We start from the raw sequence: 55,962 nt of genomic DNA, 5'->3' as shown, positions 1-55,962 counted from the left end.
GCAAACGGGAGCGGTGCGGATGCGTCCACCTACCAGTGGCAGTGGAAGGACGGTGAGACCTGGAAGAATGCGGCCGCCGCTGGCAATACGGCACGCACGTTCACGTTGCCGGACAGCTATGCGGGCTACAGCGTGCGGGTGGTGGTGACGCCGAAGGGCAGCAGTCACCCGGCTCTGGCCGGAGTGGCGCAGGAAAGTTCAGCGGTCGAAGTATATGGCGCGCCGTCGGTGTCGGGCCTGAAGATTTCCGGCACGCCGAAGGTAGGGCAGACCCTGAGGGCGGAATATACCTTCAAGGCGAACGGAACCGGTGCGGATGCTTCAACCTATATCTGGGCGAGATATGAGAAAACCAGCTGGATGCCGATCGAGGGGGCCAACGGCCGGGAATACACTCTTCAGGCGGGAGACGCGGGTTACAGCATTAAGGCGGTGGTGACGCCGACGGGCAGCAGCCAGCCAGCACTGGCCGGAGCGGTGCAGAGCAGCCCGTCGGTAGACGCTTATGGGGCGCCGTCGGTAACCAATCTGCACATCTCCGGCACGCCGAAGGTAGGGCAGACGCTGAGGGCAGAATACACCTTCACGTCAAATGGAAGCGGTACGGATAAATCCACCTTTATCTGGGGGAGGTATGAGAAAACCAGCTGGATGCCGATCGAGGGGGCCACGGGTCGGGAATACACCCTCCAGGCGGGAGACGCGGGTTACAGCATTAAAGTGACGGTAATTCCGGAGGGCAGCAGCCAGCCTCAGCTGCAGGGCGATACACAGCACAGCCCGGTGGTGGATGCCTATGGTGCGCCGTCAATAACCAATCTGCATATCTCCGGCACGCCGAAGGTGGGGCAGACCCTGAGTGCGGAATACACCTTCACGGCAAACGGTTCCGGGACGGACGCCTCCAGCTTCCAGTGGCAATGGCAGGATGGTGCAACATGGAAGAATGCTGCAGGCGGCACGGCAAGAACGTTTACGCTTCCAGACAGCTATGCGGGCTACAGCGTGCGGGTGGTGGTAACGCCGAAAGGCAGCAGCCAGCCGTCGCTGACCGGGGCGGTACAGGATAGTCCGACGATGGCAGCCTATGACGCGCCGTCGGTAACGGGCCTGAGGATCTCCGGCACGCCGAAGGTGGGGCAGACCCTGAGGGCGGAATACACCTTCACGGCAAACGGGGCCGGTACGGACATCTCCAGCTTCCAGTGGCAGTGGCAGGATGGTGCTGCATGGAAGAATGCCGCAGGCGGCACGGCAAGCACGTTTACGCTGCCGGACAGCTATGCGGGTTACAACGTGCGGGTAATGGTAACGCCGAAGGGCAGCAGCCAGCCGTCGCTGACCGGTGCGGTACAGAACAGCCCGGCGGTAGCGGTGTATGGTATGCCGTCTGTGACGGGGCTAAGGATCTCCGGCACGCCGGAGGTGGGGCAGACCCTGAGGGCGGAATATACCTTCACTGCAAACGGGGCCGGTACGGACGTCTCCAGCTTCCAGTGGCAGTGGAAGGATGGCCAGACGTGGAGGAATGTCGCAGGCGGCACGGCAAAAACGTTCACGCTGCCGGACAGCTATGCGGGTTATGACGTGCGGGTGGCCGTGACGCCTAAAGGTTCAGGGCAGCCGTTATCTGGCACTCAGGCCTTTAGTGGTGCTGTTACCATAAGATCTAAGCCTGCGCCTTTCGTTACAAACCTGGGTTACAGCGGCAGTACCGGAGCCTGTAACAGAATAACGGCAACCTACACCTACAACGCTAATGGCGGTGCATCTGAAGGCAACACGATATTTCAGTGGAAGTGGGGAAGCACCGTCGTTTCCAACATAAAAAGCGTTACTTTAGGCTATTGGGGGGAAGTCACGCTTTATGTGACGCCCGTTAATAAGGACGGTATCAGAGGAAAGACGGAATCAAAAACGTTTAAAAATACGGGCTTAAGTAGCTGTGATTGGTAAACACGTTAATTCATTCTGAGGTGTTTTTGTAAACAAGGGGGCATAAGCCCCCTGAACTCTACCTGTCGAATATTTTACAAAGTGCAGGGCTAAAATTCATGAATAATCTCTATCCTGAAAAGCAAGCATCAATACTCATTGGCGATGCCGCCACGCAATTATCCTTGCAGGGGATTAATATTGATCATGTTTCGCTTAGTTATTATCTGGATAAAAAACTTGAGTATGCCCGGAGTATTAATGATTGCTTGTACGCTGAAGTCATTTGTATTGCGCTATCAATGTTGAAGGAAAACGTTAAGTCATCCGGGCAGTGCTGCTGTAAATATAAGGAATGGATTGAGGTATCACTTGATTAAGGGATGGACTTATTACGTTTTCAGATCTGCCTTTTACTGTCTCGGGCAATTTTCACTTCTTCAGCAAAATCCAGTGCTTCTTTGTAATCAAAGCTACGCGTTTTGGCATTATGCCTGCCCGGTAACGGTGCCGGTATTTTCACCCCGAACAGCTCACCCGTCGTCATGAGCGCATACACTAATTCAGCCTCGGTGACATCGGCCATTTTCGCCAAAACATTCGTCCTGATACAAAAACTTAACTTCACGTCTAGTCCTCCGTTTGCAAAAGATTTTCAGTCATGTTGCCTTCTGTAAAAATCGATAACGCTGTCGAGATTGGGTCGCATAAAGTTCATGGCATCAATGGTTTCGCACCAGCCCGACAGGGATTCATTTGCTCTTACATACCATGCGTGCTGCTCGCTTCGGGTGTGATGACCCGTGATCAAAACAAGCATGTCGGGTTTAATTCTTCTGATGAACTCCAGATACTTCACCAGATGCGTCTTCGTGCCAAACGTGTCAGCATCGATAATGCACAGTATTTTATCTCTGGCGATAAAATAAAATCGCGCTATTTCTTCAAGCCCTTTTTCGAATAAAAAAGAGTTTGTTCGCACGCAAACCCGAATTTTTTCATGAGTCTGTTTAATTGATGGTTCCATCTTATGTCTCGCTCATCATGGTAAAATATATGAGATGGCTAATAAGCCTACTATTCCTGCCTGAATAGTGGCAAGGCAGTATATTCATTCCTCAGAATAAAATAAGACGGTGCTGGTCTTCTGATTAATAAGAATCTTCTCTGTGTCTATGAGTTAAAAATAAATAAACGATGATTTTATCTGGTGGTATGTTTTACGGTCTGAAGCATTAAGATATGGTCACTGTTGCGTAAACTTGTTGTTTTTATTTTTCTCAAAGAGGATTTTTTCATGACAAAGACAGCCGTTGCATTAGCCATGCTTAGCGTTTTTTTCACAGCATCAGTATGTGCCAGTGATTACGCGCGTATGATCAATATTGAAAACCCTGACCATCTGAAAATCAGGGTTCAGAATGCTATTTATGAAGAGGGTTACGATAGCGATTTTATTCCTCATGTCTGGTTTGGTAACGAAGATAACGGCGTGATGAATATCATTGTCGATAATGGTGCGGTGCTGAACGAATCTATTGAAAACGGCCTTAACTGCAACTATGCCATGATTGTCAGTAAAGACAACGGCGTCAACTTACAGGCAAACGGGAAAAACTGTCGTTATAAGAAAAAGAGTTACCGTTCCATTAACTCTCCGGTGATCACCATTATTAATGATTCATCTTTAACGCTTCGGCCCTATTTTTCCGTTAACGGGAATGACTTTTTTGCTGCCGCCAGCACGATCATCCCCAACGGGATCCGCATGTTCACCGGGGACAGTGGCGACTGGAAAAAACAGGGCGTTCGCCACGGGGATAACCTGAAAGTGAAATTTAGCTACACGCTGGCAGAGTCGGGTTCGCAAAAAGAGGTCGTCTGCCCGTCTCTTGACACCTTAACGGAAAACCGACTTTATCGCCTTCAGGGCGGTGAGCAAAATGCGCTCTGCGTCCTTGAGAGTAATGAGATTCACATTAAAAACGATCGTATTGTTGCCGGATGGAACAAACCTCTGACCAAAGCAGAGCTGCTGCAACGGATCGAAGCCACCGCCGCAGACGATGACGTCATCATAGATATGCCAGATGACAAATACATGGCGCTCTTTACCCAGCCGGATGAATATAAAATCCCGCTGAAAGCAGGGGACGCAAAGGCGACCATTACCTTAGTGGTTAGCAAAGTGACTGTTCCCGTCGCGCAGTAAAAAGGCCGTCTATTAGCGAAGCGGGCAGGCAGCATCTCACAGAGCCTGTTGCCTGCCCTATTCGTGCCGTTACGCCGGGCAGATCAGACTACGTGACAGGGACATCAGGTCTCGCCACATCATTGCATTAGCGACCACAAGCCGCAGGCAGCGGGGCCTGCGGATCGCTCTCTACCTGAAATTTCCAGTCGTAATACGTTTTTGCTTTGGCAAACTGTTTTGGATCGTGACGAAAGCCGACTTTTTTCCGTGGCGTACCTTTTCCGAGACTGCGCACGCCAATCCAGCGTCCCTGAGGATCGAGGATCATCCCCCAGTTTTTACTCCCGGTTAGCGGGTCGGCGTAGTGCTGGCGCAGGTGATAAAGCGGTTTTCGCCCGCGTTTATCAATAAGCAGCTGTTCGAAACGCACGGGAAAACAGCCATCACCGTTGCCGCGGTAGGCCTGTATCGCCGCGCGGATTTGTTCGCCGCGAAATAAAAGCTCAGCCTCCTGTTGCGCCTGATAACGCATCAGCACCTCGTCGCGGCTTTTCAGCAGCGACAACGCCAGCGTAGAGAGCGCAATCAGCAGCAGCAGATAGGTAAAACCTCCCTGTTGTTTAATCGAACGCATCGCGATGATCCTGACCGGGTTTAGGTGGCGTCTCGACGTCAATAATTTGCCCTTCGTCATCGGTCTTCGCCTCCCAGATATCGCGGCGGTTGGTGATGGGATCCAGCGGCATCTGGCGCAGATAACCGGCCTCGATCAGATCCTCCAGGCTGTATGGCCCCGCCAGGCGATCGCGGCGGTAGTGATCGATCGCGCTGCGCAGCGCATGCAGGTTATGCTCGCGCACCACCTCTTTGGCTCTGTCCGCGTGCTGGAAAAAACGTGGAGCGACCAGGGTCATCAATGTCGCGATGATCGCCATCACCACCAGCAGCTCGATGAGCGTAAAACCTTTTTCACCATTGCGCATAGGGCACTCCATTCAGACCGCTGGCCGTACTGGTACTACTGACATCAAACACGTCTTTCCCGCCGCCGCTGAAATCGCCGGGTGGCTGCGTGGATGCGCGTAACCGCCAGGTCTCTTCATCATTTTTTCCCTCGCAATCGCACATCGGATCGCGCGGTATATGGCGCAGGAAGTAGATCATCGCGCCAGTGGGCGATGTCTTATCCCGGACGCCTTCCACCAGGCTTTTTAGTGTCGGCGGATATCCCGATTCGCTGGTTTTTTTCTCAATGATGCCGTCCACGCTTGCCTGGTGATAACGGTCAATGGCATCGCGTAGCGTGCGCAGCGACTCACGTAGCTGCGTCTCCTGCTGCCGCTGATGGTAGTTACGCATCAGCGGCGCAGCGGCAGCGGCAAGCGTGGCGAGTAGCGCCAGCGTGACGATCATCTCAATCAAGGTAAAACCGCGCTGGCGCTGCATTACGATGCTCCGTTTTCCGTCTCTGACTCATCGAGGATCGGTGGTAGCAGCGTGGCCGCCCGGTCAGGGAAATGGGCCGGCGGCGCTAGCGCCGGTGCGGTAAACCCGCTCCCCGGCTCGTCGTGCTGCAGGTCGCGCAGTTGAATGCTGTCGCCCGTTAAATCGTCGCTGCCCATCTCAATGGTACTGACGTGGCTTCCCGGTAAATCGAGGTTGCGCTCAATGGTCGGCGTAATTAACAGCACCACCTCCGTGCGCTCTTTGTTGTCGGAATTGCTGCTAAACAGGCGGCCCAGCCCCGGAATGTCACTTAATAACGGCGTTCCTTTTTGGGTCGTGGTTTCATCCTGCTTGATCAGCCCTGCCAGCATCTGGGTTTCGCCGTTCATACTGCTGAGCGTGGTATTGGCTTCGCGTTTCGTGGTGCGGTAATACTTTGCTCCGTTCTCACCGGGTTCTTCGGCGCCCAGGGCACTGAGCGTGAACTTCACCTCCATTGAGATATTGTCATCCATACTGACTTCCGGGGTGACTTCCAGCTTCAGGCCAACGTCCTGATAATCCACTTTCTGTTGCGAAATCCCGTCATTGACGGTTGTGGTCAGTACCGGGATCGTTTGACCAATATCAACCAGCGCTTTTTTATTGTTTTTCACCCGGATCCGCGGGTTGGCCAGCACTCTGGCGTTGCTCAACACCTTTTTCATGTCAATGGTCATATTGTCGATATCGACCATGATATTTTTGGCGCTCAGGTCGCCCAGCGGGATCCCGCTTCCCTTTAAATCACCTTCTTTACTTTTCGCAAAACCCGCACTGATGGTTTGCGGCAGCTTCACGCCAAGCGCTTCGAGATCGTTGGTATTTACTTCCAGCACCTCAACGGCCAGCGTGACCTCCGCTTCAGGCCGGTCGAGCGTCACTAACAGGCGCTCCGCTTTTTCCACGTTCTCTTTTGGCCCGCGCAGGGTGACGGAGTTGGTTCGCTCATCAACGTGCACATCCTTCAGCTTGACCATATTGCGCAGGGCGACGTTGACCTCTTTTGCTTTCGCATAACCCAGGAAGATGGTTTTGACGACCACGTCGCGGTAGATCTTCTCTTTTTGCGCGGTGGCGGGGTAGATCAGCAACGTATTGCTGTTCAGCACCTTCTTCCGCAGGTTATTCGACAACAGCAGCACGTTGATAGCATCTTCCGCAGTGGTGCGTTTGGCTATCAGGCTGCCGGTAGTGCTGGAGGAAATATCTTTGTCAAAAATGATATTGACCCCGGTCATCTGGCTGATGGTGTTAAAGATGGCCATCAGGCTGTGCTCGCGAAAATTAAGCGCTATCGTTTTTTGCAGTTCCCGGTTCAGACGCTGCTCCGGCTGGTTGATCCGCGACACCTCACGCATCAGGTGATCGCGCAGCGCGCGCGCCTGGGGCCAGTTGGGATCTTCTTCCAGCACCTGCTGGATTTTGTGCAGCGCGCGTGCCGGGTCGCGGGTGCTGTTAGCCACCGCCTCCTTATACAATGCGTCCAGCGCTCTACGGGCATCGAGTTTGCGTAAGCCCTGCAGGGCGCGCAGGTTGCCGGGCTCATAGGTAAGCGCATCGCGCCACATTTGCGTCGCCAGGGTGTAATTGTTCTGACGCACCGCGAGATCGGCGTTTTTCAGATAGTCATTGACCAGCTTTTTGCTGATGTCAGCCTGCTCGGCGCGAAGCGCAATATCCTGTGGGCTGGCGATGCGCTGTTGATCTATTTCCTTAAGCCGCTTAACCAGCACCTGCGGCGAGGCGGTCACTGATTCCCGGACCGGAGGCGCCGCACGTTGTGCACAGCCGCTCAGTAGCGCGCATGACAACAAAAAAGTGAGAGCAATTGTTTTTTTCATGATTAATGTGTCGGTTCCGATTGCAGCTCATCCAGTTCCAGCCGCTGCTGGCTATGGGTGGGCTGCCATTCAAACAGGAGGTGGTCGTTCGCCACCGCTTTTAAAATCCAGTTGTTGACCGGCGAACTGCCGATCCAGATCCTGCCGTCCGCCCTGCAGCGCTCGCAGACCGGCCAGGTCTCTTTGCCATCCGTCAGCACAACGATTCTCTGACGGTTTTCCCACCAGGCACCGAGGAGCTGAAGCGGTAGCGGCGGTGCGGTTGGTGTCGCCTCTTCAGGCCGATCGTTTTCCGGCGGCTTTTCTGCTGCGTCTTGCGCCCTGCTATGTGGCGTTGAAAAGAGATCGATGCGCGTTGCGTGAGCCGTCTCCGGCTTTGCTGGCGCGGGGCGCGGGCGTGAGACCGGCTGCGCCTCAAGCGGCGCTTGCGATATCTCGTCATCGGCAAACTGGCTCCAGAAAACAGCACCGGCGGTCAGCACCAGCGCCAGCTGTAAATAGCGCGGCAGTTTCATGGCGACTCCTTCAACAGGCGAAGCTGCACGGTGGCGCTGAGCTGGCTTTCCGATGGCCCGGCGCGCCGCAGGCTTAGCTGCTCAATGCGTAACGGCAAAGTGCGGCTTAGCGTTTCCAGGGCGTCCATCAGCGGCAGATATTCACCGCGCAGCGGAATATCCAGCCGTAGCGCGGTTTTGCCGTCGTCGTTTTCCAGCTGATAGCGGCTGGCGTCGACCTTCATTCCTCGGCTCCTGAACTGCTCAAAAATGAGCCTGACCTGCTGATATTCTCCGAGGCTGATGCGGCTTTGCAGTTCCGGCTGCTGTTTATCCAGCGGCAGCGCGGTTTGTAGCTGCGCCTGGATCCGGGCAAGGTTCTCCTGCAAATGGATGGTGTGCGGCCGCACGCCGCCAAGCCATAACAGCAGCAGTCCTGCGGGCAGCCCGGCGAGCACGAGCGGAACCGTTCCGATGCGCCCGGCAAATAACGCCGCCTGCCAGCGCAGCACGGCGGGTTTATTCTGAAGCCGCATGGTGCGCCTCCGTCGTCACCTTGACGTCGAGTACCGCGTTAATCGGCCAGGCAGGATCGCCCTGCGCCGACTGGCGATGGTTCTCAAGCACCACATGCGCCGGCAACTGCTGTAGCCGCTCGCTAAAGGCGAGCAGGGCGTCAAGATTGCCTGCATTCACCGTAAGCCGCGCATCGCCTTTACTGGCAATGACGTCAATGCTCAGGAGCGCAATATCAGGCGTCAGTATGCTGCCGATGTTGTCCAGCAGCTTGATGGCCGGCGGGACGGCCTGCAGTTGCTGAGCCTGGCGCAACCGGCGCTGTTCCGCTTCACGCAGCTTGCGCAGCACCTGCTGCCGTTGGGCGAGCTGCTGCTGTACCTGCGACGTCTCCAGCTCAAGGCGCTGGTGCTCAAACAGGCCATACATCACGGCACCGGTGAGCGGTAAACAGAGGAGTCCGGTTAACAGCAGCGTGCGTACGGCCCACGGGGAACTACGCGTAAACAGCGGCGTCATGAGGACTCTCCTGTAGCGCGACTTCCTGGTGATGCTCACCGTCGGTATGAATGACGTAGCCAGGACAGTCCTGCATTCCGCTTAGCCGGGCGATAACCCGCAGCTGGGCGTCCATCTCCTGCTGTGGCAGGGTGAGTGTCCAGACGTCGCGCCAGCTGTGGTGCTGACGGCTGGCAATCCGGCTATGGTGGGGGCTCATCGCCACAAACAGGCCGTTTTCCGGCAGTGCGGCGGCGAAGTGGCTAAACAGCTTTTGAAACGGCGTGACAACACCGCGAAAACGCAGCCGCTCCCGACGCGCCAGCGCGACAAGCAGGTGCCAGCAAGGTTGCTTCAGGCACGCGGCCAGCGCTGACTGCTGCCAGTTAAGGGTCTCGAAGCGCACCTGCCAGTCGACGGGCGGACTCGCGCGAAGAGCCGCCTGCTGTCGGGCGAGCTGGAGCAGTTCCTGCGGTGTGGTCACGCCGTCATGCCAGGGCTGAATTAAAAACGTCAGATCGTCTGTATCGAGGTGAAACTCCACCGCGTCACGCCACGGTAAGACGGAAGGGCGCAGGCGCAGCAGCGTTTCGAGCGCGGCTTCAAGAGGTTCATCTGGCCGGCGTTCATGGGTGGCGAGAACCACGTTGTTGCGGCGCAACCGCACGGCATGAGGCCAGATGTCGCACTGCCAGGTGTTAGTGAGTGATAACACGGTTCACCTCCTCCCAGGTGGTTTTGCCTTCGACCACGGCGCGCAGCGCGATGGTCGAGAGCGGAACAAAACCGTCATTCAGCGCCACTTCCTTTAGCTTGCGCCGGGGCGATCGCGCCAGCATTGCCTCTTTCATCGCATCGCTGAAATGCAGCACTTCCGCCAGCGCCAGCCTGCCGCGAAAACCGCTGTCGCGGCAGGTATCGCAGCCTCGCCCTCGACGCCAGCGGGGCGTGAGCTGCTGCAGCGGTCCGGATTGCCACGCCGCGAGAAGGTCATCTGTGGGCGTGGTGTCATCAATACAGTCCGGGCAAATCTGGCGCACCAGCCGTTGCGCCACGACGCCGTTAAGGGCGGTGATCAGGCTGGCGGGCTCCACCTGCATATATAAAAAACGTTCCAGTACGCTAAAGACGTCATTGGCGTGAACCGAGGAGAGCACCACGTGGCCGGTGAGCGCCGCCTGCACGGCAATGCCGGCGGTTTCACCGTCGCGGATCTCACCCACCAGGATGATGTCCGGGTCGTGACGCAAAATGGCGCGCAGGCCGCGGGCGAAGGTGAGCCCTTTTTTATCGTTGACCGGAATTTGCAGCACGCTGTTGAGCTGGTACTCCACGGGATCTTCAATGGTGATAATTTTGCATTCACCACTGTTGAGTTCGCTGAGTGCTGAATAGAGAGTGGTGGATTTCCCGCTCCCCGTTGGCCCGGTGACAAGCACCATACCGTGGGGCAGATGGGTTAACTGGCGAATCGCGCCCAGCGTGTGCTCATCAAAGCCGAGCGTCTCCAGGCGCAGGTTTTGATCGTGAGATTTATCCAGCACGCGCAGTACGGCATCCTCGCCATAGACGCCCGGCATGATGGACACGCGAAAATCAACAGGACGCTGGAGAATCAACGCCTTAAAGCGCCCGTCCTGTGGCGTGCGTCGTTCGGAAATGTCCATGCAGCTTAATACCTTGAGACGGGAGATCACCTGCTCCGCCTGCTGAAGTCCGGCGCAGTGGCGAATGCTGTGCAGAACGCCATCGATGCGGTACTTCACCATCAACCCATCCGCGACGGCGCAAAGATGAATATCGCTGGCGCGGCTCTGCAGGGCATCAAACAGCGTGGCGTTAACCAGCTTAATGACGGCGTGGGGTTCACTGGCGATGGCTGCTGGGGTGATCTCCAGCCACCGGGCCTCTTTATTCTCTTCACTCTGCTGCTGCTCCAGCTGATCGAGCGTGCGCTGCTGTTTTGCCAGTTCATCAAGGCGGGCATTAAGCTGAGAGAGCGGGGCGAGCGCGGGGAGCGCATTCACGTTATAGGCCCACTGGCGCAGCGCCAGTGAAAACGGATCGCCCAGCGCAACGTGGAGCTGACCGTTAACGCGCAGCGGCAATGCTCGCTGGCTGAGCGATTCGGTCAGCGGCACGGCTTCGAAATCCTCTTCGCTGTCGGCGAGCTGTGTGGGTGAGAGCGGCGTGAGCCCCAGGGAACCGGCGGCTTCTTCTAACGCGCCGGGGAAACTGTCCAGCAGTTCCGCCAGCGCCTGACAGCGCTGCTCGTCTGGCAGGTCGAAAAGGGGTTCTACAGACGGTGAGTGAGACATTATTGCAATCCTCCTGCCAGTTCAAAAATGGGCATGTACAGTAAAAACACGACGAGCCCAACGATGCCGCCAACGACCATCATCAGAATCGGTTCAAAAATTTTGCTAAAGGTTTCAATCGAGCGTTCCAGCGATTCGTCATAAAAAGCGGCGATCCGCTCGCACATGGCAGGCAGTTCGCCGCTGCGCTCGCCGACCTGCAGCAGGCGGCTGGCGACAGGAGTCGTCATCTGTTGCGCTTCCAGCATGCGGGAGAGCGACTCGCCGGCGGCGACGTCGCGGATAACCTGTTCAACCTGCTGACGATGCGTGGCGGGCAGGATCTCCCGGCTCAGCATTAACGCATCTGGCGCGGGAAGGCCGCCCTGTAACAGCAGGCCCAGCGTGCGGTAGAAACGCACCAGCACAGAAAGCTGATGCTGCTGGCGTAAGGCGGGAATGCGCAGCAACAAACCGAGCGCGCGCTGGCGCAGGCGCGGGCTGCGCACAGCCATCACGATGCCTGCAACCGCTGCCGCGCAACCGGCCAGCAGCAGCGAGCCATGGGTTTGCGTCAGGCGTCCCCACCAGAGGATAAGCTGTGCGCTGGCGGACGGGTTCTTCATCCCGTCAAACACCACGGAAAAACGCGGAATAATAAAGCCGAGCAGAAAGAACAGAATTATCCCGCCGGCGGCAATGACAATCGTCGGATAGAGCAGGGTTGATTTAATCCGCTTGCGCAGAATTTCCATTCTTGATTCGTAAAACTGAAAACGCTTTAGCGCCTCGGGTAAGTGTCCGGTTTGCTCAGAAGAGGCAACGGTGTTAATCAGCAGAGGCGGAAACAGTGCTGGTAACGCCATCATCGCCTGGGAGAGTTGCGCTCCTTCGTAGAGCTTTTTAACCAGCGTATCCAGAACCAGCGAGGTGCCACCGTCGCGGCTGCTTTCGCGCAGCGCTTCGACGGCCTCGACCACGACCAGCCCGGCTTCCAGCAGAGCGATAAGCTCCTGCAAGAACAGATTCAGTGGAAAGCGTTTCTCCTTGCGGGCGGGGCGTTCCTGTACCTGCAAAACGATGCCGCCGCCGGCAATAATGCGGGCGCTGGCATCATCAGGCGACGCGGCAAGTACGGTCTGATTGACGCGTTTCCCCCCCTGGAGGATGGTGACGGTATATGGTTTCATTTTGGCGACAGTGTATGGCTCTGCCTTTTAAGGCGGGCATAATGCGGAGCCACTTTTTTTATGTATTGTTGACGAAGCGCGCGGCGCTGGGGGGTATTTGCCGTTCCGGCGTTATACGCCCCCACCGCGTCCCAGGTATAACCAAAGCGCTGGATTTGACCTGCCAGGATCCAGGCGCCGGTCATGACACTTTGGCAAGGGTCGGTTAGCAGATCTTTTTGACTAATACGAAATTTACGCAGCGCATCGAAGTGAATGCTATTGATCTGCATCAGACCGACATCCATTGAGCCATCACGATTTTTGTTGATGGCCTGGGTATTACCGTTGGATTCCACTATCGCTATCGCCTGTAATAGCTCTGGCTCAATGCCGTAACGTTCTCCCGCCAACTGCCAGCAATCGGCCCGGCAGGAAAATACGCTGAAGATAAACAGCGAATATATGGACAGGCGCAGCATAGTCAGAACCCGTAAGTGACAGGCTTACCGTCTTTACCGCCGGAGGTTATTTCGACTTCATTAATGGCGTCTTTTGTCCGGGCGGGGTTATGCCACTGGTACGGATTGCCCCAGGGGTCTAACGGCACATGCTGGCTAAGATAAGGGCCATTCCAGTTTTGCGCGTTGGAAGGCTTTTCAGTCAGCGCTTTCAGACCTTGTGTTTCAGTTGGATAACTGCCGGTGTCGAGGCGATATTGCCCGAGTGCCTCAGCAAGCGAGCGCATCTGGCGCATGGCGGTTTTCTCCTTAGCCGAGTCGACATTTGAGAAGACTTTTGGCCCGACAAATCCTGCCAGCAGCGCAATAATCATCAGCACGACCAGCAGTTCAAGCAGGGTGAAACCACCCTGTTTTCGCATCACGTTTGTTGCATATTTCATTGAGAGCGTCCCTAGTTGGATAATAGTTGTGATTAATTCCTGAATTTTCCCTGATAAAAGAGCGGACACACAGGTATGCCATCTTTTTTAATTGGTGAAGAGGGGAAAATTAAATAAAGAAGCGTCTTACAGGATGCGAGAATTCTCCCGTGCTGTCGTTGAAGTATTTATTATAAATGCGAGAGATATTTCTTATTTAACGCGGAGGGTTTCCTGATTCACCACTCTATTATCCCCAACGATCTCGGCGCTAAAAAAAAAGACAATTTGCGAGGTAATCCACAGGACTATCATCACAAAGCAATAAGGAACTTTGATGAAAAAACTTACATTATCTCTGTTAATTGGTAGCGCATTAATGGCGCAGTCGGCTTTCGCGGCGCAGGCACCGCGAGCGGTCACCTATCTGACCTCCTGGGGCGTTCCGGTCGAGTCCGTTGAGGATATGAAAGAGGTGAAAGCGGATACGTTCCTGCTTTCATTTGGTGGCTGGGATGCAAGCGGTAAGCTGTCCAGTTCCGATAATATTGTTGCAGTACCACAATATGATCCCTGGTACATTAATGCGCCAGCCTATGTCGTGTGGAGTCAGCTGAAGCTGGCGCACCCGGAGAAAAAAATGATGCTGGCGCTCGGCGGCGAGACGTATTCCGCGATGTGGTCTTATCTGAATAACGCGCAAACGCGAGAAACGCTGGCGCAGAATCTGGTGAATCTGCTGAATACCAACTTCCCGGTATATAAAAAGAACCTGAAGCCGGAAGAGATGGTTGGCGAATGCCTGAGCGCCGACTGGCAAGGCAAATGTAATATGGCGAACTACCAGAAGGCGGGTACCGTTCAGCTTGACGGCATCGATTTTGACTTTGAAAAGCCCGACCGCGTCACGCCAGAGGAAAACGCAAACCTGCTGGATCTGGCTGAACGGGTTCGTAGCAAACTCAATGCGTCCGGCAGCAAAAAGCTGCTGAGCCTGACCACCTATCACGTTGGTGCTGACCCGGAGAACTGCACCAACAGCGCGGTAACCGAGAATTGTTCCTTCGTTGAGACGGCTCGCTCTTCACACCATGGCGAAGTTCTGCCGCTGCTGACGCAGGGGAAAAACGTTTTCGATTTCTTCAACGTCATGGCCTATGATGCCGGCCCACGCTTTAAGTATGACGTGGCGATGGCTAACTACGCCCGGGCGGTGGGTGATAAGAGCAAAATCGTTCTCGGTCAGACCATCAACTCCCAGTGGGGGCCAGAAGGTCGCTTTGTTGAAAACCGACAGAACAACGTAAACCGTGCGGGCTGGCAGGCGGAAAACGGCTATGGTGGGTTCTTTATCTGGACGTTGGGTTCAAACGATCAGCAGCTGTCCATCCCGCAGCAGGTTGACTATTTCAATGAAATGAAAGAGCGCGCGGACCTGATGTCGCCTGAAAGCCCGCAGGATACCGTCGCGCCAACTGCGCCAGCAGGACTGAAGGTGCTGAACAATGGCTTGACTATCACCCTTGCCTGGCAGCCCTCCACCGATGACCGTGGCGTAGTGGGATATGACATCTACCGTAATGACATCAAAGTCGGGTCTTCAACGGACACCCAGTGGACCGATAATGCGGTTGAGACCGGCGGTGTGGTGTACCACTACAGCGTGAAAGCACGTGATGCAGCGAACAATATCTCTGAAAGCAGCAACGTGGTTAAGGTAGAAACCGTACAGGTCGAAGAGGGACGTCCTGACGCGCCAGGCGGCCTGGCCCTGGTTTCTTCGACGGAAAACAGCCTGACGGTGAAATGGAATGCGGTAGACAACGCGGTGAAATACCACGTACTACGCGATGGGGCGGAGTTACTCACCGTAAGCGGAACGCAGATCTTCGACAGCGGCCTGCGTGCGGGAACAACCTACAGCTACCAGGTGATCGCCGAAAATGCCAAAGGTCATCAGTCCCTCGCCAGTACACCACTTAAAGCCACGACAAAAGAGGGGTCTGTAACGCCTGAGCCCGAAGGCGAGTGGAAAGTCGGTACGCGCTATAAGACTGGAGAAATTGTCACGTATAACGGCACACAGTATCGCTGCGTGCAGGGGCATACGTCTCAGTCCGACTGGGCGCCGACTGCGGCTGCGACGCTTTGGCAGCCTGTTCCTTAATCTTTCGCGGCCCTCGCAAGGGGGCCATTTTCAGGCGTAAGCACGCCTTATTTATTACTTTTTGTTAACTTATTGTTATCATTTACAGTGCAAAAAATTAACAATAGCACTATTGTAGTGCAATATTTGCACTGTTTTTGTGCGTTTCATGTTCTTTTCTGGCCTTTATCGTCTCAGGATGCCGCTTGCATCTGTAACAATACGTTGCTGTAACCCCTTCATTTACTACCGCTTTTTTAAATCTCTTTTGAACCATTAAAAAATTGGTTCGTTTATTGCTTAATCATTAGCACGATAAGTAGCACGCCATATCAATAACTTATCGTTCATAAAAAGAAAATAACGATGATAGTGAGCGAACCAATATGGAAAAACCGTCACGGTTTCTGGCCAATTCCAGCACCGCGCTTGAGCAACTACGCGGGCTAATCAACCAGCATGAGTCAACACCAGGCACTCCGCTGCCCACGGAACGTGAGCTGTCGGAAACACTCGGCGTAGGACGACGCGAAGTGCGTCGCGCGCTGGACGTGCTGGAAGAAGAAGGGCGGATCTGGCGTAAACAGGGCAAAGGCACCTTTATTGGTCCGGCTGCCCCTGTTGAACCGCTGGCCCTTCAGGGATTGGTTCAGCAGACCAATCTGCTGGAAGTGATGGAAGCTCGTATACAGATCGAACCCGGCTTAGCCCGGCTTGCGGCACTGCGTGCCACCAGGGAAAACCTCGCGCTCATGCAGCGCATGCTGGAACGCATCGACAAGGTCAGCCCGGATGACCGCGATCTTAATGAACTCTGGGATAGCGCCTTTCACCGCGCCATTGCCGAGGCGGCGGGCAATCGCCTGATGCTCGGCCTGTTTGACGCCATTGACGCCGTGCGGCGCGAACCCGGCTGGCAGCATCTGCGTGAATTAGCCCGCACGCCCGAACGTGTCGACAGCTACAACGACCACCATCACAAGATCATGTCCGCGATTATCCATCGCCAGCCTAATGAAGCAGCGGCCGCCATGCGCGAACACCTGCTCAGCCTGCAAAACGCCCTGATTCAGGCGATCCACCTTGAGGACGATTTCACGCTATGACGACGATCCCGTTTAAGGACTCCACGCCTGTACTCCGGCTGAATAATCTCAACGTTAAGTTTTCCGGCTCGCCGGTCAGCGTCCTGGACGGCATTTCCCTGACGATCAAAGCGGGCGAAATGCTGGCGCTGGTGGGGGAGTCCGGCTGCGGGAAAAGTATCACCTCACTGGCGCTGATGGGTTTACTGCCCGCCAGCGCGCAGATTGTCAGCGGCGAGATGCAGTTTCGCCGCCACGACCTGCGCAAGCTCTCGCCGCGGGAATATGCCGATCTGCGCGGGAGCGAGCTGGCGATGATTTTTCAGGAGCCGATGACCTCGCTTAATCCGGCCTTCACGTTAGGCGATCAGCTCAGTGAAGCGGTCATGCGTCACCAGAACGTTACGCGCCCGGAGGCGATGAAGGTCGCGCTGCAGATCCTTGAAAAGGTGCAGATCCCGGCGGCGGAGATGCGCCTCAAGGCGTATCCGCACCAGCTTTCCGGCGGCATGCGCCAGCGCGTGATGATTGCCATGGCGCTGATCAACCACCCTAAACTGCTGATTGCCGATGAACCGACCACCGCGCTTGATGTCACCATCCAGGCGCAAATCCTCGCCTTGCTCAACAACTTAAAAGAAGAAACCGGCACGGCGGTGCTGATGATCACCCACGATTTAGGCGTGGTGGCTGAAGTGGCGCAGCAGGTGGCAGTGATGTATGCCGGACAGGTGGTAGAGCAGGGAAGCGTTGAGGCAATATTCGCTGATCCGCAGCACCCGTACACCATCGGCCTGATGGGCTCGATCCCTTCGCTGGGCGCACGCAAAGGCCAGCTCTCCACCATTCCCGGAACGGTCCCGCTGCCGGAGTCCATGCCGAAAGGCTGCCGTTTCGCCACGCGCTGCCCGTTTGCGCAGTCGCGCTGTCATGATGAAAAACCGCAGCTCACCACGCTCGGCGCGGGCCATCAGGTCGCCTGCTTCCGCGTGCCGCTCGAACACCACATTGCCCTGGGAGAGACCGCATGACCACGCCCATTCTTGAAGCCCGGGACCTCAGCAAGCTTTTCCCCGGTCCGAAAAAACTCTTTTCCCCGGCCCGGTTTGTCACGGCGGTCGATCGCGTTTCGCTTGCCGTGATGCCGGGCGAAACGCTGGCGATTGTCGGCGAGTCCGGTTCCGGGAAATCCACCCTCGGCCGTCTGCTGCTGCGTCTGCTGGCCGCCAGCGAAGGACGCGTGTTTTATCAGGGGGAGGAGATTACCCACGCCACAGGCGCACGTCTGAACCAGCTCCGGCGCGAACTGCAGATTATTTTTCAGGATCCTTTTGCCTCGCTGAACCCGCGCATGACGGTGGAGCAGATCGTCGGTGAGCCGCTGTGGCTGCACCAGAACATGAAGAAAGCGGATCGTCAGTATCGCGTCGCGGAGCTGCTCAAGACCGTTGGCCTGCCTGCCGCCTGGGCCGGGCGCTATCCGCACGAGTTTTCCGGCGGGCAGCGCCAGCGTATCGGCATTGCCCGCGCGCTGGCTTCGGGGCCAAAGCTGCTGCTGGGCGACGAGCCGGTTTCCGCGCTGGATGTATCGGTGCAGGCGCAGGTGGTTAATCTGCTGGAGAGCCTGAAGCACCAGCTGGGGCTAACGATGGTGATCGTCGCCCACGGTCTGGCGGTGATCCGCCACATGAGCGACCGCGTGGCGGTGATGTATCTTGGGCAGATCGTTGAGCTTGCCACCGTCGACGAGATCTTTGACGCACCGCTGCACCCTTACACCCAGGCGCTGATCGCCTCGGCGCCGCAGATGCAGCCGGGTATTGAGCGCGACGCGCCGCTGCTGCAGGGGGATCTGCCGAACCCGGCTAACCCGCCGTCGGGCTGTCGCTTCCACACCCGCTGCCCGTACGTCACCGACGAATGCCGCCAGGTCGAGCCGATTAATCAGGTGCTCGACGGCGGGCGTCAGGTTGCCTGCCACCGCTGGCAGGAAATTAACCGCGATCGCAGCGTTATCCAGATCGCACCGCCATCCGCAGCCTTTCTGCGCCGCCGCGCGCTGTTTGAACACGCGGCCACTCACTCCTCCCTTCCTTCAAGGAACTCATGATAATGACAATGCGTAATTCTCTTTTGACCGTACTGGGAAGTGTTATGCTGCTTGGCGCGGCGCTGCCCGCCCATTCTGAAAGCGTGCTGCGAATCGGTCTGGGGGCAGACCCGGACATGCTCGACCCGCATCTGGCGCGCACCTACTATGGCCGCTTCGTGTTTGCTTCCCTGTGCGACAGGCTGGTGGACGTCGACGAGCATCTGAAGGTCGTGCCGGGTCTCGCGAAATCGTGGGCCTGGAGCGCCGACGGCAAAACGCTGACCATGGATCTGCGCGAAGGCGTGACTTTCCATGACGGAGAGAAATTCGATGCCGCCGCCGCGAAATACAACCTGGACCGCGCCCTGACCCTCAAAGGCTCCCTGCGGAAAAGCGAGATCTCCTCCGTGGAATCGGTAGAGGTCACCGGCCCGATGCAGATAGCGCTGCACCTGAAAACGCCGGACGCCGCGCTGCTGATGCAGCTTACCGACCGCGCGGGCGCGATGATGGCGCCCGAGGCCGCGAAAAAGCCTGACTTTGCCGCCCATCCGGTCTGTTCCGGCCCGTACAAGTTCGACAGCCGCGTGTCGCAGGACCGCATCGTTCTGACCCGCTTCGACAACTACTGGAACAAAGGCGCCTACCACTTCGACAAAATTATCTATCTGCCGATCCCGGATGCCTCCGTGCGCCTCGCGAACCTGCGCGCGGGCGATCTGGATCTGACCGAAGGCATTGCCGCCAGCGACGTCAAAACCGTCGAAGCCGACAGCAAGTTGGCGCTGGCGAAGGTTACCGGCCTGGGCTATCAGGGGATCACCTTCAATATTAATAACGGCAAGGTCCCGGCGAACGATCCGTTCAAAGATGCCCGCGTGCGCGAGGCGTTTTCTCAGGCCATCGACCGTGATGCGTTAAACCAGGTGGTCTTTGAAGGGCTGTATACGCCAGCCAACCAGGCGTTTTCGACGGTCAGCCCGTATCACGTCAACCTGCCGGTGCCGCCGCGTGACGTTGACAAGGCAAAAGCGCTGCTCAAAGCGGCAGGCGTCACCGCGCCGCTGACCGTCAACCTGCTGGTGCCGAACAACCCAACCTCGCAGCAGGTGGGTCAGGTATTGCAGGCGATGGTCGCCGAGGCCGGCTTCACGCTGAACCTGCAGATGACCGAATTTGCCACGCTGCTGGATCGCCAGCAGAGCGGTGATTATCAGCTGAGCTTCTCCGGCTGGTCGGGTCGCCCGGATCCGGACGGCAGCATCTACGGCTTTATCCACAGCAACGGCACGCTTAACGACGGCCGTTACAGCAACGCGCAGGTCGATGAGTGGCTGACGCAGGCGCGCCAGAGCACCGACCAGGCCGCACGCCAGCCGCTGTATGACAAGGTGGTTAAGCAGCTGCAAACCGACATGCCGATTGCCTACCTCTACTTCGAGCCGCGCATTTTTGGCCTGAACAAGCGCGTGCAGGGCTTTAAGCCTTACCCGGACGGCATCGTGCGTCTGGCGGGTTTGACGCTGGCGAAATAAACGTCCTGAGGAGAACCCATGCTGGAACTGATTTGCAAACGTCTGCTGCTGGCCGTCCCGACGCTATTGCTGGTGAGCATGATGGTGTTCGGGCTGCAAAAGCTGCTGCCCGGCGATCCGCTGATTGCGATGGCCGGTGAGGAACGCGATCCGGCGGTGATCGCCCAGCTGCGCGCGGAGCTGAACCTGGATGCGCCGATCCCGGTTCAGTATTTCCACTGGCTGACGCGGGCGCTGCAGGGCGATCTTGGCGTCTCCTTGCGCACGCACGAGCCGGTGACCGAGCTTATCGCCAGCAAGCTGCCGGTTACGCTGGAGCTGTCGCTGCTGGCGATGATTATTGCGCTGGTGTTTGGCATCAGCATGGGGATCCTTGCGGCGGTGAACAAAAACAGCTGGGTCGATCACGGGGCGAACTTCGTGGCGATCTCAGGGATCTCTATTCCCCACTTCTGGCTGGGGATCCTGCTGATTCTGGTCTTCTCGGTGAACCTGCAGTGGCTGCCCGCGTCCGGCTACGTGCCGTTCAGTGAAGATCCGCTTCAGAACCTGCGCACGCTGCTGCTGCCCGCGTCCGTGCTCGGAACCGGGCTGGCGGCGACGCTGATGCGCCATACCCGCGCGTCGATGATTGCGGTGCTGAAAGCGGATTATATCCGTACCGCACGCGCCAAGGGGCTGCTGCCGAAGGCGATCATTCTAAAGCACGCGTTTCGCAACGCGCTGGTACCGGTGATCACCCTCACCACGCTGCTGTTCGGCGAGCTGCTGGGCGGCGCGGTGCTGACCGAGCAGGTGTTCACCATTCCGGGCTTTGGCAAGATGATCGTCGACTCGGTGTTCAACCGTGACTACGCGGTGGTGCAGGGCGTGGTGCTGATCGTGGCGATCGGCTTCCTGCTGCTCAACCTGCTGGCCGACGTGCTTTATGTCCTTATCAACCCGAAAATGCGAGGTTAATGATGGCGGAACTGACGACGCAAACCGTAGCCCCCGCGCTGCCGCGCGCGCAGAACCGGGTGCTGAAGAAATTCCTCGCCAATAAAAGCGCGGTGATTGGCGCGCTTGTGGTGGGTTTCTTTGTGCTGGTGGCGCTGCTGGCGCCGTGGATCGCCCCGTTTGACCCGGTTAAAGCCAACTTCCTCGCGGTGCGCAAAGCGCCGTCAGCGATGTACTGGTTCGGCACCGACGAGCTGGGGCGCGACATTTTGTCCCGCATTATCTGGGGAGCGCGAACCTCGCTGATGGCGGGCTGTATGTCGGTGGTTATCGCGGTGGTCATCGGCGTGCCGCTGGGGCTGGTGGCGGGCTACTTCCAGAAGATGTGGGACGGCGTCATCTCGCGCTTTATCGAGGCGCTGCTGGCCTGTCCGTTCCTGATCATGGCGATCGCGCTGGGGGCATTTTTAGGCCCGAGCCTGACCAACGCGATGATCGCCATCGGTCTTTCGGCGATGCCGATCTTCGCCCGCCTGACGCGCGGGCAGGTGATCGCCATTCGCAACGAAGAGTACATCGACGGCGCGCGGGCGATTGGCCTGCCGGATCGCTGGATCATCATTAAATACGTTCTGCCAAACGTGATGTCGCCGATCCTGGTTCAGGCCACGCTGGCCATTGCCTCGGCGATTATTGCCGAAGCCAGCCTGTCGTTTTTAGGGCTGGGGCAGCAGCCGCCCAATCCGTCCTGGGGGTCCATGCTCAATACCGCGAAAGGTTTCCTTGAGCAGGCGCCGTGGATGTCCGTTTTCCCCGGCGTGGCGATTTTCCTTGCCGTGCAGGGCTTTAATTTACTTGGCGACGGGCTGCGCGATGCGCTCGATCCGCGCCACGACTAAGGAGTCATGATGACCAAAGCGCTTGATTTTACATCCGGTTACGCTTCACGCCGCCCGCCGATGATGGGCCACAACGCCGTTGCCACTTCGCAGCCGCTGGCGGCGCAGGCGGGAATGAAAATGCTGCAGCTGGGTGGTAATGCCGTCGATGCGGCCATTGCCACCGCCATGGCGCTGACCGTTGTTGAGCCGACCGGCAACGGCATCGGCAGCGATGCCTTTGCCATCGTCTGGGACGGTGAAAAACTTCACGGCCTGAACGCGTCCGGGCGCTCGCCGGCCAGCTGGCATGCGGATCTGTTTGCCGGTAAAAGCGCAGTGCCGGAAATCGGCTGGGACGCGGTGACGGTGCCGGGTGCGGTGTCGGGCTGGGTGGCCCTGGCAGAACGCTTCGGCACGCTACCGCTGACCACGCTGGCGCAGCCTGCGATTGACTACGCGCGCAACGGCTTCCCGGTCTCGCCGCTGATTGGTCATCTCTGGCAGCGCGGCTATAACAAGCTGAAAGATCAGCCGGGCTTTAGCGCCTGCTTCGCGCCGGAAGGCCGCGCCCCGCGCGTGGGGGAAATCTTCCGTAACCCGGCGCAGGCTCATTCGCTGGAGCTGATTGCCAAAACCAACGGTGAAGCCTTTTACCGTGGTGAGCTGGCGCAGAAAATCGCCGCCTTCGCCCAGGAGCACGGCGCGCACCTGTCAGCGGAAGATCTGGCAAACCATCGCGTGGACTGGGTTGACCTGCTGTCGCGCGACTTCGCGGGCGGCTCGGTACAGGAGCTGCCGCCAAACGGGCAGGGGATCGCCACGCTGATTGCACTCGGTATTCTGGAGCAGTGCGGCATTGAGAAACATCATCCGGACTCCGTGCAGTCTCTGCACTTATCCATTGAAGCCATGAAGCTGGCGCTGGCGGATCTCGACCGCTACGTGGCGGATGAAGAACATATGGAGTTCGCAGCAAAAGAGCTGCTGAGCGACCACTATCTGAAGTCGCGTGCGGCGCTTATCGATCGCGATAACGCCTCTGACTTTGTGTACGGATCACCGACGCAGAGCGGCACGGTCTACATCAGCACCGCGGACGCCAGCGGGATGATGGTTTCGTTTATCCAGTCCAACTTTATGGGCTTCGGTTCAGGCATTGTGGTGCCGGATACCGGAATCAGCCTGCAAAACCGCGGCTGCGGCTTTGTGCTCGATCCCAAACACCCGAACGCGCTGGCGGGCAGCAAGCGTCCTTTTCACACCATCATTCCGGGCTTTGCGATGGACGGCAACGGCCAGCCGCTGATGTCCTTCGGCGTGATGGGCGGCCCGATGCAGGCGCAGGGGCACATGCAGATGGCGCTGCGCATTATGCTGCACGGGCAAAACCCGCAGGCGGCCATCGACGCGCCGCGCTGGCGCGTGGTGCAGGGCAGGGAAGTGATTGTTGAATCGACGTTCGATCGCAACACCATTGCCGCGCTGCGCGAGCGCGGGCATCAGATCGTGGTGGAAGATCCGCTCCAGGATTACAACTTCGGCGGTGCGCAGGTAATCTATCGTATGCCGGAGGGGCACTACGTGGCCGCGACGGAGAGCCGCAAAGACGGGCAGGCGTTAGTGAGTTAAAAGAAGCGAGCAACATTGGTAGGCCGGGTAAGGCGTAGCCGCCACCCGGCATTTTTTCACCCGATGCTAAACGGATCCGCATCCTGCCACGCCGGGAACTTCTCCCGATACTCCTTCAGCGCCGTCAACGACAGCTCCGCATCAATGCGCGTCGCCTGATGCGGCTCGGCGGTGGCAATAATCTCGCCCTGCGGGTTCACCACCCGGCTGTCGCCGCGGTAGTGGTGGCCGTTGCCGTCCGTCCCCACGCGGTTACAGCCCACCACGTACGCCTGGTTCTCAATCGCGCGAGCCACCAGCAGCGCCTGCCAGTGCAGCGAGCGCGGCGCGGGCCAGTTGGCGACGTACAGCGCCAGGTCGTAATCGTTGCGGTTGCGCGACCACACCGGGAAGCGCAGGTCGTAGCAGACCAGCGGCAGAATACGCCAGCCGCGCCACTCGAACACCACGCGTTCGTTACCGGCTTCATAATGATGATGTTCATCGGCCATGCGGAACAGGTGGCGTTTATCGTAAAAATGCACCTTTCCTTCCGGCTCAACCAGCAGGAAGCGGTTCACCGGGCCGCGTTCCGTCTGCAGTGCGGCGCTCCCGGCGATCAGCGCGTTGGTTTGCTGCGCTTTGGCATGCATCCAGGCGACCACCTCTTCCTGGGGCATCGACTGTTTCGCCGCTTCCATCGCGAAGCCGGTGGTAAACATCTCCGGCAGGACAATCACATCTCGCCCGGTAATCTCTTCCAGTTGACGATCAAAGTGGCGCAGGTTGGCAGGGCCATCCATCCACACTAAAGGCTGCTGCAAAATCGAAATCTTCAAACCAGGCACGATACAGACTCCTCAAACGACCCCTTTTTGACACTGTAGCACGTCATTACGAGAAAATGTGGCAATAAAAAACCCCGCACCGGGCGGGGTTTGTCAGAGCGAAGCGGGTTATGCCGCTTCAGGTTTGCGATGCTTCTCCGGCAGCTTTACCGGCTGCGTCGCCAGCTCTTCCGGTTCGAAATCATCCACGTTAATACTGCGCAGACGGCTCTCTTCGGCTTTCACCAGCAGCGCAGCTTCGTCGTTATTGATAATGCCACCGGCCAGCGCCTGTTTCGCCAGTTCGTCCAGACGAGTAAACGGCAGGTTTTTACCCAGCTGTTTGCAGATTTTCTGGTGAATCGGGTCGGCGGCCATCACGTCCAGCAGCGCCTCTTCCAGCAGGCCCACCGGGTTATGCGGCGTTGGCGCCAGATACTGACCGCGGCCAATGCGGGAGCGGGTGGCGCTCGGAACCTGCAGGATCTTCGCCACTTTGTGGTCCAGCTTGTCGGACGGCGCCAGATGATGACGACCGGTCGGGAAGATCACCACGCGCAGAGCGCCAGCCACGAAGCGGTTCGGGAAGTTCGCCAGCAGGTCGTCAATCGCCTGTTCCGCCTGATACATCGCATCCTGCACGCCCCAGTGCACCAGCGGCAGATCCGCTTCCTGACGGCCTTCGTCGTCGTAGCGTTTCAGCACCGCAGAGGCCAGGAAAATCTGGCTCAGCACGTCGCCCAGACGGGCGGAGATACGCTCGCGACGCTTCAGGCTACCGCCCAGCACCGCCATGGAAACATCAGACAGCAGAGCCAGGTTGGCGCTCAGACGGTTCAGATGCTGGTAGTAACGTTTGGTCGCATCGCCGGTTGGCGTCGCGCTGGTCAGGCCGCGCGTCAGGCCCAGCCAGAAGCTCCGCACCTTGTTGCTGCCCACGTGACCGATATGTTTGAACAGCAGCTTGTCGAAGGCGTCCACGTCGTTATTCTGCGCAGCGGCCATCTCTTCCAGCACGTACGGATGGCAGCGAATCGCACCCTGGCCGAAGATCATCATACTGCGGGTCAGGATGTTGGCCCCTTCCACGGTGATGGCAATCGGTGCGCCCTGATAGCCGCGCGCCAGGAAGTTGCCTTCGCCGAGCATAATGCCTTTACCGCCCGCGATATCCATCGCGTCAATGATCGACTGCTGAGCGCGGTGGGTACAGTGGTACTTCACAATCGCGGACAGAACGGCCGGTTTTTCGCCCAGCATGATGCCGTAGGTAATCAGGGATGCAGCGGCGTCCATCACGTAGGCGTTGCCCGCGATGCGAGCCAGCGGCTCTTCGATACCTTCCATCTTGCCGATGGAGATTTTGAACTGACGGCGAATGTGGGCATAAGCGCCAATTCCCATCGCGACGGACTTCAGGCCGCCGGTTGAGTTCGACGGCAGGGTAATACCGCGACCCACCGACAGACATTCCACCAGCATGCGCCAGCCCTGACCGGCCATTTTCGGGCCGCCGATGATGTAGTCAATCGGCACAAAAATATCCTGCCCGCGGGTCGGGCCGTTCTGGAACGGCACGTTCAGCGGGAAGTGACGACGGCCAATTTCCACACCCGGCGTCGAGGTTGGGATCAGCGCACAGGTAATGCCCAGATCCTCTTCACCGCCCAGCAGTTTTTCCGGGTCGGAGAGCTTAAAGGCCAGGCCGAGCACGGTGGCGATAGGCGCCAGGGTGATATAGCGTTTGTTCCAGGTCAGGCGCATGCCCAGCACCTGCTGGCCCTGCCACTCGCCCATACAGACCACGCCAGTATCCGGGATTGCGCCTGCATCGGAGCCTGCTTCCGGGCTGGTCAGCGCGAAGCACGGGATTTCCTGACCGCGCGCCAGTCGCGGCAGATAGTGATCTTTCTGCTCTTCCGTACCGTAATGCTGCAGCAGTTCGCCCGGGCCTAAGGAGTTCGGTACGCCGACGGTAATCGCCAGGATCCCGGAGACGCCCGCCAGCTTTTGCAGCACGCGAGCCTGCGCGTAAGCGGAGAACTCAAGACCGCCGTACTCTTTCTTAATGATCATCGCGAAGAAGCGATGCTCTTTCAGGTACGCCCACAGCTCCGGCGGCAGGTCGGCCATTTCGTGGGTGATAGCAAAGTCGTTCGCCATGCGGCACGCTTCTTCCACCGGGCCGTCAATAAAGGCCTGTTCTTCGGCGGTCAGACGCGGCTGCGGATAGTTGTGCAGCTTTTTCCAGTCCGGGTTGCCCTGGAACAGATCGCCTTCCCACCAGGTGGTGCCCGCATCAATCGCTTCTTTCTCGGTGCGCGACATCGGCGGCATCACTTTGCGGAAGCCTTTAAATACTGGCGCGGAGATCATCGACTTACGCATCGGGGCCAGGTTAAACGGCAGCAGAATGATGGCAAGAGGGACCAAAATCCAGATATTCCAGAGACCTGCGACGCCAAGCGCAGCCGTCCAGGCCAGAAGAATCAGGCTGCTCAGGAATAAACTGACGCGGTGATAGAACAACACACCGAGCAGTACAACGGTTGCGAGAATGCTCAAAATCATCATAAAGAAAAGCTCCCTTGCTTGTAGGAGGTCTGACCACTTGTGATGATATGGTTGTAGTTGATGTGAATTCCTTTAGCAATGTGTTTACAAAATAATTACAACCTGGTTCACATTGTTCGCGTTTTCGTCGGCACAAAAAATCAAAACGCCGGACGATTCGCATGGCTTTAGCTTCTCGCTTTTCCCGCTATCCGGTACACTCCACTGTGTTATTTCATCAATACTGAAGGATTATCCTCATGTACCAGGATCTTATTCGTAACGAACTGAACGAAGCGGCGGAAACGCTGGCGAACTTTCTGAAAGATGATGCCAATATTCATGCTATTCAGCGCGCGGCGGTCCTGCTGGCCGACAGTTTTAAGGCCGGTGGCAAAGTGCTCTCCTGCGGTAACGGCGGTTCCCACTGTGACGCCATGCACTTCGCCGAAGAGCTGACCGGACGCTATCGCGAAAACCGTCCGGGCTACCCGGCGATTGCGATTTCCGACGTGAGCCACATCTCCTGCGTAGGCAACGACTTCGGTTACGACCACATCTTTTCCCGCTACGTTGAGGCAGTAGGCCGTGAAGGTGACGTGCTGCTGGGTATCTCTACCTCCGGTAACTCCGCGAACGTGATCAAAGCGATCGCCGCCGCGCGTGAAAAAGGCATGAAGGTCATCACCCTGACCGGGAAAGATGGCGGTAAGATGGACGGTACGGCGGATATCGAAATTCGCGTTCCGCACTTCGGCTATGCAGATCGCGTTCAGGAAATTCACATCAAAGTGATCCACATCCTGATCCAGCTGATCGAAAAAGAGATGGTTAAGTAAGACTTCGCTGGGGGGCGCCGGTGCCCCCCGCTGTTGTGGAGGTGATGTATGTGCGAACTGCTCGGGATGAGCGCCAATGTGCCAACCGATATCTGCTTTAGCTTCACCGGGCTAGTTCAGCGCGGTGGGGGAACCGGGCCGCATAAAGACGGCTGGGGCATCACCTTCTATGAAGGCAAAGGGTGTCGCACGTTCAAAGATCCACAGCCCAGCTTTAACTCACCGATTGCCAAACTGGTGCAGGACTATCCAATTAAATCCTGTTCGGTGATCGCGCATATTCGCCAGGCAAACCGCGGCGAAGTTGCGCTGGAAAATACCCATCCCTTTACCCGCGAGCTGTGGGGCCGTAACTGGACCTACGCGCACAACGGGCAGCTTACGGGCTATAAATCTCTGGAAACGGGCAACTTCCGTCCGGTGGGCGAAACGGACAGCGAGAAGGCCTTCTGCTGGCTACTGCATAAGCTGACGGAACGTTATCCGCGCACGCCCGGCAATATGGCCGCCGTATTCAAATACATCGCGACGCTGGCAGCCGAATTGCGTGAAAAAGGCGTGTTTAACATGCTGTTGTCTGACGGGCGCTACGTGATGGCGTTCTGCTCGACGAATCTCTTCTGGATCACGCGCCGCTCGCCGTTTGGCGTTGCTACGCTGCTCGATCAGGATGTGGAGATAGATTTTCAGAAAGAGACCACACCGAACGATGTGGTCACCGTTATTGCAACGCAGCCGCTGACGGGCAACGAAACCTGGCAAAAGATTATGCCAGGCGAGTGGGTGCTATTTTGTCTCGGGGACCGTGTAATTTGACGCCAACTGCGGGTGGACGACTTCGTGGCTCAGCGGTTTGCTGACCACGTAACGGCCATCGACGATAGAGACTACCGGCGGCTTGTGGGTCTGCTCAAAGTAGTCATAACCCGGCTTCAGCTGTTTCCAGAAATCGGCGTAGTAAGAGTACTTATGGCGCGCCATATTGGCATCGGTCATGCGGAACGGATAGATGCTGACCTGAACGTTAGGCTGCCCAAAGACCAGTGCGCCGGTTACGAACTGGAAAATCTCATCAATGCCGGAGTCGGTCATCGCGTAGCAGCCGACAGACACGCAGGCACCGTGGATCATCAGGTATTTCCCTTCATAACCGTGAGCACGGTCATAGGCGTTCGGGAAACCGATGTTGATGGCTTTATAGAAGCGGCTATCCGGTTTTAACTGGTTACGCTGAACGTTGTAAAAACCTTCCGGGCTTTTGAAATCGCCCTGACGCTGTTTCGGGCCCAGCCCGCCGGAATAGTTACAAATTTTGTAGCTATCAAGCAGCTGATATGTTTCGCCCATTTTTACAAACAGATCGAGCGTGCGCTCTTCCTTGAAGATTTGAATATAAACCGGGGATCCCATTAACTGCTGTTTATATTCTTTGCTGATCGGCGTGGTGGAGCTGTTGCTGCTGAGCAGCCCGGCAAACGACATGCACGGAATCAGAAGCATCGCAATGAACAATGCGATTTTACGCATACTACAAATTCCTTGATAAAACCTGGACTAACTTGCCAGGACGGCAAAAGAGACCCGAAATCAGATTATTCTGTTAGGTGCGCTCACATTAGCACCGCTATAGATTTTCGCAAGAGCCGGGCGGTGAGTTTACAAATTAGTTTTACTTTATAAACCATCAAAAATGCGCTGGCTCCAGGAACTTTGCGTAATAGCTCGCATTTTGGCGCGCCCGACCGTGGATCCCCTGCCCGAGAGAAGGGGAAAATGTTACACTTTGCGCCCACTGGATTGTTGTTTATGGAAACCTGCTAACCACATGTTTAAAATAAAAAAAGGACTTAATTTGCCGATTGCAGGCGTGCCTGAGCAGCACGTCTCGTGTGGCGCAAGCGTCCGTCATGTCGCAATTTTAGGTGACGATTATCTGGGCATGCGTCCTTCAATGCTGGTGCAGGAGGGCGATCGCGTGATCAAAGGGCAGGCGCTCTTTGAAGACAAAAAAAATCCCGGCGTCATGTTCACGGCCCCCGCCAGCGGCACCGTGGTAGCGATCAACCGCGGCGAGCGTCGCGTGCTGCAGTCGGTGGTAATCCGCATTGAAGGCGATGAACAGCGTGAGTTTGCTCGTTATGATGCGGCAGACCTCGCGACGCTTAGCCGCGAAGATGTGCAGGCTCAGCTGCTCGCGTCCGGCCTGTGGACGGCGCTGCGTACGCGTCCTTTCAGCAAATCACCTGTTCCTGATACCGCCCCGGCTGCCATTTTCGTGACGGCCATCGACACCAACCCACTCAGCGCAGACCCGCAGCCCATTATCCTGGCGCAGCGTAAAGCCTTTGATGCCGGGCTGACCGTTCTGACTCGCCTGACGCCCGGAAAAGTGCACGTTTGCCAGGCCAGCGGCGGCAAGCTTGGCGGCCATCCGCAGGGACAGGTTACGTTTAATGAATTTTCCGGCCCGCATCCGGCGGGTCTGGTCGGGACCCATATCCACTTCCTTGAGCCGGTGAGCCTTAAAAAACAGGTCTGGCATCTTAATTATCAGGATGTCATTGCCATCGGTAAGCTCTTTACGACGGGTGAACTCTGCGCTGAACGGATTATCGCTATCGGCGGGCCGCAGGCCGCAAACCCGCGTCTGGTTAAGACGCTTCTGGGAGCAGACATTAATGAACTGCTGGCAGGGGAAACGAAAGAGGGTGAAAACCGCCTCATTTCCGGTTCGGTACTCAGCGGCCGCCGCGCTGTCAATGCGCACGCGTACCTGGGACGTTTCCATCTTCAGGTGAGCGTCGTTCTGGAAGGGCGTGAGAAAGAGCTGTTCGGCTGGGTTCTGCCTGGCGCAGAAAAATACTCTGTCACCCGCACCACGCTTGGCCACTTCCTGCGTCATAAGCTCTTTAACTTCTCGACCAGCACGAACGGCGGCGAGCGCGCGATGGTTCCGATTGGCAACTACGAACGTGTAATGCCGCTGGATATTCTGCCTACCGTGCTGCTGCGCGATCTTCTGGCAGGCGATACCGACGGCGCGCAGGCGCTCGGTTGTCTGGAACTGGATGAAGAAGATCTGGCGCTCTGTACCTATGTGTGTCCGGGTAAATACGAATATGGACCCGTATTGCGCGAGGTGTTAACCCGCATTGAGCAGGAAGGATAACCATGGGATTAAAACACCTCTTTGAAAAAATTGAGCCGCACTTTACCGAAGGGAAGCTCAAAAAGTACTACCCGCTGTATGAAGCGACGACGACTATTTTCTACACTCCGGGTCTGGTGACGAAAGGGGCAGCGCACGTTCGCGATGCCATCGATCTGAAACGCATGATGATCCTGGTGTGGTTTGCGGTTTTCCCGGCCATGTTCTGGGGCATGTACAACGTTGGTCTGCAAACCATTCCGGCGCTGCATCATATGTACGACGCTCAGCAGCTGGCGCAGGTGATCCAGTCTGACTGGCACTATCGTCTGGCGCAGTCGCTGGGCGTCAGCTTTGCGGCTGATGCAGGCTGGGTCAGCATGATGACGCTGGGGGCAGTCTTCTTCCTGCCGATCTACATAACCGTCTTTATCGTGGGCGGCTTCTGGGAAGTGCTGTTCGCCATCATCCGCAAACACGAGATCAACGAGGGCTTCTTTGTTACCTCCATTCTGTTTGCGCTGATTGTTCCGCCCACGCTACCGCTCTGGCAGGCAGCAATGGGGATCAGCTTTGGCGTGGTGATTGCCAAAGAGATTTTCGGCGGCACCGGACGTAACTTCCTCAACCCGGCGCTGGCGGGGCGTGCGTTCCTGTTCTTTGCTTACCCGGCGCAGATTTCGGGCGACCTGGTGTGGACGGCTGCGGACGGTTTCTCCGGCGCGACGCCGCTTTCTCAGTGGGCGGCAGGCGGCGGCGAAACGCTGGTCAACAATGCTACCGGCCAGCCCGTAACCTGGTTCGACGCGTTTCTTGGCAACATTCCGGGCTCTATTGGCGAAGTATCTACCCTGATGATTTTGATCGGCGGGGCCATCATCATCTTTGGCCGCGTGGCGTCCTGGCGCATCGTCGCGGGCGTTATGCTCGGCATGGTGCTTACTGCCACGCTGTTCAACCTCATTGGTTCAGACACGAACCCGATGTTCTCCATGCCGTGGTACTGGCACCTGGTGCTGGGAGGCTTTGCGTTTGGCATGATGTTCATGGCCACCGATCCCGTCTCGGCCTCCTTTACCGACAGGGGAAAATGGTGCTACGGCGCGCTCATTGGCGTGATGTGTGTACTGATTCGCGTGGTCAACCCGGCCTATCCGGAAGGGATGATGCTGGCCATTCTGTTTGCCAACCTGTTTGCGCCGCTGTTCGACTACCTGGTCGTGCGCGCCAACATTAAGCGGAGGAAGGCGCGTGGCTGAGGTTAAAAATAACGACAGCATCAGCAAAACGCTGCTGGTGGTTTTGGTACTGTGTCTGGTCTGTTCCATCGTGGTTGCCGGTTCCGCCGTAGGGTTAAAGCCGCTGCAGCAGGAACAGCGCGCGCTGGATAAACAGCGCAACATCCTGGCCGTGGCCGGGCTGATGCAGGAAGGCATGACGAAGGACGACGTCGCGGCCGTGTTTGCTGAACGCATTACCGCACGGCTGGTGGATTTAAAAACCGGCGAGCTGATGGATAAAGACCCGGCGAAATATAACCAGGCGCTGGCATTAAAGGATCCGCAGATGAGCACCGTGCTTGACGCCTCGCAGGATCCGGCTGGCATTAAGCGCCGCAGCAATGTCGCGGAAATTTACCTCGTCCGTGACGAGCAGAAGCGCATACAGGAAATCGTGTTGCCCATCTACGGCAACGGCTTATGGTCAATGATGTATGCGTTTGTGGCACTGGATACCGATGGCCGCACGGTCAAAGGTATTACTTATTACGATCAGGGCGAAACGCCGGGGCTGGGTGGCGAAGTGGAAAACCCTAACTGGCGTGCGCAGTTTATCGGTAAAAAAGTGCTCAATGATAACGGTCAGCCTGCGCTGAAGGTGGTGAAAGGAGGCGCGCGTCCTGGGGATGAATTCGCCGTTGACGGTCTTTCCGGCGCCACACTCACCTCTAACGGGGTGCAGCACAGTTTTGATTTCTGGATGGGTGAACTGGGCTTTGGTCCCTTCCTGAAGAACGTACGTGAAGGAGCGCTGAACAATGGCTGATACGGGTGAACTGAAAGAAGTTAAAAAGGTGCTGATTGGCCCACTTTTAGCCAATAACCCGATAACCCTGCAGGTGCTGGGTGTGTGCTCGGCTCTGGCGGTAACGACCAAGCTGGAAACGGCGGTGGTGATGACGCTGGCGGTAACGCTGGTGACGGCGTTTTCCAGCATGTTTATCTCGATGATCCGCCACCACATCCCCAACAGCGTGAGGATCATCGTGCAGATGGCGATCATCGCCTCGCTGGTGATCGTGGTCGATCAGCTGCTGCGCGCGTTCGCCTACGAAACCTCGAAGCAGCTTTCGGTGTTTGTCGGCCTGATTATCACCAACTGCATCGTGATGGGGCGCGCTGAAGCCTACGCCATGAAAATGCCGCCGCTGGCGAGCTTTTTGGACGGTATCGGCAACGGCCTGGGCTACGGCGTGATCCTCCTGACGGTCGGTTTCCTGCGCGAGCTGATTGGCAGCGGCAAGCTGTTTGGCGTTCAGGTGCTGGATACGGTACAGAACGGCGGCTGGTATCTGCCGAACGGCCTGTTCCTGCTGGCCCCAAGCGCGTTTTTCATTATCGGTTTGCTGATCTGGCTGATTCGTACGCTGAAGCCTGAACAGCAGGAAAAGGAGTAACCGACAATGGCTCATTACCTGAGTTTATTTGTGCGCGCGGTGTTTGTTGAAAACATGGCGCTCGCCTTCTTCCTGGGCATGTGTACGTTCCTTGCCGTCTCTAAAAAGGTCTCGACGGCATTTGGCCTGGGCGTGGCGGTCACCGTTGTGCTGGGGCTTTCGGTTCCGATTAACAACCTGGTGTTCAACTTCGTGCTGCGGGACGGCGCGCTGGTGGAAGGCGTCGATCTTAGCTTCCTGAACTTCATCACCTTCATCGGGGTGATTGCGGCGCTGGTACAAATCCTGGAGATGATCCTCGATAAGTATTTCCCGTCGCTGTACAACGCTCTGGGGATCTTCCTGCCGCTGATCGCGGTGAACTGCGCCATCTTCGGTGGCGTCTCGTTTATGGTTCAGCGCGATTACAACTTCAGTGAATCGGTGGTGTACGGCTTCGGTTCCGGTATCGGCTGGATGCTGGCGATTGTCACCATGGCGGGGATCCGTGAAAAAATGAAATATGCCAACGTGCCTGCGGGGCTGCGTGGCTTAGGGATCACCTTTATCACCACCGGCCTGATGGCGTTGGGCTTTATGTCCTTCTCCGGTGTGCAGCTATAAGGGCTAACAGATGGAAATTATTCTTGGCGTGGTGATGTTCACGCTGATAGTACTGGTGCTGTCAGGGCTGATTCTGGCGGCGCGCGCAAAGCTGGTTAATTCCGGGGATGTGATCATTGATATCAATGACGATCCGCAGAACCAGATCCGCACTCCGGCAGGGGACAAGCTGCTTAATACGCTCTCGGGCAACGGGATTTTTGTCTCGTCAGCCTGCGGTGGAGGCGGCTCATGCGGGCAGTGCCGTGTGACGGTGAAAGAGGGGGGCGGTGATATTCTGCCTACTGAACTGTCGCATATTACGAAGCGCGAAGCGAAAGAGGGGTGCCGCCTGGCGTGCCAGGTCGCGGTGCGTCAGAACATGAAGATTGAGCTGCCGGAAGAGATTTTCGGCGTGAAAAAATGGGAGTGCGAGGTTATCTCGAACGATAACAAAGCCACGTTCATTAAAGAGCTTAAGCTACGTGTCCCTGAAGGGGAGAGCGTCCCGTTCCGTGCAGGCGGGTATATCCAGATTGATTGTCCGGCGCACACCGTGGCCTATGCGGACTTCGACGTGCCCGATGAGTACCGGGCCGACTGGGATAAATTTAATCTCTTCCGCTTTGTTTCCGAGGTAAAAGAGCCCGCGCTGCGCGCCTATTCCATGGCTAACTACCCGGAAGAGAAGGGCATTATCATGCTCAACGTGCGTATCGCCACGCCGCCGCCAAACGTGCCTGACGCGCCGCCGGGCGTGATGTCGTCGTATATCTGGTCCCTTAAGCCAGGCGACAAGGTGACGATCTCCGGTCCGTTCGGCGAGTTTTTTGCTAAAGATACCGACGCCGAAATGGTCTTTATCGGCGGCGGTGCGGGTATGGCCCCTATGCGCTCGCACATCTTTGACCAGCTCAAGCGTCTCGGCAGCAAGCGTAAAATCAGCTTCTGGTACGGTGCGCGCTCGCTGCGCGAAATGTTCTACGACGATGAGTTTGAACTGCTGGCGCGCGAGAACCCGAACTTTACCTTCCACGTGGCGCTCTCCGATCCGCAGCCGGAAGATAACTGGACGGGCTATACGGGATTCATTCACAACGTGCTGTATGAAAACTACCTCAAACAGCACCCGGCACCGGAAGACTGCGAGTTCTATATGTGTGGTCCGCCAATGATGAACGCCGCCGTGATCAAGATGCTCAAAGATCTCGGCGTGGAAGATGAAAACATCCTCCTTGATGATTTCGGAGGCTGATTATGTTGACCTTTCTGGCAACCTTTGCGGTGTTTTTGCTGGTGGTGTTCGGTATGTCTTTAGGCTGGATCATCCAGCGTAAAAGCATTCAGGGCAGCTGTGGAGGTATCTCTTCCATCGGAATGGAAAAGGTGTGCGACTGCCCCGAACCGTGCGATGCACGTAAAAAGCGCATGGCCCGGGATCAGCAGAGGATCATCTAGGAAAAGGCCGCTCCGTGCGGCCTTTATCATTTATTTTGCCCAGCTTTTGGCTTTGGCTGGTGAGTCTACAAGAACCCCTTCGGCACCCAGTGTTTTCGCCTTCTGGTAATCCTCTTCAGAGTTCACGCCGATAAAAATAAGATGGGCATTGCCCTGAGAGCGGAAGCAGTCAACGGCCTCTTTGTCCCACGTTAATGTTGCAGGAGAGACACCTTCGCCTAAGGTGAATTTCTCGACCACTTCTACTTTTCGGTTTAACTCAAGCCCATACCAGTAATCGTCCATTTTTTGTGAAGGAGGCAGACATTCATGGCTCAACGAAATCGTGGCCAGGCGCGTGCGGGTTTCGCTGCGCGTGACAAAGCGGGGGATTTCGACAGGCAATGCTTCCATATAGCGATCTTCGGTTGAATAAACGCGAACGCGATTCAGGCTGTTGGTCTCTTTCAGTACGTTAAGCAGCGCGTTGCCCATGGTCGCCGGATCGGCATCCGGCGATTTGATGTCAATGAAAAAATGCGTATCTGGCCAGGCGCTCAGCACCGACTTCAGCGTCGGTATCGGGGAATTAAGCAGGTTTTCCGGCAGGTCCTTATCTTTCCACTTCACGCTGGCATCCGCCTTTGCCAGTTCTTCAGCGGTATACTGTGACACCTTTCCCTGCAGATTGGTTAACGCTTTCAGATCGGCAGGTCGATAGAGAACCGGTACGCCATCCCGACTTAACTGCACGGTTATCCAGACGATATCTGCTTTGTTTTCGAGGGCGAGCTTAATGGCTGGCAGGGTATTTTCAGGTGCATCCGCAGTCCCGCCCCGGTGGGCAACGATCGCAGGGCTAGCAGATGCAGCACTCGCCAGAAACAGTAACGAAATCGAGAGAATTTTCTTCATGAATAATTACGCTCCATTGATTGCCTAAGTGTATGTATATAAAAGTTTTATTACGAATGTTTGTAACACGTTTATATGACAACCGTGAGTAAGGAAAATAGCTGACGCATTTTTTGCCTTTTGTTATACTGTATATAAATACATGTGTGGTATGACCGATGCGCAAAATAATCCATGTCGATATGGACTGCTTTTTTGCCGCAGTGGAGATGCGTGACAACCCGGCGCTGCGGGATATTCCCATCGCCATTGGCGGCAGCCGCGTTCAGCGCGGTGTGATCAGCACCGCCAACTATCCTGCACGCAAATTTGGCGTGCGCAGCGCCATGCCGACGGCGATGGCGCTGAAACTGTGTCCGCACCTTACTCTTTTGCCAGGGCGCTTTGACGCCTATAAAGAAGCCTCAAACCATATACGCGAAATCTTCTCCCGCTACACCTCACTGATTGAACCGCTTTCGCTGGACGAAGCCTATCTGGACGTCACCGACAGCCTGCACTGTCACGGCTCCGCTACCCTGATGGCGCAGGAGATCCGCCAGACCATTTTCAACGAGCTGAATCTCACCGCGTCGGCAGGCGTCGCGCCGGTAAAATTTCTCGCCAAAATTGCTTCCGATTTAAATAAACCCAACGGCCAGTACGTCATCACCCCTGAAGAGGTCCCGGCGTTTTTAAAAACGTTGCCGCTTGGCAAAATCCCCGGCGTAGGCAAAGTCTCCGCCGCGAAGCTGGAAAGTATGGGGTTACGCACCTGCGAAGACGTGCAGCGAAGCGACCTGGCTATGCTGCTCAAGCGCTTTGGGAAGTTTGGCCGCGTGCTGTGGGAGCGCAGTCAGGGCATTGACGACCGCGATGTAAACAACGAACGGCTTCGTAAATCGGTCGGGGTTGAGCGCACGCTGAGCGAAGATATCCATGACTGGTCAGAATGCGAAACCATTATTACGGAACAGCTCTATCCGGAGCTGGAGCGACGCCTGATCAAAGTAAAGCCTGATTTACTGATTGCCCGACAGGGCATCAAGCTGAAATTTAACGACTTTCAGCAGACGACGCAGGAGCACGTCTGGCCGCGCCTGAACAAAGAAGATCTTATCGCAACAGCGAAAAAGGCGTGGGAAGAACGACGAGGCGGACGAGGGGTGAGGCTGGTGGGACTGCACGTCACGCTGCTGGATCCACAGCTGGAGCGTCAGCTGGTTTTGGGATTGTAGATTACACTCATCGTAGGCCCGGCAAGCGTAGCGCCGCCGGGCAACAGACGACAAATTACTTCGCAGGGATCGCCTTCAGCAGTTCCGTCAACAGCGTCCAGTAATGGCCGACGCTTTCAATATGAACCTGCTCATCCGGCGAGTGTGGACCGGTAATGGTTGGCCCGATGGAAACCATGTCCATGTCCGGATACGGCTTCTTAAACAGACCACATTCCAGACCCGCGTGGATCACCTGGATGTTCGGGGTGCTGTTGAACAGACGCTGATAAGTTTCACGCACCAGCGCCATCACCGGAGAGCTTGCATCCGGCTGCCAGCCAGGGTAGCTGCCTTTGGCGGAGGTTTTCGCGCCCGCCAGCGCACCCAGAGATTCCAGCATGCTTACTACATACTCTTTACCGCTGTCGATCAGGGAGCGGATCAGGCAGATAATTTCCGCGCTGTCGTCGCTCATGGTCACCACGCCCACGTTCAGAGAGGTTTCCACCACGCCTTTCGCCACGTCAGAGTTGCGAATCACGCCGTTTGGCGTCGCGTTCAGCAGCTGAACGAAGCTATCGCGAGACTGCGCGGTCAGGGCGGCTTTATCCGTAGACACGGATTCCAGCACTACGGTCAGGTTCTTCTCTTTCGCCGACAGTTCGTTTTTCAGGATATCCAGGTAGACGCTGGAGAGTTTTTTCAGCTCGTCCGCTTTCGCCGCTGGCACCGCCACGGTGGCAAAGGCTTCGCGTGGGATCGCGTTGCGCAGGGTGCCGCCGTTGAAGTCCACCAGACGCAGGTCCAGCTCGGCCGCGTGGCCCGCCAGGAAGCGCGCCAGCAGTTTGTTGGCGTTGCCGAGACCCAGATGAATGTCGCCGCCAGAGTGGCCGCCTTTCAGCCCTTTCAGCGTCAGCTTGAAGGTCTGGAAGCCAGCAGGGATCGCTTCGCGTGACAGCGGCAGGGTAGAGATGAAATCAATCCCGCCCGCGCAGCCCATGTAGATCTCACCTTCTTCTTCGGAGTCGGTGTTGATCAGGATATCTGCCTGCAGCCAGTTCGCCTGCAGACCGAACGCGCCGTCCATGCCCGCTTCTTCGGTCATGGTCAGAAGAACTTCCAGCGGACCGTGTTCAACGCTGTCGTCAGCCAGCACCGCCAGCGCAGAGGCCATACCGATGCCGTTGTCCGCGCCCAGGGTGGTGCCGCGCGCTTTTACCCAGTCGCCATCGATGTACGGCTGGATTGGGTCTTTAGTGAAGTCGTGAACGGTGTCGTTGTTTTTCTGTGGCACCATGTCCAGGTGCGCCTGCAGTACAACCGGTTTACGGTTTTCCATGCCTGCGGTAGCCGGTTTGCGGATCAGAATGTTGCCAACCTGGTCGCGCTCTGCGTGCAGACCTTTTTCCTTCGCCCAACCCATAATATGTTCGGCAAGCTGTTCTTCATGGTAGGAAGGGTGTGGAATGGAGCAAATTTTGGCAAAAATATCCCACAGCGGCTGCGGAGATAATTGAGACAGTTCAGACACGATAAGTCTCCTTGTCGAGGCGCTGCAAACAGGGTTGCAGGCCACAGGGTTAGCAGGTTAATAGTTACCACAAGACAGGCTTGCGAGATGCAACTGAGAATACCACTTTCTCTGCTGGCTGGTAGCATAAAGCATGTAAAAACTCAGGCAGGGAGCGCTAAACACTGGTTTTTAGTGCGCCAGATCTCTATAATCTCGCGCAACCTATTTCCCCCTCGAACACTTTTTAAGCCGTATAAAAACAGGCTGGGACACTTCACATGAGCGAAAAATACGTCGTCACCTGGGACATGTTGCAGATTCACGCACGCAAACTGGCTGCGCGTCTGATGCCTTCCGAACAGTGGAAAGGCATTATTGCCGTCAGCCGTGGCGGTCTGGTACCGGGGGCGCTGCTGGCACGTGAGCTGGGTATTCGTCATGTCGATACCGTCTGCATCTCCAGCTATGACCATGATAACCAGCGTGAGCTGAAAGTGCTGAAACGCGCTGAAGGCGACGGTGAAGGCTTCATCGTTATCGACGATCTGGTGGACACCGGCGGTACTGCGGTCGCTATTCGCGAAATGTACCCGAAAGCGCACTTCGTGACGATCTTCGCTAAGCCAGCGGGTCGCCCACTGGTTGACGATTACGTCATTGATATCCCACAGGATACCTGGATTGAACAGCCGTGGGATATGGGCGTGGTCTTCGTACCGCCTATTTCAGGCCGTTAATTTCAGTACGTAACTTTACACGCCCGGCTATGCCGGGCGTTGTTCTTTTTATCCCGCCACGCGTTACAATGGGCACTATATGACGTATCCATGGAGGCAACGCAATGACGCAGGCGAATCTCACCGAGACTCTCTTCAAACCCCGTTTCAAACACCCTGAAACGTCGACGCTGGTCCGTCGGTTTAATCCGGGAACCATGCCTGCCGTCCAGTCCGCTTTAGACGGTAAAAACGTGCCCCACTGGTATCGCATGATTAACCGCCTGATGTGGATCTGGCGCGGTATCGATCCCCGTGAAATCCTCGACGTGCAGGCGCGTATCGTAATGAGCGAGTCGGAGCGTACCGACAGCGAGCTCTACGACACGGTGGTGGGCTACCGGGGCGGGAACTGGATCTACGAATGGTCTAAACAGGCGATGCTCTGGCAGCAAAAAGCCAGCCAGGAAGAGGATGCCACGCGAAGCGGCAAGCACTGGCTGCATGCGGCCAACCTCTACGCCATCGCCGCCTATCCGCATTTGAAAGGGGATGAGCTGGCCGAGCAGGCTCAGGCGCTGGCGAATCGTGCTTATGAGGAGGCTGCTCAACGCCTGCCGGGTCAGATGCGCGAGCTTGAGTTCGCCGTTCCGGGCGGTGCGCCCGTCACCGGGTTCCTGCACATGCCTGAAGGTGACGGCCCGTTCCCGACCGTGCTAATGTGCGGCGGGCTGGATTCCCTGCAAATCGACTATTACAGCCTGTATGAGCGCTACTTCGCACCAAAAGGGATCGCGATGCTGACGCTCGATATGCCTTCTATTGGATTCTCATCGAAGTGGAAGTTAACGCAGGATTCGAGCCTGCTGCACCAGCATGCGCTTAAAGCGCTGGAAAATGTTCCGTGGGTTGACCACACCCGCGTCGCGGCGTTCGGCTTCCGTTTTGGTGCCAACGTTGCGGTACGTCTGGCTTACCTTGAATCTTCACGTCTGAAGGCCGTCGCCTGCCTGGGCCCGGTGGTTCACGCCCTGCTCAGCGATCCTGCCCGTCAGGGCAGCGTGCCGGAGATGTATCTGGACGTCCTTGCCAGTCGCCTTGGCATGCATGATGCCTCAGACGAAGCGCTGCGCGTCGAACTCAATCGCTACTCGTTAAAAACGCAAGGGTTGCTTGGACGCCGCTGCCCGACGCCGATGCTGTCCGGTTTCTGGAAAAACGATCCGTTCAGCCCGGAGGAAGAGTCACGCTTAATCACTTCGTCATCTGCGGATGGCAAATTGCTTGAGGTGCCGTTCAGCCCGGTGTATCAGAATTTTGACAAAGCCTTGAAAGAGATCACGCGCTGGATCGCCCAGAGAGTGTGTTAATAGATTGCTAAATTTCGCTGGTTTGGTAAAACAGTGGCTTCACAAAAGGAGATCGCAATGACGTTACCGAGTGGACACCCGAAAAGTAGGCTGATCAAGAAATTTATGGCTCTCGGCCCGTATATTCGAGAAGAGCAGTGTGAAGAGAATCGCTTTTTTTTCGACTGCCTGGCTGTATGCGTCAACGTGAAGCCTGCACCCGAAAAACGTGAATTCTGGGGCTGGTGGATGGAAATGGAAGCAGAGGAGAAACGTTTTACGTATAGCTATCAGTTTGGCCTGTTTAACAAAGACGGCAACTGGCAGGCCACGGCCATCAAAGATCAGGAAGTGATCGATCGCCTGGAATACACCCTGAAAGAGTTCCACGACAAAGCGAGCGCGCTGCTGGCCACCCTGGACCTTAAGTTAGAGCCAGCGGATGACTTTTCCAGCGAAGCGGTGAAGCTGACCGCGTAATGGTTTTTCCCTCTTCCTGTGGAAGAGGGCCGGGGTGAGGGCAGCAGACCGCATTTACCCTGGGCAAAAAAATCCCGGCTTGTATGCCGGGATTTTCTTATTTGGATAATCTTAGAACTGATACGTCACACCCAGCGCAACGATATCATCGCTGCTCACGCCCAGCTTATTATCGTCGTCAATCTGGTTGATTTTATAATCAACAAACGCGGACATGTTTTTGTTGAAGTAATACGTGGCGCCCACGTCAATATATTTCACGATATCTTCGTCGCCAATGCCTTCGATATCTTTACCTTTGGACTGTACATAACCCACGGATGGGCGCAGACCAAAGTCAAACTGATATTGTGCAACCACTTCGAAGTTTTGCGCTTTATTTGCAAAACCACCGGAGATAGGGGCCATATTGCGGGTTTCAGAATAAATAGTGGCCAGGTAAATATCGTTCGCGTCGTATTTCAGACCGGTTGCCCAGCCCTCGGCTTTTTTACCTTCACCGCGCGCCTGCAGGTTCTGCGCGTTGGTGCGATCGGAGCTGGCATAAGCACCAATGACGGAGAAATCGCTGCCGCCGAAGTCATAGGCCAGAGACGTACCAAAGCCGTCACCGTTCTGCTTTTTCACGTCGCGGTTTTCGTTTTTGCCCTGGTACTGCAGGGTCATATCAAGACCGTCTACCATGCCAAAGAAATCGGTATTGCGGTAGGTGGCCAGTCCGGAGGCACGTTTCGTCATGAAGTTGTCGGTCTGTGCCAGGCCGTCACCGCCGAACTCAGGGAACATATCGGTGTATGCCGCGACGTCATAAAGCGCGCCCAGGTTACGGCCGTAATCCAGTGAACCAAAGTCTTTCAGTTTAATACCGGCGAACGCCAGACGTGTTTTCTGCGAGGAGTCGCTTTCAGCTTTGTTACCTGCGAATTCAGCTTCCCAACGGCCATAGCCCGTCAGCTGATCGTTAATCTGGGTTTCGCCTTTAAAACCGAAACGAACGTAAGTCTGGTCACCATCTTTGGTGTCATCATCACTGATATAGTGCATAGCTTTCACTTTGCCGTACACGTCCAGTTTATTACCGTTTTTATTATAAACTTCTGCTGCGTGAACAGATGCGGAAGCCACCACGCCCATAACCACTAATGCCAGAGTGCTCTTTTTCATTTTCGATCCTGTCTTATAAACGCGCTTTAAAAATTCGCTGGACGATAAGCTGATGCTTAAGTCCCGTGAAAAAACAGGAAGGGTTTTATCGTTCTGGAATGAAACTTTTATGACAAACTAAGAATAATTTTAAAAAACTGTGATTTATTATTACGGTAATAAATTTGTCAAATTCTGCCGCTACGCTTCCTGATCCCGCGCAACAAAGTGCCTGGTGATGCACTAAGGCAGTTGGCAACCGGGCTGACTCCTGTTAAAACGTTCGTTCGACATTACTTTCCCTTATCGTTGAACGGCAGAGAATCATGAGTGACAGCCAGACGCTGGTGGTAAAACTCGGTACCAGTGTGTTAACAGGCGGATCGCGCCGCCTAAATCGCGCCCACATTGTTGAGCTTGTACGCCAGTGCGCTCAGCTGCATGCCGCAGGGCACCGTATTGTGATTGTGACCTCCGGGGCGATTGCCGCCGGGCGTGAACACCTGGGTTACCCCGAACTCCCCGCGACGATCGCCTCTAAACAGCTGCTGGCCGCCGTGGGACAAAGCCGACTCATTCAACTCTGGGAACAGCTGTTCTCTATCTACGGTATTCACGTCGGGCAGATGCTGCTGACGCGTGCGGATATGGAAGACCGGGAGCGCTTCCTGAACGCCCGCGATACCCTGCGCGCGCTGCTGGACAACAATATTGTTCCCGTTATCAACGAAAACGATGCCGTTGCCACCGCTGAAATAAAAGTGGGCGATAACGATAACCTCTCTGCGCTGGCCGCCATCCTGGCGGGTGCCGATAAACTCCTGCTTCTGACCGATCAGCAGGGGCTGTTCACCGCCGACCCGCGCTCCAACCCGGAAGCCGAGCTGATTACCGATGTTCATGGTATCGACGATGCCCTGCGCGCCATCGCCGGTGACAGCGTGTCCGGCCTCGGAACGGGCGGGATGGGGACCAAGCTGCAGGCCGCCGACGTGGCGTGCCGCGCCGGTATCGACACCATCATTGCCGCGGGCAGCCGCCCTGGCGTGATTGGCGACGTGATGGAAGGCATTTCCGTCGGCACCCGCTTCCACGCCCAGGAATCCCCGCTGGAGAACCGCAAGCGCTGGATCTTTGGCGCGCCGCCTGCCGGTGAACTCACCGTTGATGAAGGGGCAACCGCGGCGATTCTGGAACGAGGGAGTTCATTGCTTCCTAAAGGAATTAAAAGCGTGACAGGCAACTTCTCCCGTGGTGAAGTGATCCGCATCCGCAACCTTGAAGGTCGCGACATCGCGCATGGCGTAAGCCGCTATAACAGCGATGCCCTGCGCCGCATTGCGGGCCACCACTCGCAGCAGATCGACGCTATTCTGGGCTATGAATATGGCCCGGTTGCCGTGCATCGCGATGACATGATTATTCGTTAAGGAGCCAGAACATGCTGGAACAAATGGGCGCAGCCGCGAAGGCCGCCTCTTACAAACTGGCGCTCCTTTCCAGCCGCGAGAAAAACCGCGTGCTGGAAAAAATCGCTGATTATCTGGAAGCTCAGTCTCAGGACATTTTGCTTGCCAACGAGCAGGATCTGCTGGAAGCGCGTCGAAACGGCCTGAGCGAAGCGATGCTCGACCGCCTGGCGCTGAACCCGGCGCGTCTTAAAAGTATCGCCGATGATGTTCGTCAGGTTTGTAATCTGGCCGACCCGGTAGGACAGGTGATTGACGGTGGGCTGCTCGACAGCGGTTTGCGTCTGGAGCGTCGCCGCGTGCCGCTCGGCGTCATCGGCGTGATTTATGAAGCCCGTCCAAACGTGACGGTTGACGTCGCTTCCCTGTGCCTGAAAACCGGTAATGCCGCCATTTTGCGCGGTGGGAAAGAGACCTGGCGCACCAACGCCGCGACGGTGAAAGTCATCCAGCAGGCGCTGGAAGAGTGCGGTTTGCCGGCGGGGGCCGTGCAGGCGATTGAGAGCCCTGACCGCGCACTGGTCAACGAGATGCTGCGCATGGACAAATACATCGACATGCTGATCCCACGCGGTGGCGCGGGCCTGCACAAGCTATGCCGTGAGCAGTCGACCATTCCGGTCATCACGGGCGGCATCGGCGTATGCCATATCGTGGTAGACGACAGCGCCGAAATTGAGCCAGCGCTGAAGATTATCGTCAACGCCAAAACTCAGCGTCCAAGCACCTGTAACACCGTGGAAACGCTGCTGGTGCACCAGGGGATTGCGAGTACTTTCCTGCCAGCCCTGAGCAAACAGATGGCGGAGAGCGGGGTGACGCTGCATGCTGATACCAATGCCCTCGCGCTGCTCCAGGGTGGCCCGGCTAGCGTGGTTCCCGTAAAAGCGGAGCAGTACGACGACGAGTTCCTGTCGCTGGATCTGAACGTGAAGGTGGTTGTGGATCTCGACGACGCTATTGCGCACATTCGTGAACATGGCACGCAGCATTCTGACGCGATCCTGACGCGTACGCTGCGCAATGCCGATCGCTTTGTGAATGAAGTGGATTCCTCTGCGGTATATGTGAACGCCTCCACCCGCTTCACGGACGGCGGCCAGTTCGGACTTGGCGCAGAAGTGGCGGTCAGCACGCAGAAACTGCACGCGCGCGGTCCGATGGGCCTTGAAGCGCTGACCACCTATAAGTGGATCGGCTTCGGTGACGATACGATTCGTGCGTAAATAGTCACGGGTGATGCAAAAATAGCCGTTTGATTCAAAAGGGCATTGACGCATCACCCGGTTAGATCTAACCTTTTGCCCCGTGGTTACACTCGTAACCGACCTCTCAGGGCCGATATAGCTCAGTTGGTAGAGCAGCGCATTCGTAATGCGAAGGTCGTAGGTTCGACTCCTATTATCGGCACCATTCAAGCATCTCTCAAAGTTTACTCAAGTCATCCGGAACCCTTTATACTCTAGGTTTAAGCCCTTCCTCATTATTTTGAGGTCTAGCGAAGTACCCCTTAATCTACATCACTTTGGGGGTATATCCGGGGGTATATGCTGTTCGGTCTAAAGGAGATACCCCCACTGAAGCTAAACGCTCGACAGGGAGAGACCGCTAAGCCAAAGGACAAGCCATACAAGATGGCTGATGGCGGTGGGCTTTATCTGCTTGTTAACCCCAATGGTGCTCGTTACTGGCGCTTAAAATACCGTGTTGATGGCAAAGAAAAGCTCCTGGCTTTAGGTGTTTACCCTGCCGTTACCCTGGCTGATGCTCGTTCAAAACGAGATGAAGCTAAAAGGGGGATCGCTGGGGGTATCGATCCGGGGGTATTGAAGCAAGAAGAAAAAATCACTCGGGCCTTGGCGGTAACAAACACATTCAGAGAAATTGCTCTGGAATGGCATGAAAGCAAGCTTAAGAAATGGTCTGCTGGATAACCACTCTTCGAAGCAGGGCTGGTCTAACCCAAAAATCCTCAAATTTAGCCCAAACCCATAAAAGAGTTAGCCAAAAAACAGAGTGTATTCATTTAAATCAATAGGTTAAGTGCGTTGGGCTAAATGGTCCAACCGGGCTGACTACTTTTCTGTGTATATAACGAATTTTTCTGGAGTGGAAATGAGCGATCGTTCAAACGTGATACAGATGGGCTGGTGAGGCGTATTTTAAACAGGAACAGTCGGAGGATATACATCAGGCTTTGGGCATGACCAGAACGGATAAATTTTAATATGCCTATCTTCCTGATAGGATTAATCCGGATTATTTCAACTGGGATAGGGATATGAATAAAACTTTGATTGCAACATTAGTGGGCATAACGATGTTAACCGGGTGCGGGCCACAAGAGTTAACCCCGGAACAAAAACAGGAAGTTGCGGCTCTTAAGACTGAGCTATCACAGACTGAGGGCGAAATCTTAGCAGCGAAAGAAGTTGATCAACAATTTTCTGGTGGGCTGATCAAGAATTTAACCACCGCAAGACTGGAAGTTTTGGGAACGAATAAGGCTCTTTTGGAACAGCGTATAAATGCTATTGAGTCCGGTGCCAAAATTGATGTAGTAGTCTCTGGTACCAAGCCAGACCCTGAACTTGCGGCCTCCATTAAAACAGAGATCGATAATCTGACTGCAAAAATCAACGAAGCTAAAGCAGATGCCAGCCAGTACACTGGCGGTTTGATACAGGTACTCAAACTATCAGCCGTTGCCACTGAAGAACAAAGCATGGCTATGCTGCAGCAAAAATATCTAACCGCTAAGTATGGTCTCGCTGAAGTTAAGCTTGCACCAATTCAGGACAGTGCAGCAACCGCCAGTGACAAGAAGGAAGCAACGGCTAAAACTACACAAGAACAACCCCCTCTGTTGCCACCCGCTGAAGGCCCGTTCGGTCTTGAGGCTGGTCTGACCCAGAAAAATATCGAAGATATGATCGGGGCAAAGCTAAAACCACTACCGGACAGCGTGAATCTTTATACTTCCGATAAACTACCAAAGCAAAACGCGGATTTTGAAATGTATGGTTTGTTGATCTCGCCTAAAGCTGGCTTATGTCAAATTAGGGCTGTCGGTAAAAACATTGATACCGATAGCTATGGGCTTGCCTTGAAATCCCGGTTTGAAGATTTAAGTAGTTCGTTAAGCTCACTTTATGGAAAGGCCGAAACCACAGACCTTTTACTGGCTGGTTCAATCTGGAAAGAGCCTCAGGACTGGATGATGGGGCTAAATAAAAAAGAGCGCTTCCTATCCGCCACCTGGAAAGGCACAAAAGAAACGCCGCTAAAAAATAATATTGGCGCTATTTCTATCGAAGCCAGAGCGAACAGTTCTGCACAGGGATATGTTTACCTACAGTATACATTTACAAATGATGATGTTTGTCAGGCTGAGATTGAGGGAGCGAAAAAGAGCTCTCTGTAACTAATCATGCAAAAGCCTCATGAATTGGGGCTTTATTGATATTGATATAAATATATTGTGTCTAACGGGAGAGATATGAATTCACGTGATGAAGCTGGTTCGTTTGGTTTACCTGAAGGAGAGAAAGGTGAAATCATCATCATGATAGATTTTGGTGAGTTTATGGAGGTTTACACAGAACAATCCACATATAAACTCATGACTCCAGATAGTATTGATCCTAAGAGAGAACATCAAAACGTACCCTAGTGACCTGCCCCCAGTATTAGATACAACCATCAGTTAGTAATGTCGGTTTGTTTACCTTCACATTTTCCATTCCGCCACCGTGCTGCAAACTCTGATGGCGTCTGATAATTCAGTGCTGAATGTGGACGACATTCGTTATAATCCTGCCGCCAGTCATTAATGACTTTCCTTGCGTGAACGATATCACTGAACCAGTGCTCATTCAGACATTCATCGCGAAATCGCCCGTTAAAGCTCTCAATAAATCCGTTCTGCGTTGGCTTGCCCGGCTGGATTAAGCGCAGCTCAACACCATGCTCAAAAGCCCATTGATCCAGTGCGCGGCAGGTGAACTCCGGCCCCTGGTCAGTTCTTATCGTCGCCGGATAGCCTCGAAACAGTGCAATGCTGTCCAGAATACGCGTGACCTGAACGCCTGAAATCCCGAATGCGATGGTAATTGTCAGGCACTCCTTCGTGAAGTCGTCCACACAGGTCAGGCACTTGATCCTGCGACCGGTGGCGGGCGCGTCCATGACAAAATCCATCGACCAGGTCAGGTTGGGCGCCGCCGGGCGGAGCAGAGGCAGACGTTCTGTTGCCAGTCCTTTACGACGCCGTCTGCGTTTTACGCCCTGCCCTCTAAGATGATAAAGGCGGTACACGCGCTTGTGATTAACATGAAGGCCCTCACGGCGCAGTAACTGCCAGATGCGGCGGTAACCAAAACGCCTGCGCTCCAGTGCCAGCTCAGTAATGCGCCCTGATAAATGCGCATCAGCCGCCGGTCGCTGAGCCTCATAGCGACAGGTCGACAGGGACAAGCCTGTAAGCATGCAGGCACGACGTTGCGACAGACCGGTCGCATCACACATCAATACCACGGCTTCCCGCTTCTGGTCTGTCGTCAGTACTTTCGCCCCAGGGCCACCTGAAGTGCCTCCTTATCCAGCATGGCTTCGGCAAGCTGCTTCTTGAGTCTCGCGTTCTCTTCCTCAAGCGATTTCAGGCGCTTAACCTCGGGCACCTCCATACCGCCATACTTCTTACGCCAGGTATAATAGGTGGCGTCGGAAATGGCGTACTAGCGGCAGAACTCACGGGCAGAACCCCCTGCTTCAGCTTCGCGGAGGATACTGATGATCTGTTCGTCGGAAAAACGCTTCTTCATGGGGATGTCCTCATGTGGCTTATGAAGACATTACTAACATCGCGGTGTATTAATCAACAGGGAGCAGGTCACGCTAAGTATCCTGTTACTGGATGAGCTTAGCGTTTTACTCGGAGCGGTAGAAATGGCCGGTGCAACGACATTATGTATTGCTCGTAAACTGACTGGACTGATGAAGGCGGGATGTGATGTTGTTGGAACTCAAATCCTTACCCGGCGTTGGAAAACGGTGGAAGTATTTTTGGGTTTCTTGATGACAGTACGTCGTCTTGCCCTTGAATAGCAATAAGTGTCGCGGCATAAGCAACTTAATCCTCGTCATCACTCTGTAATACCCTACGCAGGATTCGGCTCGATTCCAGTATCGGCAGATCTACCATTAATAACGCCGATCGCGATGGCAATTTATTAAACAAGCGCTCTGTTTGCGAGGCGAGATAGGCCACCAGAGGATGTGCGTCAGGGTCGCCTGAAATCAACTCCACGTTGTATTGCGTGACCGTGCCTTCACCAAAGACCCCCGAGCAGTAGTTGGTCCCTCCCAAGTATCTGAAGTCTTCAATAAAAAAGCTGAACATGCGCATTATTTTGTGAGCATCGCGTTGGTCAGTACGGTTGTCTGCTATCCGAAAAAGTATGGTATTACCTTCAATGTCATATTGATAACGAAGGCGGTGCTGCTTAAATAGCAAGATAAGCAGTAAACGATTTATCCTGCTGAACTGTTCCGTCACCCTGACAACGTTGTTAATCATAGTATCTGACTGTTTTTTCATTTTCGCGTGGCGATGCGCCGCGCTTTTGCCGGGCCGAAGCTGTGGCTTTTCGATTCCCTGAAGGAGCTGAGCATCAATGACCCCATGCTCAATGACGTAATGAATATGCTTAATGGCGGGCTCCAGCGCCTCAATGGAAAACAGCTCGGTATAGCCGTCGCCGGCATCAATGCCCGTTTGATATTTGGCCAAAAGAAAATGCAGCATTTTTTCTAGCTTAAAGACCTCGGACTGCGGTAACGCAATGCGGTAAGAATGGGCATAATCCACATCGCCCCAGACCCGTTTTAGCGACTGAATGCGGTTATAGATATTATTGGCTTTACCCACTTTCATCATCTTTTTGGCCGGGAAAAGCAATAAATAGAGAAAAGAAGGGGTGTCCATAAAGCGCCTGTGAATGCGGTAACGGAAAAAGCAATGATAGAAGTTTTTTCATGCCAGGCGTAGCGTAGCGTTCACAATGCTGAGCGCTTCATGCTTAAGGCCGGTATAGCCCCAAAAGGCTATACCGCCACTCCCTCCTATCGTGCAATTAACGCAAACACGCCCCAGCCAATATATTCCCTTGTGTAAGCCACATGGCGCTTAGGCGCTGCCGTCAGCTCCGCGCGCACCTCCTGTGCAAAATCATCGTCGGGGTTTTGATCCAGCCAGCGGCGCAGGGTCATCCATTTCGCGGCTTCGTATCTGTCCCAGCCTTCCTGATCTGCCAGCACCATTTCAACCAGGTCATAGCCCTGGCGATCGAAAGACGCGACAAGGTCGGGCAGGGTGAGAAAGTCTGCGGTGGACGAGACGCCGCAAGCCCGAGCTATCTCCTCCGTTGCGGGAACCTGTCGCCAGTAAGGTTCACCGATGAGCATGATTCCCCCGGGCTTAAGGCTTTGTGCCAGCAGGTCCATCGTCCCGGCAACGCCTCCAGCAATCCATGTGGCGCCAACACAGGCCGCCACGTCGCATTGTTCATCAGCCACGTAGCCAGCCGCGTCGTTATGCACAAAATGGACGCGTTCGCTGACGCCGAGCGCCTCTGCGCGCCGCGTTGCCTGCGCGGTAAAGAGCGGGCTCATGTCGATGCCAATACCAGTAATCCCGTGATCGCGTGCCCAGGTGCAAAGCATCTCTCCCGAACCGCTGCCGAGATCGAGCAGGCGCGCGCCTGGCTTCATGCGTAACACGCGCCCGAGCGTGGCGTACTTTTCTGGCGTGAAGGGGTTATGAATGCGGTGTTCGCTTTCGCTAACAGTAAATATGCGTGGGATATCCATCATCCTCTCCTTAACGATTATCAGGCTGGGCACGGACGTTGTTCAGCCCGGTAGTATTAATGCGGTAGGGCTGACCGTTAACGGATTTGATCAGCTTTTTGGTTTTGAGCTTTTTGAAGACGGCGAGCGTGCAGTCGCTGAGCAATAGCCCTTCGCGGCTGTAACATTCAACGGCGGTGACGCGGCCGGACGTATCGCGGACGTGCACAATACGGCCACCTTTGGCGAGAACGTGTAAGGTACGCTGTTCCTGACGGGATAAATTCATACTGGAAAACCTGTTTAATCATCATGTGCAAAACGTGCAAACACACAGCGGTGTCCGCATTCGATTTCGGCGCATTGATAATCAGTCCGGCCTGAAAAGGTCGGGGAGCTGATTATCGGATGATTACATTCTCCAGCATCAAAGCCTCGGATTGAGTTGAAAGGTATTTACGGGGTGAATGATAACACCCGGTCATTGTATGTGTATACCCAGGGTTGAAAAGTGTGATCCCGGTAAGATCACACTGTACCGTTTTTTATATTTTTATCGATTTCAGCCTGTGGCTTTCCAAACAGATAGCCCTGCACGAGATCGCAGCCCAGCGCCTGAAGCCGTTCAAGCTGCGCTTCGGTTTCCACACCTTCTGCAATGACCCGCATATTGAGGCTCTTCGCCATGCCGGTTATCAGTTTAACGATATTAAGCGCATCGTCTTGGGTGGATATCGGATTCACAAAGGATTTATCAATTTTAATTTTATCAAAATTGAGTTCACTCAGCCTTGATAACGAGGAATAACCCGTTCCGAAATCATCAATGGAGATTTTTACCCCCAGCGATCTGAGTTTTTTGAGAATAGTAAGCGGCGTGTTGCTGTCACTGAAGAGCGAAGACTCCGTAACTTCCAGCTCAAGGCGGCTGGCCGGCAGGCCTGTCTCTTTCAGGATGGACTGAACCATTGCAGTAAATGATTTAGTCCCCAACTGAACAGGTGAAACGTTTACCGAGATTCTGGCCGGAACCGCCCAGGAAACCGCCTCCCGGCAGGCAAGTTCAAGCACATTTTTGCCAATCTCATTGATCATCCCTGTTTTTTCAGCAACAGAAATAAAGTAATCAGGCGACAAAATCCCCTTTACCGGGTGTATCCAGCGAATAAGCGCTTCATAGCCGTAAATTTCATTGCTGAATGAATCGACAATAGGCTGGTAATAAACAACGAATTCATGGTTGCTGATCGCGAGAGCCATATCATGCTCAAGGGTTCTGCTTTCCTGCAGCTTCTGCAGCATCCATTGACGGAAGACTTTTATCTGCTGTGAGCCCTCTTTTTTGGCTTCGTAGAGGGCCAGATCGGCAAATTTATAGAGATAATCCGAGCGCCGCTCATTATCAGATAAAACGATACCTACACAGGTGGCAATTTTTATCAGCTGGTTATTGATCGTATAGGGCAGACTAATGTGAGCGCTGATCTCTTTGGCGCGCGAAACCGCCGCGTTCTCGGTCAGGCCGCTGGAGAGAAGTGCAAATTCGTCACCGCCCAGGCGGTAAAACGTATCCGTCGCGTTACTCATTGAGGTAAGCCGTCGGGATACCTGATTCAACAGTAAATCGCCGGCGTCATGGCCATAGGTATCGTTGACCTCTTTGAACCGGTCTAAATCAAATAACATCACCGTGACAGGGGTATGGTTTTTATCTGCCTGAAGGGTAATTTTATTGAGATCGTCCCAGAAGAACAGACGGTTTTTCATGCCGGTAAGGGAGTCATGATACACATCATATTCCAGCTTCGAATTCTGTATTTGCAGCGTTTCTTTTGACCGCTGAAGTTCGTCAGCGAGGGTTTTAACCTGCATGTGGGCTTTAAGAATATTTTTATTCTGATAGATCATTAAGAACCCCAGAATAAAGCTTAATATCACCAGAAGTAACGAAAGTACGGAGTAAATATAATATAGAATCTGTATTTTATGGTTGGATTCATTAATTGTGTTAATATCTTTGGTTAATGCGCTTGAAGACAGTTGACTGAGCGGCGCGTCGAGCAGGTGCATATTTGCCAGGTACTTTTTTAATTCCTCATGGCTCATTTTTTCCAGGTTACTGTCCAGATACGCCAGTATTTCTTTCAGGCGTGCAGCGATCTCTTGATGCGTTTTATCGCTCTCAATATAGCGGCCTAAGTCTCCCCCGTTCAGTAACTCGCTCTGGCTGAGCATAATTTCGAGACGCATGCGGGCCTGGTCTATCGTAACGTCATCGGTATCGGTTGCGTATAGACCAAGCCATGATTCAAATCGGTAGTACTCTGATACCAGTTGAGCCACGGACCAGGACTCAGTGTAGTGAGTCAGTTTTTGCAGCTCTTGCTGACGATCGTAAACAAGAAATGCAATATATCCCGTCGTGATAAAAAGAGAAAAAATGATACCAACCAGTATCCTGTTCATTATGTTCTCCTGAACTGCTATTCAATCTTCATTTTGCTAACCTGCCATGCTGAACGCGAGTAATAAATTTGATTATTCAACTCAGGAAGACTGTCATAAGGGTATACAATGAATGATGGGCCTTTATCGCGGATACGCATATATTCGCCATTAATCTTTAAGGCAAGAATAGCGTTATATTTCTTAAAATCGCTGAGAGGAATAGCGGTTGCGTAATCATTAAGGGCAATAACATTAACGACAGAACCCTTTGCTCCAACATAATCCATGAGTTTGTTCATTGGAACACCCTCAAACTTCGTCCTGCCCGTATACCAGGGAGATGTCGTCTCGAAACTCACCATCCCGAGTTTTTCAAGGCTTGCGAGATCAAACACTGCTTTTCCATCTTCGTTAGTATTTTCTATATTCCCGTAAATCGTCAAAATGGGTTTTCCGGCGGGTTTCGGCAGTTCACCCGCCCAGGCTAAACTCTGAACCAGACAGCATACCAGCATTAGGATTAATCGCATTATGGCCTCCACTTTTGCACAGAAGTATATGAATTATAATTTAGTTATCCTACTAGTTTATGTATTTTGTTGAGACGCTACCGTTTTTGGATATGCGTTGCAGGAAAATGTTTTAAAATCATCGAGTTGAAGTGGTTTGGTGCGAGCGGGTTTTACAGCACTGGGAGTGCTTCTTTTTTTAAGTACGCGACCATTATGTGAATAAAGTCGCTTTCGGCTAAAAAACGATCGTTTTTTATTGACGCGCACGAGGCATCGCCCGGGCAGCGTTGCTAACCATAACGTCGGATGCCCCAGACTGCAGGTTACCGGGACAACGACGCCTGGTTATTTTTCGCCAATTTATATGTCGCGCTAATTGTGCCGTTTAATTATCACACTCCGGCGATTTTTTATTCGAGAGCGGATAAAAAGGCCTTTTTTTTATTTAATTTTTCTGGTTGCCGCTTTTCGTCATGCTGGCAAAAACGCTATCCCGGTAGATCCAGGCATGTACTAATGCAGCAGAAATATGTAATAGCACCACGGCAAAAAGGAGTTTTGCCAGAAGGCTATGCGCATCGTGGCACCAGGCGAAAAGGGTTGGGCTTACTGGCAAAATCGGTGGGAGATTAAATCCCTCGAACATGACGACGGGCAAGCCTGCTGCCGACAGCTGCGCCCAGCCCAAAAATGGCATTGCCAGCATGAGCGCATACAGCAGCCAGTGCGACGCTTTAGCCGCAAGCACTTGCCAGAAGGGTAAATCAGCAGGCAGCCGGGGCGTCTTGCTACGAAGTCGGTTCACCAGACGGAGCAGCGCCAGCAGTAATATGGCAATCCCCAGAGGGCGATGCAGGTCGATAAGCGCAATCCGGTGATGAAGCGTCGTCATCATTGCAGTACCAATAAATAGCATGGCCAGAATCATCGCCGCCATTAGCCAGTGTAGTCCTCTTGCCAGGGCGTTGAAATGCTGCGGCGCTTTTCCGTGTTCTTGATTCGGGTTCATTTTACCTCCTGCTTTTCAACAGCTTCGGTGGCTTTGCCGTAACCAATTTCCCGTTCCCGGCGACTAAAGGAGTGTGAATACGCGGCAGAACGCGCGTTTAACACCGGATCGTCAGACACGTTCACACCCGAAGGAACCGTCGAGGGGTCGAAGTTAACGTCGCGGCACGGACCGTCAGCCTGGGCTTCGACGCGCGCCACTTCCAGCGTACCGGCCACGATCTGCCTGCGATCGTTAGGCCACGGCCGGGAAGGGTCATCCACCGGATCGCCCGGCTGGGCGAGTTGCAGAACAAAATCCCAGTAGAGAGGCTTCTGAGCAAGCCTCTGGCTGACGCCCTCGAACATGATGTTGCGATCGGCCTTCTGGCGCTGCTCCTCGCTCAGCGACACAAAAGGATCGTGCGGGCGCATCATCCAGCGTACCGCCTGGCGATTTCCGAGACCGTCCACGAGGTAAAAGGCGTTAATGCTGTAGAACGTTGCGCCGGCAAAGCTCCCGGGGGCGGGCTTTTGTGCCGCCCATTTGAGGTATTTCTCTGCTTCCGGATAGGCTTTTAAGAATGCCGCGAGGCGCTGTGGATCCGGCTTGCCGGTGGCCGGGTCTGGCGCGGTTGCCCGGTGCAGCGCCAGAAATCCTTCAGGGTCCCGGGTCGCAAAGAAGGGTTCGTTGTTCATCGCCATACGCCACTGCTGG

Annotated in this window: 55 protein-coding genes, 1 tRNA gene and 2 pseudogenes (2 of these 58 only partly in view); 30 read left to right on the top strand and 28 right to left on the bottom strand. The window is 55.2% G+C overall.

Going from position 1 to position 55,962, the window contains the following annotated elements; all coding sequences use genetic code 11:
- Positions 1 to 1,956, top strand: the end of a protein-coding gene (locus ACTJI7_RS07775) for an inverse autotransporter beta domain-containing protein (protein ID WP_440669997.1). Its footprint begins 4,767 nt before the window's first position; only the last 1,956 of its 6,723 coding nucleotides appear in the window; its start codon lies beyond the left edge, outside the window; its stop codon occupies positions 1,954 to 1,956.
- 98 nt (positions 1,957 to 2,054) lie between these two features.
- Positions 2,055 to 2,315, top strand: a complete 261-nt coding sequence (locus ACTJI7_RS07770; RefSeq protein ID WP_219258379.1) for a hypothetical protein — start codon at positions 2,055 to 2,057, stop codon at positions 2,313 to 2,315.
- Between the two features lie 20 nt (positions 2,316 to 2,335).
- On the opposite strand, the gene ACTJI7_RS07765 is transcribed toward ACTJI7_RS07770, so the two are convergent.
- Together ACTJI7_RS07765 and ACTJI7_RS07760 are read right to left on the bottom strand one after the other, a co-directional pair.
- Positions 2,336 to 2,521: a hypothetical protein gene (locus ACTJI7_RS07765; protein ID WP_045630703.1), complete on the bottom strand. Its 186-nt coding sequence runs from the start codon at positions 2,519 to 2,521 to the stop codon at positions 2,336 to 2,338.
- A gap of 69 nt (positions 2,522 to 2,590) precedes the next feature.
- Positions 2,591 to 2,962 (bottom strand): hypothetical protein, encoded by a 372-nt coding sequence (locus ACTJI7_RS07760; RefSeq protein WP_048960602.1) that lies wholly within the window; start codon positions 2,960 to 2,962, stop codon positions 2,591 to 2,593.
- 225 nt (positions 2,963 to 3,187) lie between these two features.
- Here ACTJI7_RS07760 and ACTJI7_RS07755 point away from each other — a divergent pair, with 225 nt between their 5' ends.
- Positions 3,188 to 4,147: a hypothetical protein gene (locus tag ACTJI7_RS07755; protein WP_192979049.1), complete on the top strand. Its 960-nt coding sequence runs from the start codon at positions 3,188 to 3,190 to the stop codon at positions 4,145 to 4,147.
- Positions 4,148 to 4,274: 127 nt separating this feature from the next.
- Here ACTJI7_RS07755 and ACTJI7_RS07750 read toward each other — a convergent pair whose 3' ends face one another.
- The 12 genes from ACTJI7_RS07750 to gspG all read right to left on the bottom strand — a co-directional run bounded on the left by ACTJI7_RS07750 (position 4,275) and on the right by gspG (position 13,336).
- Positions 4,275 to 4,763 (bottom strand): type II secretion system protein, encoded by a 489-nt coding sequence (locus tag ACTJI7_RS07750; RefSeq protein ID WP_063155403.1) that lies wholly within the window; start codon positions 4,761 to 4,763, stop codon positions 4,275 to 4,277.
- Positions 4,750 to 5,112 (bottom strand): type II secretion system protein, encoded by a 363-nt coding sequence (locus ACTJI7_RS07745; RefSeq protein ID WP_080339181.1) that lies wholly within the window; start codon positions 5,110 to 5,112, stop codon positions 4,750 to 4,752. Before ACTJI7_RS07745 ends, ACTJI7_RS07750 begins: the two co-directional genes overlap by 14 nt.
- The gene (locus tag ACTJI7_RS07740) at positions 5,099 to 5,575 is read right to left on the bottom strand and encodes a type II secretion system protein (protein WP_028012053.1); all 477 of its coding nucleotides are present in this window, start codon (positions 5,573 to 5,575) and stop codon (positions 5,099 to 5,101) included. The genes ACTJI7_RS07745 and ACTJI7_RS07740 overlap by 14 nt, the downstream gene beginning before the upstream one ends.
- Positions 5,575 to 7,368, bottom strand: a complete 1,794-nt coding sequence (locus ACTJI7_RS07735) for a secretin N-terminal domain-containing protein (protein ID WP_236108825.1) — start codon at positions 7,366 to 7,368, stop codon at positions 5,575 to 5,577. Before ACTJI7_RS07735 ends, ACTJI7_RS07740 begins: the two co-directional genes overlap by 1 nt.
- Positions 7,369 to 7,460: 92 nt before the next feature.
- A complete protein-coding gene (locus ACTJI7_RS07730) occupies positions 7,461 to 7,973 on the bottom strand; it encodes a hypothetical protein (RefSeq protein ID WP_028012055.1) in 513 nt (170 codons plus the stop codon).
- On the bottom strand, positions 7,970 to 8,488 hold the full coding sequence (locus ACTJI7_RS07725) for a hypothetical protein (protein WP_028012056.1): 519 nt from the start codon (positions 8,486 to 8,488) through the stop codon (positions 7,970 to 7,972). Before ACTJI7_RS07725 ends, ACTJI7_RS07730 begins: the two co-directional genes overlap by 4 nt.
- Positions 8,472 to 8,987 carry a hypothetical protein gene (locus ACTJI7_RS07720; protein WP_440669993.1) on the bottom strand — a complete coding sequence of 172 codons (516 nt, stop codon included), beginning with the start codon at positions 8,985 to 8,987 and terminating at the stop codon, positions 8,472 to 8,474. Before ACTJI7_RS07720 ends, ACTJI7_RS07725 begins: the two co-directional genes overlap by 17 nt.
- Entirely contained in the window at positions 8,965 to 9,681 is a 717-nt protein-coding gene (locus tag ACTJI7_RS07715) for a hypothetical protein (protein ID WP_199887026.1), read from the bottom strand. Before ACTJI7_RS07715 ends, ACTJI7_RS07720 begins: the two co-directional genes overlap by 23 nt.
- The gene (locus ACTJI7_RS07710; RefSeq protein ID WP_028012059.1) at positions 9,665 to 11,284 is read right to left on the bottom strand and encodes a GspE/PulE family protein; all 1,620 of its coding nucleotides are present in this window, start codon (positions 11,282 to 11,284) and stop codon (positions 9,665 to 9,667) included. Before ACTJI7_RS07710 ends, ACTJI7_RS07715 begins: the two co-directional genes overlap by 17 nt.
- Positions 11,284 to 12,453: a type II secretion system F family protein gene (locus tag ACTJI7_RS07705; RefSeq protein WP_126300295.1), complete on the bottom strand. Its 1,170-nt coding sequence runs from the start codon at positions 12,451 to 12,453 to the stop codon at positions 11,284 to 11,286. The genes ACTJI7_RS07710 and ACTJI7_RS07705 overlap by 1 nt, the downstream gene beginning before the upstream one ends.
- Positions 12,450 to 12,914: a lytic transglycosylase domain-containing protein gene (locus ACTJI7_RS07700; RefSeq protein WP_440669990.1), complete on the bottom strand. Its 465-nt coding sequence runs from the start codon at positions 12,912 to 12,914 to the stop codon at positions 12,450 to 12,452. Before ACTJI7_RS07700 ends, ACTJI7_RS07705 begins: the two co-directional genes overlap by 4 nt.
- A 2-nt stretch (positions 12,915 to 12,916) precedes the next feature.
- Positions 12,917 to 13,336 carry a type II secretion system major pseudopilin GspG gene (gene gspG, locus ACTJI7_RS07695; RefSeq protein ID WP_045630682.1) on the bottom strand — a complete coding sequence of 140 codons (420 nt, stop codon included), beginning with the start codon at positions 13,334 to 13,336 and terminating at the stop codon, positions 12,917 to 12,919.
- A 316-nt stretch (positions 13,337 to 13,652) separates the two neighbouring features.
- Here gspG and ACTJI7_RS07690 point away from each other — a divergent pair, with 316 nt between their 5' ends.
- From ACTJI7_RS07690 to ACTJI7_RS07655, 8 genes are all read left to right on the top strand, one after another.
- Entirely contained in the window at positions 13,653 to 15,482 is a 1,830-nt protein-coding gene (locus tag ACTJI7_RS07690) for a glycosyl hydrolase family 18 protein (protein ID WP_440669988.1), read from the top strand.
- 365 nt (positions 15,483 to 15,847) lie between these two features.
- Positions 15,848 to 16,567: a FadR/GntR family transcriptional regulator gene (locus tag ACTJI7_RS07685; protein WP_028012064.1), complete on the top strand. Its 720-nt coding sequence runs from the start codon at positions 15,848 to 15,850 to the stop codon at positions 16,565 to 16,567.
- Entirely contained in the window at positions 16,564 to 17,577 is a 1,014-nt protein-coding gene (locus ACTJI7_RS07680; protein WP_440669986.1) for an ABC transporter ATP-binding protein, read from the top strand. The genes ACTJI7_RS07685 and ACTJI7_RS07680 overlap by 4 nt, the downstream gene beginning before the upstream one ends.
- Positions 17,574 to 18,656 carry an ABC transporter ATP-binding protein gene (locus ACTJI7_RS07675; RefSeq protein WP_045259782.1) on the top strand — a complete coding sequence of 361 codons (1,083 nt, stop codon included), beginning with the start codon at positions 17,574 to 17,576 and terminating at the stop codon, positions 18,654 to 18,656. Before ACTJI7_RS07680 ends, ACTJI7_RS07675 begins: the two co-directional genes overlap by 4 nt.
- Before the next feature lie 2 nt (positions 18,657 to 18,658).
- Positions 18,659 to 20,173: an ABC transporter substrate-binding protein gene (locus ACTJI7_RS07670; RefSeq protein WP_028012067.1), complete on the top strand. Its 1,515-nt coding sequence runs from the start codon at positions 18,659 to 18,661 to the stop codon at positions 20,171 to 20,173.
- 18 nt (positions 20,174 to 20,191) lie between these two features.
- Positions 20,192 to 21,133: an ABC transporter permease gene (locus tag ACTJI7_RS07665; protein WP_440669983.1), complete on the top strand. Its 942-nt coding sequence runs from the start codon at positions 20,192 to 20,194 to the stop codon at positions 21,131 to 21,133.
- A gap of 2 nt (positions 21,134 to 21,135) precedes the next feature.
- A complete protein-coding gene (locus ACTJI7_RS07660; RefSeq protein WP_028012069.1) occupies positions 21,136 to 22,011 on the top strand; it encodes an ABC transporter permease in 876 nt (291 codons plus the stop codon).
- Positions 22,012 to 22,020: 9 nt separating this feature from the next.
- Positions 22,021 to 23,622, top strand: coding sequence for a gamma-glutamyltransferase family protein (locus ACTJI7_RS07655; RefSeq protein WP_047367565.1), 1,602 nt, complete (start codon positions 22,021 to 22,023; stop codon positions 23,620 to 23,622).
- Positions 23,623 to 23,678: 56 nt separating this feature from the next.
- On the opposite strand, the gene ACTJI7_RS07650 is transcribed toward ACTJI7_RS07655, so the two are convergent.
- Both ACTJI7_RS07650 and fadE read right to left on the bottom strand, forming a co-directional pair.
- Entirely contained in the window at positions 23,679 to 24,449 is a 771-nt protein-coding gene (locus ACTJI7_RS07650; protein ID WP_041911141.1) for an amidohydrolase, read from the bottom strand.
- A gap of 108 nt (positions 24,450 to 24,557) precedes the next feature.
- Positions 24,558 to 27,002: an acyl-CoA dehydrogenase FadE gene (gene fadE, locus ACTJI7_RS07645; protein WP_028012072.1), complete on the bottom strand. Its 2,445-nt coding sequence runs from the start codon at positions 27,000 to 27,002 to the stop codon at positions 24,558 to 24,560.
- Positions 27,003 to 27,241: 239 nt separating this feature from the next.
- Here fadE and lpcA point away from each other — a divergent pair, with 239 nt between their 5' ends.
- Both lpcA and ACTJI7_RS07635 read left to right on the top strand, forming a co-directional pair.
- Entirely contained in the window at positions 27,242 to 27,820 is a 579-nt protein-coding gene (lpcA, locus tag ACTJI7_RS07640) for a D-sedoheptulose 7-phosphate isomerase (protein WP_003863232.1), read from the top strand.
- 48 nt (positions 27,821 to 27,868) lie between these two features.
- A complete protein-coding gene (locus ACTJI7_RS07635) occupies positions 27,869 to 28,636 on the top strand; it encodes a class II glutamine amidotransferase (protein WP_422711929.1) in 768 nt (255 codons plus the stop codon).
- Here ACTJI7_RS07635 and dpaA read toward each other — a convergent pair.
- Positions 28,607 to 29,347 (bottom strand): peptidoglycan meso-diaminopimelic acid protein amidase, encoded by a 741-nt coding sequence (dpaA, locus tag ACTJI7_RS07630; protein ID WP_041911140.1) that lies wholly within the window; start codon positions 29,345 to 29,347, stop codon positions 28,607 to 28,609. The genes ACTJI7_RS07635 and dpaA overlap by 30 nt on opposite strands.
- Before the next feature lie 298 nt (positions 29,348 to 29,645).
- Here dpaA and ACTJI7_RS07625 point away from each other — a divergent pair, with 298 nt between their 5' ends.
- From ACTJI7_RS07625 to nqrM, 7 genes are read left to right on the top strand one after another with little or no spacing between them, the layout of a single operon-like run.
- A complete protein-coding gene (locus ACTJI7_RS07625; RefSeq protein ID WP_045259786.1) occupies positions 29,646 to 30,989 on the top strand; it encodes a Na(+)-translocating NADH-quinone reductase subunit A in 1,344 nt (447 codons plus the stop codon).
- 2 nt (positions 30,990 to 30,991) lie between these two features.
- Positions 30,992 to 32,227 (top strand): NADH:ubiquinone reductase (Na(+)-transporting) subunit B, encoded by a 1,236-nt coding sequence (locus ACTJI7_RS07620; protein WP_224066312.1) that lies wholly within the window; start codon positions 30,992 to 30,994, stop codon positions 32,225 to 32,227.
- The gene (locus ACTJI7_RS07615) at positions 32,220 to 33,014 is read left to right on the top strand and encodes a Na(+)-translocating NADH-quinone reductase subunit C (RefSeq protein ID WP_041911137.1); all 795 of its coding nucleotides are present in this window, start codon (positions 32,220 to 32,222) and stop codon (positions 33,012 to 33,014) included. The genes ACTJI7_RS07620 and ACTJI7_RS07615 overlap by 8 nt, the downstream gene beginning before the upstream one ends.
- Positions 33,007 to 33,645 (top strand): NADH:ubiquinone reductase (Na(+)-transporting) subunit D, encoded by a 639-nt coding sequence (locus ACTJI7_RS07610; RefSeq protein ID WP_224066313.1) that lies wholly within the window; start codon positions 33,007 to 33,009, stop codon positions 33,643 to 33,645. Before ACTJI7_RS07615 ends, ACTJI7_RS07610 begins: the two co-directional genes overlap by 8 nt.
- A 6-nt stretch (positions 33,646 to 33,651) precedes the next feature.
- Entirely contained in the window at positions 33,652 to 34,248 is a 597-nt protein-coding gene (gene nqrE, locus ACTJI7_RS07605) for an NADH:ubiquinone reductase (Na(+)-transporting) subunit E (protein ID WP_003863217.1), read from the top strand.
- Between the two features lie 10 nt (positions 34,249 to 34,258).
- Positions 34,259 to 35,482, top strand: coding sequence for an NADH:ubiquinone reductase (Na(+)-transporting) subunit F (nqrF, locus tag ACTJI7_RS07600; protein ID WP_224066314.1), 1,224 nt, complete (start codon positions 34,259 to 34,261; stop codon positions 35,480 to 35,482).
- 2 nt (positions 35,483 to 35,484) lie between these two features.
- Positions 35,485 to 35,685 carry a (Na+)-NQR maturation NqrM gene (nqrM, locus tag ACTJI7_RS07595; RefSeq protein WP_224066315.1) on the top strand — a complete coding sequence of 67 codons (201 nt, stop codon included), beginning with the start codon at positions 35,485 to 35,487 and terminating at the stop codon, positions 35,683 to 35,685.
- 30 nt (positions 35,686 to 35,715) lie between these two features.
- Here nqrM and ACTJI7_RS07590 read toward each other — a convergent pair whose 3' ends face one another.
- Positions 35,716 to 36,579 carry a glycerophosphodiester phosphodiesterase family protein gene (locus ACTJI7_RS07590; RefSeq protein WP_224066316.1) on the bottom strand — a complete coding sequence of 288 codons (864 nt, stop codon included), beginning with the start codon at positions 36,577 to 36,579 and terminating at the stop codon, positions 35,716 to 35,718.
- A gap of 158 nt (positions 36,580 to 36,737) precedes the next feature.
- Here ACTJI7_RS07590 and dinB point away from each other — a divergent pair, with 158 nt between their 5' ends.
- Positions 36,738 to 37,796: a DNA polymerase IV gene (gene dinB, locus ACTJI7_RS07585; RefSeq protein ID WP_041911133.1), complete on the top strand. Its 1,059-nt coding sequence runs from the start codon at positions 36,738 to 36,740 to the stop codon at positions 37,794 to 37,796.
- Between the two features lie 55 nt (positions 37,797 to 37,851).
- On the opposite strand, the gene pepD is transcribed toward dinB, so the two are convergent.
- On the bottom strand, positions 37,852 to 39,309 hold the full coding sequence (gene pepD / locus ACTJI7_RS07580) for a cytosol nonspecific dipeptidase (protein ID WP_045630671.1): 1,458 nt from the start codon (positions 39,307 to 39,309) through the stop codon (positions 37,852 to 37,854).
- Positions 39,310 to 39,569: 260 nt separating this feature from the next.
- Between pepD and gpt the strand changes: the two genes are divergently transcribed.
- The 3 genes from gpt (at position 39,570) to crl (ending at position 41,836) form a co-directional block, all read left to right on the top strand.
- A complete protein-coding gene (gene gpt, locus ACTJI7_RS07575) occupies positions 39,570 to 40,028 on the top strand; it encodes a xanthine phosphoribosyltransferase (protein WP_003863205.1) in 459 nt (152 codons plus the stop codon).
- A 104-nt stretch (positions 40,029 to 40,132) separates the two neighbouring features.
- A complete protein-coding gene (gene frsA / locus ACTJI7_RS07570) occupies positions 40,133 to 41,377 on the top strand; it encodes an esterase FrsA (RefSeq protein ID WP_028012084.1) in 1,245 nt (414 codons plus the stop codon).
- Between the two features lie 57 nt (positions 41,378 to 41,434).
- A complete protein-coding gene (crl, locus tag ACTJI7_RS07565; protein WP_063155390.1) occupies positions 41,435 to 41,836 on the top strand; it encodes a sigma factor-binding protein Crl in 402 nt (133 codons plus the stop codon).
- A gap of 111 nt (positions 41,837 to 41,947) precedes the next feature.
- Here crl and phoE read toward each other — a convergent pair whose 3' ends face one another.
- Complete coding sequence (phoE, locus tag ACTJI7_RS07560) at positions 41,948 to 43,000, bottom strand: phosphoporin PhoE (protein WP_028012086.1); 1,053 nt, start codon at positions 42,998 to 43,000, stop codon at positions 41,948 to 41,950.
- Positions 43,001 to 43,305: 305 nt separating this feature from the next.
- Between phoE and proB the strand changes: the two genes are divergently transcribed.
- The 6 genes and pseudogenes from proB (at position 43,306) to ACTJI7_RS07530 (ending at position 48,121) form a co-directional block, all read left to right on the top strand.
- Positions 43,306 to 44,409, top strand: a complete 1,104-nt coding sequence (gene proB / locus ACTJI7_RS07555; RefSeq protein ID WP_014882684.1) for a glutamate 5-kinase — start codon at positions 43,306 to 43,308, stop codon at positions 44,407 to 44,409.
- Between the two features lie 11 nt (positions 44,410 to 44,420).
- Positions 44,421 to 45,674 carry a glutamate-5-semialdehyde dehydrogenase gene (proA, locus tag ACTJI7_RS07550; RefSeq protein WP_063155389.1) on the top strand — a complete coding sequence of 418 codons (1,254 nt, stop codon included), beginning with the start codon at positions 44,421 to 44,423 and terminating at the stop codon, positions 45,672 to 45,674.
- A 111-nt stretch (positions 45,675 to 45,785) separates the two neighbouring features.
- A tRNA-Thr gene (locus tag ACTJI7_RS07545) sits at positions 45,786 to 45,861 on the top strand.
- 164 nt (positions 45,862 to 46,025) lie between these two features.
- Positions 46,026 to 46,379, top strand: a pseudogene (locus ACTJI7_RS07540) (tyrosine-type recombinase/integrase); the annotation flags it as partial.
- Between the two features lie 350 nt (positions 46,380 to 46,729).
- Complete coding sequence (locus ACTJI7_RS07535; RefSeq protein WP_063155387.1) at positions 46,730 to 47,872, top strand: hypothetical protein; 1,143 nt, start codon at positions 46,730 to 46,732, stop codon at positions 47,870 to 47,872.
- A gap of 75 nt (positions 47,873 to 47,947) precedes the next feature.
- Complete coding sequence (locus tag ACTJI7_RS07530) at positions 47,948 to 48,121, top strand: hypothetical protein (protein ID WP_154818598.1); 174 nt, start codon at positions 47,948 to 47,950, stop codon at positions 48,119 to 48,121.
- Positions 48,122 to 48,150: 29 nt separating this feature from the next.
- On the opposite strand, the pseudogene ACTJI7_RS07525 reads toward ACTJI7_RS07530, so the two are convergent.
- From ACTJI7_RS07525 to ACTJI7_RS07490, 8 genes and pseudogenes are all read right to left on the bottom strand, one after another.
- Positions 48,151 to 49,271 (bottom strand): annotated as a pseudogene (locus ACTJI7_RS07525) (IS3 family transposase).
- Between the two features lie 308 nt (positions 49,272 to 49,579).
- A complete protein-coding gene (locus tag ACTJI7_RS07520; protein ID WP_063155385.1) occupies positions 49,580 to 50,434 on the bottom strand; it encodes a GIY-YIG nuclease family protein in 855 nt (284 codons plus the stop codon).
- Positions 50,435 to 50,571: 137 nt separating this feature from the next.
- A complete protein-coding gene (locus ACTJI7_RS07515; protein ID WP_063155384.1) occupies positions 50,572 to 51,318 on the bottom strand; it encodes an SAM-dependent methyltransferase in 747 nt (248 codons plus the stop codon).
- 10 nt (positions 51,319 to 51,328) lie between these two features.
- Positions 51,329 to 51,586: a YjhX family toxin gene (locus ACTJI7_RS07510; protein ID WP_028012097.1), complete on the bottom strand. Its 258-nt coding sequence runs from the start codon at positions 51,584 to 51,586 to the stop codon at positions 51,329 to 51,331.
- Between the two features lie 239 nt (positions 51,587 to 51,825).
- On the bottom strand, positions 51,826 to 53,763 hold the full coding sequence (locus ACTJI7_RS07505; protein WP_440669976.1) for a putative bifunctional diguanylate cyclase/phosphodiesterase: 1,938 nt from the start codon (positions 53,761 to 53,763) through the stop codon (positions 51,826 to 51,828).
- Between the two features lie 17 nt (positions 53,764 to 53,780).
- On the bottom strand, positions 53,781 to 54,275 hold the full coding sequence (locus tag ACTJI7_RS07500; protein ID WP_028012099.1) for a molybdopterin-dependent oxidoreductase: 495 nt from the start codon (positions 54,273 to 54,275) through the stop codon (positions 53,781 to 53,783).
- A 427-nt stretch (positions 54,276 to 54,702) separates the two neighbouring features.
- Positions 54,703 to 55,266 carry a cytochrome b gene (locus ACTJI7_RS07495; RefSeq protein ID WP_041911125.1) on the bottom strand — a complete coding sequence of 188 codons (564 nt, stop codon included), beginning with the start codon at positions 55,264 to 55,266 and terminating at the stop codon, positions 54,703 to 54,705.
- Positions 55,263 to 55,962: the 3' portion of a catalase family peroxidase gene (locus ACTJI7_RS07490; RefSeq protein ID WP_236327504.1), read on the bottom strand. It continues 374 nt past the right edge of the window; only the last 700 of its 1,074 coding nucleotides appear in the window; its start codon lies off the right edge, out of view; its stop codon occupies positions 55,263 to 55,265. The genes ACTJI7_RS07495 and ACTJI7_RS07490 overlap by 4 nt, the downstream gene beginning before the upstream one ends.

The organism is Enterobacter sp. 22499 (genome assembly GCF_052044815.1).
Lineage (GTDB): Bacteria > Pseudomonadota > Gammaproteobacteria > Enterobacterales > Enterobacteriaceae > Enterobacter > Enterobacter bugandensis.
Note: the sequence above shows the minus strand (reverse complement) of the source record. Positions and strands in the feature narration are given on the sequence as shown.

What these genes read in the sequence shown, in the direction of transcription:
- fadE (WP_028012072.1), bottom strand. Translation starts at nt 27,002, where the DNA reads ATGATGATTTTGAGCATTCTCGCAACCGTTGTACTGCTCGGTGTGTTG.
- nqrM (WP_224066315.1), top strand. Translation starts at nt 35,485, where the DNA reads ATGTTGACCTTTCTGGCAACCTTTGCGGTGTTTTTGCTGGTGGTGTTC.
- ACTJI7_RS07690 (WP_440669988.1), top strand. Translation starts at nt 13,653, where the DNA reads ATGAAAAAACTTACATTATCTCTGTTAATTGGTAGCGCATTAATGGCG.
- ACTJI7_RS07670 (WP_028012067.1), top strand. Translation starts at nt 18,659, where the DNA reads ATGACAATGCGTAATTCTCTTTTGACCGTACTGGGAAGTGTTATGCTG.
- ACTJI7_RS07660 (WP_028012069.1), top strand. Translation starts at nt 21,136, where the DNA reads ATGGCGGAACTGACGACGCAAACCGTAGCCCCCGCGCTGCCGCGCGCG.
- ACTJI7_RS07765 (WP_045630703.1), bottom strand. Translation starts at nt 2,521, where the DNA reads ATGGCCGATGTCACCGAGGCTGAATTAGTGTATGCGCTCATGACGACG.
- phoE (WP_028012086.1), bottom strand. Translation starts at nt 43,000, where the DNA reads ATGAAAAAGAGCACTCTGGCATTAGTGGTTATGGGCGTGGTGGCTTCC.
- ACTJI7_RS07500 (WP_028012099.1), bottom strand. Translation starts at nt 54,275, where the DNA reads ATGCGATTAATCCTAATGCTGGTATGCTGTCTGGTTCAGAGTTTAGCC.
- crl (WP_063155390.1), top strand. Translation starts at nt 41,435, where the DNA reads ATGACGTTACCGAGTGGACACCCGAAAAGTAGGCTGATCAAGAAATTT.
- ACTJI7_RS07770 (WP_219258379.1), top strand. Translation starts at nt 2,055, where the DNA reads ATGAATAATCTCTATCCTGAAAAGCAAGCATCAATACTCATTGGCGAT.
- ACTJI7_RS07620 (WP_224066312.1), top strand. Translation starts at nt 30,992, where the DNA reads ATGGGATTAAAACACCTCTTTGAAAAAATTGAGCCGCACTTTACCGAA.
- ACTJI7_RS07655 (WP_047367565.1), top strand. Translation starts at nt 22,021, where the DNA reads ATGACCAAAGCGCTTGATTTTACATCCGGTTACGCTTCACGCCGCCCG.
- ACTJI7_RS07590 (WP_224066316.1), bottom strand. Translation starts at nt 36,579, where the DNA reads ATGAAGAAAATTCTCTCGATTTCGTTACTGTTTCTGGCGAGTGCTGCA.
- ACTJI7_RS07685 (WP_028012064.1), top strand. Translation starts at nt 15,848, where the DNA reads ATGGAAAAACCGTCACGGTTTCTGGCCAATTCCAGCACCGCGCTTGAG.
- frsA (WP_028012084.1), top strand. Translation starts at nt 40,133, where the DNA reads ATGACGCAGGCGAATCTCACCGAGACTCTCTTCAAACCCCGTTTCAAA.
- ACTJI7_RS07495 (WP_041911125.1), bottom strand. Translation starts at nt 55,266, where the DNA reads ATGAACCCGAATCAAGAACACGGAAAAGCGCCGCAGCATTTCAACGCC.
- ACTJI7_RS07705 (WP_126300295.1), bottom strand. Translation starts at nt 12,453, where the DNA reads ATGAAACCATATACCGTCACCATCCTCCAGGGGGGGAAACGCGTCAAT.
- ACTJI7_RS07610 (WP_224066313.1), top strand. Translation starts at nt 33,007, where the DNA reads ATGGCTGATACGGGTGAACTGAAAGAAGTTAAAAAGGTGCTGATTGGC.
- ACTJI7_RS07520 (WP_063155385.1), bottom strand. Translation starts at nt 50,434, where the DNA reads ATGGACACCCCTTCTTTTCTCTATTTATTGCTTTTCCCGGCCAAAAAG.
- ACTJI7_RS07625 (WP_045259786.1), top strand. Translation starts at nt 29,646, where the DNA reads ATGTTTAAAATAAAAAAAGGACTTAATTTGCCGATTGCAGGCGTGCCT.
- ACTJI7_RS07680 (WP_440669986.1), top strand. Translation starts at nt 16,564, where the DNA reads ATGACGACGATCCCGTTTAAGGACTCCACGCCTGTACTCCGGCTGAAT.
- ACTJI7_RS07510 (WP_028012097.1), bottom strand. Translation starts at nt 51,586, where the DNA reads ATGAATTTATCCCGTCAGGAACAGCGTACCTTACACGTTCTCGCCAAA.
- ACTJI7_RS07750 (WP_063155403.1), bottom strand. Translation starts at nt 4,763, where the DNA reads ATGCGTTCGATTAAACAACAGGGAGGTTTTACCTATCTGCTGCTGCTG.
- ACTJI7_RS07530 (WP_154818598.1), top strand. Translation starts at nt 47,948, where the DNA reads ATGAATTCACGTGATGAAGCTGGTTCGTTTGGTTTACCTGAAGGAGAG.
- ACTJI7_RS07665 (WP_440669983.1), top strand. Translation starts at nt 20,192, where the DNA reads ATGCTGGAACTGATTTGCAAACGTCTGCTGCTGGCCGTCCCGACGCTA.
- ACTJI7_RS07535 (WP_063155387.1), top strand. Translation starts at nt 46,730, where the DNA reads ATGAATAAAACTTTGATTGCAACATTAGTGGGCATAACGATGTTAACC.
- dinB (WP_041911133.1), top strand. Translation starts at nt 36,738, where the DNA reads ATGCGCAAAATAATCCATGTCGATATGGACTGCTTTTTTGCCGCAGTG.
- dpaA (WP_041911140.1), bottom strand. Translation starts at nt 29,347, where the DNA reads ATGCGTAAAATCGCATTGTTCATTGCGATGCTTCTGATTCCGTGCATG.
- gspG (WP_045630682.1), bottom strand. Translation starts at nt 13,336, where the DNA reads ATGAAATATGCAACAAACGTGATGCGAAAACAGGGTGGTTTCACCCTG.
- ACTJI7_RS07745 (WP_080339181.1), bottom strand. Translation starts at nt 5,112, where the DNA reads ATGCGCAATGGTGAAAAAGGTTTTACGCTCATCGAGCTGCTGGTGGTG.
- nqrE (WP_003863217.1), top strand. Translation starts at nt 33,652, where the DNA reads ATGGCTCATTACCTGAGTTTATTTGTGCGCGCGGTGTTTGTTGAAAAC.
- lpcA (WP_003863232.1), top strand. Translation starts at nt 27,242, where the DNA reads ATGTACCAGGATCTTATTCGTAACGAACTGAACGAAGCGGCGGAAACG.
- proA (WP_063155389.1), top strand. Translation starts at nt 44,421, where the DNA reads ATGCTGGAACAAATGGGCGCAGCCGCGAAGGCCGCCTCTTACAAACTG.
- ACTJI7_RS07505 (WP_440669976.1), bottom strand. Translation starts at nt 53,763, where the DNA reads ATGAACAGGATACTGGTTGGTATCATTTTTTCTCTTTTTATCACGACG.
- ACTJI7_RS07635 (WP_422711929.1), top strand. Translation starts at nt 27,869, where the DNA reads ATGTGCGAACTGCTCGGGATGAGCGCCAATGTGCCAACCGATATCTGC.
- ACTJI7_RS07720 (WP_440669993.1), bottom strand. Translation starts at nt 8,987, where the DNA reads ATGACGCCGCTGTTTACGCGTAGTTCCCCGTGGGCCGTACGCACGCTG.
- ACTJI7_RS07675 (WP_045259782.1), top strand. Translation starts at nt 17,574, where the DNA reads ATGACCACGCCCATTCTTGAAGCCCGGGACCTCAGCAAGCTTTTCCCC.
- ACTJI7_RS07710 (WP_028012059.1), bottom strand. Translation starts at nt 11,284, where the DNA reads ATGTCTCACTCACCGTCTGTAGAACCCCTTTTCGACCTGCCAGACGAG.
- ACTJI7_RS07725 (WP_028012056.1), bottom strand. Translation starts at nt 8,488, where the DNA reads ATGCGGCTTCAGAATAAACCCGCCGTGCTGCGCTGGCAGGCGGCGTTA.
- ACTJI7_RS07515 (WP_063155384.1), bottom strand. Translation starts at nt 51,318, where the DNA reads ATGGATATCCCACGCATATTTACTGTTAGCGAAAGCGAACACCGCATT.
- ACTJI7_RS07760 (WP_048960602.1), bottom strand. Translation starts at nt 2,962, where the DNA reads ATGGAACCATCAATTAAACAGACTCATGAAAAAATTCGGGTTTGCGTG.
- ACTJI7_RS07730 (WP_028012055.1), bottom strand. Translation starts at nt 7,973, where the DNA reads ATGAAACTGCCGCGCTATTTACAGCTGGCGCTGGTGCTGACCGCCGGT.
- proB (WP_014882684.1), top strand. Translation starts at nt 43,306, where the DNA reads ATGAGTGACAGCCAGACGCTGGTGGTAAAACTCGGTACCAGTGTGTTA.
- nqrF (WP_224066314.1), top strand. Translation starts at nt 34,259, where the DNA reads ATGGAAATTATTCTTGGCGTGGTGATGTTCACGCTGATAGTACTGGTG.
- ACTJI7_RS07740 (WP_028012053.1), bottom strand. Translation starts at nt 5,575, where the DNA reads ATGCAGCGCCAGCGCGGTTTTACCTTGATTGAGATGATCGTCACGCTG.
- gpt (WP_003863205.1), top strand. Translation starts at nt 39,570, where the DNA reads ATGAGCGAAAAATACGTCGTCACCTGGGACATGTTGCAGATTCACGCA.
- ACTJI7_RS07700 (WP_440669990.1), bottom strand. Translation starts at nt 12,914, where the DNA reads ATGCTGCGCCTGTCCATATATTCGCTGTTTATCTTCAGCGTATTTTCC.